At 54.1% G+C, this 57,435-nt stretch carries 55 protein-coding genes (2 of these 55 cut by a window edge); 11 read left to right on the top strand and 44 right to left on the bottom strand.

All coding sequences use genetic code 11. The features are described 5' to 3' along the window. The 6 genes from ACJJIK_RS14090 to thiI all read right to left on the bottom strand — a co-directional run. On the bottom strand, window positions 1–1,116 hold the 5' portion of the coding sequence (locus tag ACJJIK_RS14090; protein ID WP_444943124.1) for a glycoside hydrolase family 18 protein. Its footprint begins 927 nt before the window's first position; 1,116 of the gene's 2,043 nt are visible here — the first part of the coding sequence; it begins with the start codon at window positions 1,114–1,116; its stop codon lies off the left edge, out of view. Between the two features lie 519 nt (window positions 1,117–1,635). Then, a complete protein-coding gene (gene typA, locus ACJJIK_RS14085) occupies window positions 1,636–3,444 on the bottom strand; it encodes a translational GTPase TypA (RefSeq protein WP_444928932.1) in 1,809 nt (602 codons plus the stop codon). A gap of 227 nt (window positions 3,445–3,671) precedes the next feature. Next, window positions 3,672–5,060 (bottom strand): hypothetical protein, encoded by a 1,389-nt coding sequence (locus ACJJIK_RS14080; RefSeq protein ID WP_444943123.1) that lies wholly within the window; start codon window positions 5,058–5,060, stop codon window positions 3,672–3,674. Further along, window positions 5,060–5,398: a hypothetical protein gene (locus ACJJIK_RS14075; protein ID WP_444943122.1), complete on the bottom strand. Its 339-nt coding sequence runs from the start codon at window positions 5,396–5,398 to the stop codon at window positions 5,060–5,062. The genes ACJJIK_RS14080 and ACJJIK_RS14075 overlap by 1 nt, the downstream gene beginning before the upstream one ends. Continuing rightward, on the bottom strand, window positions 5,379–7,814 hold the full coding sequence (locus tag ACJJIK_RS14070) for an Hsp70 family protein (protein WP_444943121.1): 2,436 nt from the start codon (window positions 7,812–7,814) through the stop codon (window positions 5,379–5,381). The genes ACJJIK_RS14075 and ACJJIK_RS14070 overlap by 20 nt, the downstream gene beginning before the upstream one ends. A 176-nt stretch (window positions 7,815–7,990) precedes the next feature. Continuing rightward, complete coding sequence (gene thiI / locus ACJJIK_RS14065; protein WP_444943120.1) at window positions 7,991–9,466, bottom strand: tRNA uracil 4-sulfurtransferase ThiI; 1,476 nt, start codon at window positions 9,464–9,466, stop codon at window positions 7,991–7,993. A 325-nt stretch (window positions 9,467–9,791) separates the two neighbouring features. On the opposite strand from thiI, the gene glnA reads away from it, so the two are divergent. The 4 genes from glnA to ntrC all read left to right on the top strand — a co-directional run bounded on the left by glnA (window position 9,792) and on the right by ntrC (window position 14,756). Further along, a complete protein-coding gene (gene glnA / locus ACJJIK_RS14060; RefSeq protein WP_444928927.1) occupies window positions 9,792–11,198 on the top strand; it encodes a glutamate--ammonia ligase in 1,407 nt (468 codons plus the stop codon). A gap of 185 nt (window positions 11,199–11,383) precedes the next feature. Continuing rightward, window positions 11,384–11,938 carry a DUF4124 domain-containing protein gene (locus ACJJIK_RS14055; protein WP_444928926.1) on the top strand — a complete coding sequence of 185 codons (555 nt, stop codon included), beginning with the start codon at window positions 11,384–11,386 and terminating at the stop codon, window positions 11,936–11,938. A 325-nt stretch (window positions 11,939–12,263) separates the two neighbouring features. Next, the gene (gene glnL, locus ACJJIK_RS14050) at window positions 12,264–13,346 is read left to right on the top strand and encodes a nitrogen regulation protein NR(II) (protein ID WP_444928925.1); all 1,083 of its coding nucleotides are present in this window, start codon (window positions 12,264–12,266) and stop codon (window positions 13,344–13,346) included. Between the two features lie 3 nt (window positions 13,347–13,349). Further along, window positions 13,350–14,756 carry a nitrogen regulation protein NR(I) gene (gene ntrC, locus ACJJIK_RS14045; protein WP_444928924.1) on the top strand — a complete coding sequence of 469 codons (1,407 nt, stop codon included), beginning with the start codon at window positions 13,350–13,352 and terminating at the stop codon, window positions 14,754–14,756. Window positions 14,757–14,837: 81 nt separating this feature from the next. Here ntrC and ACJJIK_RS14040 read toward each other — a convergent pair whose 3' ends face one another. From ACJJIK_RS14040 to ACJJIK_RS13990, 11 genes are all read right to left on the bottom strand, one after another. Then, window positions 14,838–15,359, bottom strand: a complete 522-nt coding sequence (locus tag ACJJIK_RS14040) for a peroxiredoxin family protein (RefSeq protein ID WP_444943119.1) — start codon at window positions 15,357–15,359, stop codon at window positions 14,838–14,840. Between the two features lie 138 nt (window positions 15,360–15,497). After that, complete coding sequence (locus ACJJIK_RS14035) at window positions 15,498–16,577, bottom strand: AI-2E family transporter (protein WP_444928922.1); 1,080 nt, start codon at window positions 16,575–16,577, stop codon at window positions 15,498–15,500. Between the two features lie 79 nt (window positions 16,578–16,656). Further along, window positions 16,657–17,361, bottom strand: a complete 705-nt coding sequence (locus ACJJIK_RS14030; protein ID WP_444943118.1) for a D-Ala-D-Ala carboxypeptidase family metallohydrolase — start codon at window positions 17,359–17,361, stop codon at window positions 16,657–16,659. A 16-nt stretch (window positions 17,362–17,377) separates the two neighbouring features. After that, on the bottom strand, window positions 17,378–18,058 hold the full coding sequence (locus tag ACJJIK_RS14025; protein WP_444943117.1) for a hypothetical protein: 681 nt from the start codon (window positions 18,056–18,058) through the stop codon (window positions 17,378–17,380). Between the two features lie 185 nt (window positions 18,059–18,243). Then, a complete protein-coding gene (locus ACJJIK_RS14020) occupies window positions 18,244–19,791 on the bottom strand; it encodes a phosphoenolpyruvate carboxykinase (protein WP_444943116.1) in 1,548 nt (515 codons plus the stop codon). Between the two features lie 290 nt (window positions 19,792–20,081). Beyond that, window positions 20,082–20,960 carry an Hsp33 family molecular chaperone HslO gene (gene hslO, locus ACJJIK_RS14015; RefSeq protein ID WP_444928918.1) on the bottom strand — a complete coding sequence of 293 codons (879 nt, stop codon included), beginning with the start codon at window positions 20,958–20,960 and terminating at the stop codon, window positions 20,082–20,084. 143 nt (window positions 20,961–21,103) lie between these two features. Then, entirely contained in the window at window positions 21,104–21,565 is a 462-nt protein-coding gene (locus tag ACJJIK_RS14010; protein WP_444943115.1) for a DUF4124 domain-containing protein, read from the bottom strand. Between the two features lie 25 nt (window positions 21,566–21,590). Further along, window positions 21,591–23,081: a S1C family serine protease gene (locus tag ACJJIK_RS14005; protein ID WP_444943114.1), complete on the bottom strand. Its 1,491-nt coding sequence runs from the start codon at window positions 23,079–23,081 to the stop codon at window positions 21,591–21,593. A gap of 88 nt (window positions 23,082–23,169) precedes the next feature. Beyond that, window positions 23,170–23,547, bottom strand: a complete 378-nt coding sequence (locus ACJJIK_RS14000; RefSeq protein ID WP_444928915.1) for an RNA-binding S4 domain-containing protein — start codon at window positions 23,545–23,547, stop codon at window positions 23,170–23,172. 14 nt (window positions 23,548–23,561) lie between these two features. Continuing rightward, the gene (yrfG, locus tag ACJJIK_RS13995; RefSeq protein ID WP_444943113.1) at window positions 23,562–24,245 is read right to left on the bottom strand and encodes a GMP/IMP nucleotidase; all 684 of its coding nucleotides are present in this window, start codon (window positions 24,243–24,245) and stop codon (window positions 23,562–23,564) included. 75 nt (window positions 24,246–24,320) lie between these two features. Then, a complete protein-coding gene (locus ACJJIK_RS13990; protein WP_444928913.1) occupies window positions 24,321–24,986 on the bottom strand; it encodes a lysoplasmalogenase in 666 nt (221 codons plus the stop codon). 187 nt (window positions 24,987–25,173) lie between these two features. On the opposite strand from ACJJIK_RS13990, the gene cysK reads away from it, so the two are divergent. The 5 genes from cysK (at window position 25,174) to ACJJIK_RS13965 (ending at window position 28,648) form a co-directional block, all read left to right on the top strand. After that, on the top strand, window positions 25,174–26,091 hold the full coding sequence (gene cysK, locus ACJJIK_RS13985; protein ID WP_444928912.1) for a cysteine synthase A: 918 nt from the start codon (window positions 25,174–25,176) through the stop codon (window positions 26,089–26,091). A 38-nt stretch (window positions 26,092–26,129) separates the two neighbouring features. Further along, window positions 26,130–26,966 (top strand): 3'(2'),5'-bisphosphate nucleotidase CysQ, encoded by an 837-nt coding sequence (gene cysQ / locus ACJJIK_RS13980; RefSeq protein ID WP_444943112.1) that lies wholly within the window; start codon window positions 26,130–26,132, stop codon window positions 26,964–26,966. A gap of 101 nt (window positions 26,967–27,067) precedes the next feature. Next, on the top strand, window positions 27,068–27,271 hold the full coding sequence (locus ACJJIK_RS13975) for a hypothetical protein (protein WP_444928910.1): 204 nt from the start codon (window positions 27,068–27,070) through the stop codon (window positions 27,269–27,271). Window positions 27,272–27,479: 208 nt separating this feature from the next. Then, on the top strand, window positions 27,480–27,737 hold the full coding sequence (locus ACJJIK_RS13970) for a type II toxin-antitoxin system HicB family antitoxin (protein ID WP_444928909.1): 258 nt from the start codon (window positions 27,480–27,482) through the stop codon (window positions 27,735–27,737). 305 nt (window positions 27,738–28,042) lie between these two features. After that, window positions 28,043–28,648, top strand: coding sequence for an outer membrane beta-barrel protein (locus ACJJIK_RS13965; protein ID WP_444928908.1), 606 nt, complete (start codon window positions 28,043–28,045; stop codon window positions 28,646–28,648). A gap of 114 nt (window positions 28,649–28,762) precedes the next feature. On the opposite strand, the gene ACJJIK_RS13960 is transcribed toward ACJJIK_RS13965, so the two are convergent. From ACJJIK_RS13960 to ACJJIK_RS13920, 9 genes are all read right to left on the bottom strand, one after another. Continuing rightward, window positions 28,763–30,916: a TonB-dependent copper receptor gene (locus ACJJIK_RS13960; RefSeq protein WP_444943111.1), complete on the bottom strand. Its 2,154-nt coding sequence runs from the start codon at window positions 30,914–30,916 to the stop codon at window positions 28,763–28,765. Window positions 30,917–31,117: 201 nt separating this feature from the next. Continuing rightward, window positions 31,118–31,585 (bottom strand): hypothetical protein, encoded by a 468-nt coding sequence (locus ACJJIK_RS13955; protein ID WP_444943110.1) that lies wholly within the window; start codon window positions 31,583–31,585, stop codon window positions 31,118–31,120. A 324-nt stretch (window positions 31,586–31,909) separates the two neighbouring features. Then, window positions 31,910–33,307, bottom strand: a complete 1,398-nt coding sequence (locus ACJJIK_RS13950) for a DUF58 domain-containing protein (RefSeq protein ID WP_444928905.1) — start codon at window positions 33,305–33,307, stop codon at window positions 31,910–31,912. Further along, window positions 33,304–34,308, bottom strand: coding sequence for an AAA family ATPase (locus tag ACJJIK_RS13945; RefSeq protein ID WP_444928904.1), 1,005 nt, complete (start codon window positions 34,306–34,308; stop codon window positions 33,304–33,306). Before ACJJIK_RS13945 ends, ACJJIK_RS13950 begins: the two co-directional genes overlap by 4 nt. Then, window positions 34,305–35,615, bottom strand: coding sequence for a DUF4350 domain-containing protein (locus ACJJIK_RS13940; RefSeq protein WP_444943109.1), 1,311 nt, complete (start codon window positions 35,613–35,615; stop codon window positions 34,305–34,307). Before ACJJIK_RS13940 ends, ACJJIK_RS13945 begins: the two co-directional genes overlap by 4 nt. Then, a complete protein-coding gene (locus tag ACJJIK_RS13935; RefSeq protein ID WP_444943108.1) occupies window positions 35,605–37,173 on the bottom strand; it encodes a DUF4129 domain-containing protein in 1,569 nt (522 codons plus the stop codon). The genes ACJJIK_RS13940 and ACJJIK_RS13935 overlap by 11 nt, the downstream gene beginning before the upstream one ends. Further along, window positions 37,163–38,137 (bottom strand): stage II sporulation protein M, encoded by a 975-nt coding sequence (locus ACJJIK_RS13930; protein ID WP_444943107.1) that lies wholly within the window; start codon window positions 38,135–38,137, stop codon window positions 37,163–37,165. Before ACJJIK_RS13930 ends, ACJJIK_RS13935 begins: the two co-directional genes overlap by 11 nt. A 12-nt stretch (window positions 38,138–38,149) precedes the next feature. Next, window positions 38,150–38,833 carry an RDD family protein gene (locus tag ACJJIK_RS13925; RefSeq protein WP_444943106.1) on the bottom strand — a complete coding sequence of 228 codons (684 nt, stop codon included), beginning with the start codon at window positions 38,831–38,833 and terminating at the stop codon, window positions 38,150–38,152. 30 nt (window positions 38,834–38,863) lie between these two features. Continuing rightward, window positions 38,864–39,604: a hypothetical protein gene (locus ACJJIK_RS13920; protein ID WP_444928899.1), complete on the bottom strand. Its 741-nt coding sequence runs from the start codon at window positions 39,602–39,604 to the stop codon at window positions 38,864–38,866. 170 nt (window positions 39,605–39,774) lie between these two features. Between ACJJIK_RS13920 and ACJJIK_RS13915 the strand changes: the two genes are divergently transcribed. Continuing rightward, window positions 39,775–40,398, top strand: coding sequence for a DUF2939 domain-containing protein (locus ACJJIK_RS13915; protein ID WP_444943105.1), 624 nt, complete (start codon window positions 39,775–39,777; stop codon window positions 40,396–40,398). Window positions 40,399–40,858: 460 nt separating this feature from the next. On the opposite strand, the gene tnpC is transcribed toward ACJJIK_RS13915, so the two are convergent. From tnpC to ACJJIK_RS13885, 6 genes are all read right to left on the bottom strand, one after another. After that, on the bottom strand, window positions 40,859–42,319 hold the full coding sequence (tnpC, locus tag ACJJIK_RS13910; protein ID WP_444943104.1) for an IS66 family transposase: 1,461 nt from the start codon (window positions 42,317–42,319) through the stop codon (window positions 40,859–40,861). 186 nt (window positions 42,320–42,505) lie between these two features. Next, on the bottom strand, window positions 42,506–42,772 hold the full coding sequence (locus ACJJIK_RS13905; RefSeq protein ID WP_444943103.1) for a hypothetical protein: 267 nt from the start codon (window positions 42,770–42,772) through the stop codon (window positions 42,506–42,508). Window positions 42,773–43,170: 398 nt separating this feature from the next. Further along, the gene (locus ACJJIK_RS13900; protein ID WP_444943102.1) at window positions 43,171–43,629 is read right to left on the bottom strand and encodes a hypothetical protein; all 459 of its coding nucleotides are present in this window, start codon (window positions 43,627–43,629) and stop codon (window positions 43,171–43,173) included. A gap of 69 nt (window positions 43,630–43,698) precedes the next feature. Further along, window positions 43,699–44,157 (bottom strand): hypothetical protein, encoded by a 459-nt coding sequence (locus ACJJIK_RS13895; protein ID WP_444943101.1) that lies wholly within the window; start codon window positions 44,155–44,157, stop codon window positions 43,699–43,701. After that, window positions 44,136–45,362 (bottom strand): hypothetical protein, encoded by a 1,227-nt coding sequence (locus ACJJIK_RS13890; protein ID WP_444943100.1) that lies wholly within the window; start codon window positions 45,360–45,362, stop codon window positions 44,136–44,138. The genes ACJJIK_RS13895 and ACJJIK_RS13890 overlap by 22 nt, the downstream gene beginning before the upstream one ends. A gap of 638 nt (window positions 45,363–46,000) precedes the next feature. Further along, a complete protein-coding gene (locus ACJJIK_RS13885) occupies window positions 46,001–47,116 on the bottom strand; it encodes a transposase (protein ID WP_444943099.1) in 1,116 nt (371 codons plus the stop codon). A gap of 312 nt (window positions 47,117–47,428) precedes the next feature. On the opposite strand from ACJJIK_RS13885, the gene ACJJIK_RS13880 reads away from it, so the two are divergent. Beyond that, window positions 47,429–47,899, top strand: coding sequence for an IS4 family transposase (locus tag ACJJIK_RS13880; RefSeq protein WP_444943098.1), 471 nt, complete (start codon window positions 47,429–47,431; stop codon window positions 47,897–47,899). A 94-nt stretch (window positions 47,900–47,993) separates the two neighbouring features. Here ACJJIK_RS13880 and ACJJIK_RS13875 read toward each other — a convergent pair whose 3' ends face one another. From ACJJIK_RS13875 to ACJJIK_RS13820, 12 genes are all read right to left on the bottom strand, one after another. Further along, complete coding sequence (locus ACJJIK_RS13875) at window positions 47,994–48,467, bottom strand: hypothetical protein (protein ID WP_444943097.1); 474 nt, start codon at window positions 48,465–48,467, stop codon at window positions 47,994–47,996. A 102-nt stretch (window positions 48,468–48,569) separates the two neighbouring features. Next, entirely contained in the window at window positions 48,570–48,776 is a 207-nt protein-coding gene (locus tag ACJJIK_RS13870; protein ID WP_444945067.1) for an IS4 family transposase, read from the bottom strand. A 129-nt stretch (window positions 48,777–48,905) separates the two neighbouring features. Then, window positions 48,906–49,139 (bottom strand): hypothetical protein, encoded by a 234-nt coding sequence (locus tag ACJJIK_RS13865; RefSeq protein WP_444943096.1) that lies wholly within the window; start codon window positions 49,137–49,139, stop codon window positions 48,906–48,908. Next, entirely contained in the window at window positions 49,139–49,288 is a 150-nt protein-coding gene (locus ACJJIK_RS13860) for a type II toxin-antitoxin system YafO family toxin (protein WP_444943095.1), read from the bottom strand. Before ACJJIK_RS13860 ends, ACJJIK_RS13865 begins: the two co-directional genes overlap by 1 nt. Before the next feature lie 395 nt (window positions 49,289–49,683). Then, window positions 49,684–50,676 (bottom strand): AgmX/PglI C-terminal domain-containing protein, encoded by a 993-nt coding sequence (locus ACJJIK_RS13855; protein WP_444943094.1) that lies wholly within the window; start codon window positions 50,674–50,676, stop codon window positions 49,684–49,686. Between the two features lies 1 nt (window position 50,677). Further along, the gene (locus ACJJIK_RS13850) at window positions 50,678–51,199 is read right to left on the bottom strand and encodes an ExbD/TolR family protein (protein WP_444928889.1); all 522 of its coding nucleotides are present in this window, start codon (window positions 51,197–51,199) and stop codon (window positions 50,678–50,680) included. Between the two features lie 12 nt (window positions 51,200–51,211). Then, a complete protein-coding gene (locus ACJJIK_RS13845) occupies window positions 51,212–51,724 on the bottom strand; it encodes an ExbD/TolR family protein (protein WP_444943093.1) in 513 nt (170 codons plus the stop codon). Window positions 51,725–51,735: 11 nt separating this feature from the next. Further along, entirely contained in the window at window positions 51,736–52,401 is a 666-nt protein-coding gene (locus ACJJIK_RS13840) for a MotA/TolQ/ExbB proton channel family protein (protein ID WP_444943092.1), read from the bottom strand. A gap of 191 nt (window positions 52,402–52,592) precedes the next feature. Next, a complete protein-coding gene (locus tag ACJJIK_RS13835; RefSeq protein ID WP_444943091.1) occupies window positions 52,593–52,871 on the bottom strand; it encodes a hypothetical protein in 279 nt (92 codons plus the stop codon). Window positions 52,872–52,873: 2 nt separating this feature from the next. After that, window positions 52,874–53,521 (bottom strand): tetratricopeptide repeat protein, encoded by a 648-nt coding sequence (locus ACJJIK_RS13830; protein WP_444943090.1) that lies wholly within the window; start codon window positions 53,519–53,521, stop codon window positions 52,874–52,876. Beyond that, complete coding sequence (locus ACJJIK_RS13825) at window positions 53,508–56,372, bottom strand: tetratricopeptide repeat protein (protein WP_444943089.1); 2,865 nt, start codon at window positions 56,370–56,372, stop codon at window positions 53,508–53,510. The genes ACJJIK_RS13830 and ACJJIK_RS13825 overlap by 14 nt, the downstream gene beginning before the upstream one ends. Beyond that, window positions 56,365–57,435 carry the 3' portion of a hypothetical protein gene (locus tag ACJJIK_RS13820; protein ID WP_444943088.1) on the bottom strand. 885 nt of this gene lie beyond the right edge of the window, so the window shows 1,071 of its 1,956 coding nt (coding positions 886–1,956); its start codon lies off the right edge, out of view — the gene reads right to left on this strand; the stop codon is at window positions 56,365–56,367. The genes ACJJIK_RS13825 and ACJJIK_RS13820 overlap by 8 nt, the downstream gene beginning before the upstream one ends.

Below are 57,435 nucleotides of genomic sequence, written 5' to 3'. Positions count from 1 at the left end.
GTCGGCAATCTGGTAGTAGCGTGTCTCGGTGTCAGAGCCCCAGTGCGCCACGTCTTGCCCAGAGGCGGCTTCACCGATTGCGGTAGCGCCGGCCACACTGCGGCCGTAGTGGGACATACCCAGGGTAATTTTTTCGGCTGGAATATTGCCTTCTGTCATCCACATATTGCGGCAGCTGTCTGCATCGAAGCCTTCGTTGACCTGGCCTTCATAGGGGTACAGCGGCGAGGTGTGCTGGGCTACGGTATCCCAGTCGCCACCAAAGTCATAAGTCATCAGGTTGACATAGTCGAGGACTTCGCCCACAGCAGCAAAATCATAACCCTCTTCTGCAATCGAGGGGCCACAGGCCACGGCAGCGGTCAGTTCCAGATTTTTGCCGGTCTCCGCTTCAACCTCATCGAAGCGCGCGCGCAGCTCTTGCAGCAGGGTGGTGAAGTTTTCTTTGTCGATCGAGCGGCCGCCGTTCGGCTCATAGCCGGGGTATTCAAAATCGAGATCGAGGCCGTCGAAGTCCCAGTCGGTCAGGAGTGTTACAGCATTTTCAATAAAGGCCGCACGCGCGGTGTCGCTCTCCATCATCTCGGAGACTTTATGGGAGAGGGTCCAGCCGCCCATGGATAGGATTGCCTTGGCGCCGTCGTCGTGTACCGATTTTACGAAACCTGACTCGTGGTCATTCCAGCCCTGACAGACTGCGGGTTGAATACTCGAATCGTATTCGCTGTAGGGGTGCCAGAATTGTGGTGAACATTTTACCGGGCCATCACCGGCGCCGCCGGAAAACGATTGGGCACCCAGGCCGTAGAAAACGTAGGGGTCGGTAAAGTAGATGTTGCCGTCTTCGTCATTCCAGGCGAAGGCGTACTGGACGTGGGTGAGCTTGGAGAAATCCACATTGTCGTGGGTGAAGGATGAGTCAGCCCAGTACTCCCAATCGGCCCAGTAGGCCGACACGCGCTTAGAGGTCTCTTGTGCGCTGGCATTTCCGCTGATAGCGATCGCTGCCGCGAGAGCCGCTGCGGCTTTTAATTTAAACCCAAATTTAGATCCGCGCTCACTGCGGTTGCCCTCCAACGTCCCTGTTCGATCCTGAGATTGCAGGAAAGAAAACATTAGATTGACCTCCCATAGGCCTTATTTATGTATGAAGAAATTTGTCGTTATATTTGGAGACGTTGGAATAAATAACGGCGCAAAAGTTCCACAGGGAGATCTGGCAGTCGATCGGGTCAGTGCTTTATTCGTCGTGAATATTTCCCTGTGCTTGTTTGACGGTTAATCAGAGGGGGCTCACCGTCGGGCTTTATGGGCAAATTTTCACGGGGAGAGGCAATTGCCCTCTTTAGTATTTAGGTTTTATTTTTTAACTTTTGGTAAGTTTATTTTTTAGTTTCAATTTTCTATTTGGGTGTTTGTGCTGCAGTTGGAGATTTTCCTGTGCCTTTTTTCTGGGGGTTCTGGTGTCTTTTTTAGTGGCTTTGCCGATAAAGTTCGAGTTGCTGAACTCTTTATTATTTTGGTGGGGGCGCAGAGTATTTTAAATAATTGGATTTGAATAATTTTCGCTGTCGTGAAATGGCAAAACAAAAAAGGGCCCAGAGGGCCCTTTTTTAAAGTTGAAGAAACTATTAATTATTTCTTCGCGCGCTTGCGCATATTTTCCTGCAAAATTTTCTTGCGCAGACGGATAAAGTTGGGAGTCACTTCTACCAATTCATCGTCTTCGATAAATTCCAGCGCCTGCTCCAGGGTGTGACGGATAGGCGGTGACAGAGTGAGTGCATCGTCGGTACCCGAGGCGCGCACGTTAGTGAGCTGTTTGGCCTTGGTGGGGTTTACCACCAGGTCGTTGCCGCGCGAGTGAATACCGACGATTTGGCCTTCGTAGACCTCTTCGCCGTGGCCGAGGAACAGGCGACCGCGATCTTGCAGTGCGAACAGACCATAGGCCAGGGTTTTGCCCTTGACCATGGAAACCAGTACACCGTTGATGCGCTTGGCCACTTCACCTTGCTTCACCGGACCGTAGTGGTCGAAGATACTGGTCATAATGCCAGAACCGCTGGTGATGGTAAGGAATTGGGAGCGGAAGCCGATCATGCCGCGCGAGGGCACGATAAAGGTCAGGCGCACGCGACCTTTGCCGTCCGGCTCCATATTGGTGAGATCGGCCTTGCGCAGACCCAGCTCTTCCATAATGGGCCCCTGATGAGGTTCCTCAACATCGATAACCACTTCTTCATAAGGCTCGTGGATCTCACCGTCGACCTCTCTCTGCACCACTTCCGGGCGGGAAACGCCCAGCTCGAAACCTTCTCGGCGCATGGATTCGATCAGTACTGACAGGTGCAATTCACCGCGGCCGGATACGCGGAATTTGTCCGGGGAGTCGCCTTGCTCTACACGCAGGGCGACGTTGTGGATCAGCTCCTGGTCCAGACGCTCCTTGATATTGCGCGAGGTGACGAACTTGCCGTCCTGGCCGGCGAAGGGGGAGTCGTTCACCTGGAAGGTCATGCTTACGGTGGGCTCGTCTACGCTCAGGGCGGGCAGGGCTTCCGGGGTATCTGGGTCGCACAGGGTATCGGAGATATTCAGTTCGCCCACACCGGTGATACACACGATATCGCCGGCGCTGGCCTGCTCAACTTCAGTGCGTTCGAGACCCAGGTAACCCATCACTTGCAGGACCTTGGCCTTGCGCGAGTTGCCTTCGCGGTCCAGTACTACCACTTGTTGGTTGGGGGTCAGGGTGCCGCGGGAAATGCGGCCCACGCCGATAACGCCCACATAGCTGGAGTAATCCAGAGCGGAAATCTGCATCTGGAAGGTGCCTTTGGGGTCAACCTTGGGCGGCTCTACCTTGTCCACGATCATCTGGAACAGCGGGGTCATATCGTCGGCCAGGTCGGTGTCGTCGAGGCCGGCGATACCGTTCAGGGCGGAGGCGTAGACAACCGGGAAGTCCAGCTGCTCGTCGGTGGCGCCGAGGCTGTCGAACAGGTCGAATACCTGGTCCATTACCCAGTCGGGGCGCGCGCCGGGGCGGTCGATCTTGTTGATTACCACGATCGGGTTGAGGCCCTGTTCGAACGCCTTCTGGGTCACGAAGCGGGTCTGCGGCATGGGGCCGTCCACTGCGTCTACGAGCAGCAGAACCGAGTCCACCATGGACAGTACGCGCTCTACCTCACCGCCGAAGTCGGCGTGCCCTGGGGTGTCGACAATATTGATGCGGTAGTCATTCCAGCGGATAGCGGTGTTCTTCGCCAGAATGGTGATGCCACGCTCTTTTTCCTGGTCGTTGGAGTCCATGACGCGCTCGGCGCCTTCGTCGCGGCGGTCGAGAGTGCCGGACTGGGACAACAGCTTGTCCACCAGGGTGGTTTTGCCGTGGTCTACGTGGGCGATAATCGCAATATTGCGCAGATTCTCTATCACTGGGGGCCTCTGGGCGTTAAATCTTGGTAAATCGGGGCGGGGGCCTGCGGGGTTTCTACAGCAGCATTCCGGCCAAAGGCGGCGATTATAGGGCTGTAGCGTTACAAATGGGAGCAGGAATTGGATAAAAAATGCGCGGGGATTTGCTGGTGGCGAGTCTCAGCCGGGCTCCGATTGCTTGGATCAGAGCCAAAACCCGCCTGTTATCCCAGCTGTGATGGGGGTAACTAGCCCAGCTTTCCCTTCAAAACTTGCTCGTACACTTCGCTGGCCTCTGAATTAAATTTACGTGCGTCGGGATTCATATAGCCGCAAATAAAGAAAGCCAGCTGTCGTTCTCTTTTGCGGTTCCACAGGTCTGCCATCCAGTTCCATACCACGCTCTCCACAAGAGAATAGGCCGCAAATCGGTCATTGCAATCAACGGCGAGTTGCTCGTACAGAGACATAAGATTGAGCCACTCTTGGAACTCTACCGATCCCGCTTGCAGGCGGCGACTTGTCTGACGGCGATAGATAGAGCGAACCTGATAGCGCAATCGAGTCATGGCTTCATCAATAACTTGTTCCGATGAATCATCGACAGCATCCGGCGCGCTGGAGTTACCCAGAGCAGAAGTCAGTGATTTAACCAGAGTATCCAGGGCTGCCTGTGGATCCCTGCAATGCAGCGCCTGTGCTCGCTTCTCCCACTCTTCAAGTTGTTCCGAGGGCAGTAACTGTTCGAGGGCGGGGGTATCGCCGGTTGGCGATTTGGCGACAAAGGCCTTTAAAACCACCTGCCGCTTTATTTCCTCGCGGCTACTTGCCAGCGCTACTGTACCGTCTTCTGGGGTCGGCAAAGGGAGTTTATCCAGCCATTTGGGGCAGCCGCAGTGCAGCCAAAGGTAGCGAAAGGCTACGGGGTTTACAGGGCGGGTTTTCATTTGGCGGTGGTAGCAGGCCTCTATAAGTGAGGCCAGGGGGATGCGCCACTTACTGCGCCACCGATTGCTAATAAACGCAACCTTTTGCCAGTCCTCTTCTGCCAGGGCGCTAGCCATTAGCCGGGCAAAAGCAAAGCGGATCATATTTTGGGAGACGGTTTCCCTGCGCAGGAAATATACGCTTTCCAGCAGGCGAGTAGTCTCAGGTCCCCCCTTATCCGTGTCGAATAATATGCAGGCGAGCATATCGTTGCTCGTGATGTTGCCTTCACTTCGCATAACTTTGCTGCGCAGTCGCGAGAGTGTTGTCCGGCGCAACTCTTCGGAGATACCCGGCTTGTTGAGCATTGCCTGGTAGGCATTAAATGCGGCACGGGCATGCATAGATTGTCCGTAGGCGATACGGGCGGTGAAGCTCAGGTAGTAACTGGGGGTTATCCAGCCCAGTTTAATCGGTAGCTTGATCCAAATAGATGGAAACATAACCAATAACGCCACCGCAGGCACCGCCAAACTGACGCTGGCGTCATAGCGTAGGGAGAGAGTGAGAGCTAAAAAAGCAATCAGCCAGATAACCAGACCGAAAACCCGAGCCCCATTGAAAGACTGGCTCTCGGGTTTATCTTCCTCTGTTATTGATTTGAATATGTAGTAAGCCACCCAGAGAAAAAGGAAAATTCCGACGCCCATTAGGCTACTCCAAAATATGCGCACCACTGGCTGGCGCCTGTAGCAGGTTTGCTGGTTTCCTGCTCGTCAGTGCTGGGCGGGATATACCAGAATTCCGCAAGCAGGCGCCGTTCGGGCGTTATTAAGACAGCCTGGGCCTCCCGAACCAGGAACTCATCCCGCGGGATAATGCCATTTGGTGTGAGGCACTCGTCAGCGCCGGCCATCTTAAGTGCCAATTTACCCGTGAGGTCCCGGGCAGCTCGGTTGACCTCATTTAGGCTAGCTGTCGGGGTTAGCTCCAATACCCAGAATGGCCATGCGGCAAGAGCGGCTCGACTAGAAAACTCCGGAATCATGGGTTTCCTCCGCTGAGCGCATATTTTCTGGTAGTAGTGACCAGAGTGATTGAGTGATACCGCGCAGTTCTTCAGTTTTACCCTGCTCCAGTAAATCGCGCCCCTTGTCGACCAAAAGCTTGGCTCGCCTCATATTAGTGGCCTGGTGGAGGCGGGATGCGGCGTACTGGAATTGATCGGACCAGAATTCCGGGCTTTTGCGGTAGGTGGCGTTATTGATCCGTTGAAGCTGTTCGATGATCCTCTCAAGTTCTGTGGCTCGCCCCCGCTCCATTGCAGTAGCAACTTTCTTTTCCAGTTCGGAAAATAAGCGCCTATCTATCTCGCTGCCCCACTGTAAAACTGAATACTGTGCGTTCAGGTATTCGGACTCACACTGTTCTTTCAGTTCGTCAACTTGTCCCCGCTGTTCAAGTTCTTCCACTTCAGCTTCTATTTCGAGCAGGTTGCGGTACAGCCGCTGACGGGTATCTTCACATTCCATAGTGCCGGTCAGCTGTATGCCTATCTCGCTCAGATGTTGCTGCTGGTGCTCCAGCTTGCGCACAGCATCCTCATTACGCTCTCTAAAGGCACCCTGTTGCTGGATAGAAATACGCCTTTGCAGCGATTGCCAGGTGGCGCGCATTGCCTGAGGATCGGCGCTGGGAATGACCAGTTCTGCCACGCCTTTAATAAGCAGGTTTTGGTCTGGCAGGGAGGCTTGAGATTTCATATTGCCGCCGCGATCAACCTCAAGAGAAATCTCTACACGAGAGCCAGCGTGAAGCGGCTTTTTTAATTCAGCGGCGCGAATAACCAGGTTGCCGACCCGTCGACAGTAGCGGGCTTTGGCGCGCTCACCTTGCACAATTGGGATATTCAATTCTCCGTCGCTACCGGGCATTAAGGTATCAACTGTCGACTGTGAAAAAGTCCTCCGTGCAGGTAGCGGCGTGCCACGCTCCAGGAAGGTTTTCACATAACCGTTAGCCAGGGCCACGCCGATGGAACGGGAGAGTGGCGGATCGGAGAGTGTGAGGCCGTGAACGATGGAGATAGTTTGGGGCGTTACCGATACCTTGGCGCCGCTGGCATCCCTGCATTGCACGGTGAAGCGCGTCGCTTTTGAGGGCAGAATGCTGACGGTTGTAAGAAAGGCGCCCTCTTCGGTAAGGGTTACCTTTTCACTCTCCCAACCATCGCGAGTCAATTGAATGGTACTGGGTTTACTGCCCTCAGTACTGACCAATCGCCCCATTACGGTTGGGTCGAGCTCGGAGCATACGTTCGGATATTGCAGCCAAAACTTATTTTCTGCGGTATCGGTGGGGGTGGCGCTATCGTTGTCACTGCCGAGCCCAATAGAGACCGCGTATAGCGCCGCGCCTTCGGCCACCAGTGTCATAGGGTCGCGATTTTCCGCTGCGAGTGGTGCCAACTCGTTGGTCACTCGCTGGCGAATTACCGGCATATTGGCTGGACCGCCAACCAGTACCGTGCGATCAAGTCCACCTTCATCTAGCCCATGTTCAGCAAGTAGACGGCGACAGATTTCCAGGGCGCGGTTGATAACTGGTTCGCATAGCATTTCCAGCTCTTGTCGGTTTAGCGGAAGCTCATCAATTATTTCTCGCCCGTCCAGGTCCAGATCGATTTCCAGAACAGTTGAAGCCTGTGTGGACAACCGGATCTTTGCCTGTTCCGCCTCGCCGTATAATTTGGCGGCAAGCCCCTTGTGAGCAGGATCATCAATTGCTATCTGAATCTGGTGGTTGCTCTCCAACTGTCGCACCACCCAATCTGCCAGCAGGCGGTCTATATCGCGGCCGCCGAGAAAGTTGTCTCCGTCGTGACCGATAACACGTAAGAGCCCATCCCGGGCCTCCACCAGAGAGGCATCAAATGTGCCTCCGCCGAGATCGAAAACCAGCCAGGATTGCCCCACAGAATCTTCCGACCACCCAGCTGAAAATGCGGATGCTACCGGTTCTGGTAACAGCTCGACTTTGTCGAGTCCCGCCAGCTGTGCTGCCTCGGAAGTCGCCTTGCTCTGCGGGAGCTCGAATAGGGCGGGTACGGTAATGACTGCCTGTGATGGGCGCGAGCCGGTTGTCGCCTCCACATCGTCGAGCAGGGCCTTGAGAACCTCAGCAGATAGTTGCTCCGGTGACCACTGCTTTCCGCTGCTGTCTGGCGCTGTTAACTTGCCTGTGCCCATCAAGCGTTTAAATTCGCGGTGGGTATTGATCGCATCACTATCGAGGAATTTGCGTGCGCGGTCGCCGACCATCACTTTGTCGCCGGTAATACGCACAATAGAGGGGGTGTTGGCTTGTCCTCGCTTATTGGGAACTACCTGGGTTTGCTCGCCGGTAAATATTGCAGTCGCTGAGTTGGTTGTGCCGAGATCTATCCCTAGGTGCAACTTGGTCATCCTTTTTTCTCTGAAAACTATTTCTGTCGGCAGAGGATTTTATAAGAATGTCGCGCAGTGGCACCAGAATAGGTTGTTTCAACCGCTTTCACCGCTTTCACCGATTGCATGGATAAGCGGGAAGAGGCCACCAGTGTGCCGGTGGCCGAGCGGGTTAGTTAATTGGTGCGCTGACCTTAGCTATTGGTATTGCGATGTGGAATTTCCGGTCGGAATACCCCCACATTGCGGAAACCTTCGTCCAGCAGGTGTGAGGCGTGCAGACGGCTCATCACGCCGCGGGCGCAATACAGCAGGTATTCGCGCTCCTGGTCCAGTTGGGCGAAGCCCTTGTTGAGGCGGTAGAACGGAATTGTCTGCACTTCACAGTCCAGCTCCAGCGGGTCCAGCTCCTCCTCATCCGGGTGGCGGATATCGATCACCACGGCGTTGCCCGGCTCCTCGCGGATCTCCACTTCGGGGGCTTCGCCGTCCACCTCTTCGATCACCTGATCGATATTTTGCATCACCCGATTGCCGATGGCGCGGTCGAGGACGGTGAAGTCAAAGCGGTTCTCCTCGGACTCCACTTTTTCAATCTTGGCGCGGGTGGTGGGCTTCACCGAGATAACACCGCAGTACTCCGGCATATTGGCGGCGAACTCTTCTGTGCCAATAGCCCGGGAGGTGCGGATAATATCGGTCTTGTCGGTGGTGATCAGCGGGCGCAGTACCAGGGTGTTGGTAACACTGTCGATCACCGACAGGTTTTTCAGGGTCTGGCTGGAAACCTGGGCGATGGCCTCACCGGTCACTACCGCATCCACCTCCAGTTCCTTGGCGATCACATCGGCGGCGCGCAGCATCATACGCTTCAAAATAACCCCCATATGGGAGTCGTCGACCCGCTCGAGAATCTCGGCCACCACTTCGTCAAATGGCACAGTGATAAAGCGCACCCGGTGGGAGGCGCCGTATTTGTTCCACAGGTAATAGGCGACTTCTTTCACGCCCAGCTCGTGCTGGCGCCCGCCCAGATTGAAGAACAGGAAGTGGGTGCGAATGCCGCGCTTCATGGTCAGGTAGCTGGCCACGGTGGAGTCGAAGCCCCCGGATACCAGCGACAGAACCGGGTCCTGGGTACCCAGGGGGAAACCGCCGAGGCCCGGGTGCTGCTCCTCAATCACATTGAGCTTGTCGTGGCGGACTTCCAGCTTGACGGTGATATCGGGGTTTTTCAGTTTGACCCCGGCCGCCTCGGTGTTCTTGTTGAGGCCGCCGCCCACGTACTGCTCCACATCCAGGGATTGAAAGTCGTGTTTGCCGGTGCGCTTAACCCGTACACAGAAAGTCTTGTCCTTCAGGGCGTCTCCCCATACCGACAGGGTTTTCTCGTACATGTCGTGCAGGTCCCCCAGCGGGAACTGGCGCACGCGGGAGAAGTTGGCGATGCCGGGGGTGTGGGAGAGCACCTCCTCGATACGCCCCCCCAGGTGGGACACGGCATCGGGCGCGATCACATCGATCTTTTCCCAATCCTTGCGCACCTGGATACGGTCGTCCAGCGGGCGCAGCAGGCGCTGTAGGTTGTCCTTGAGCTGACGCGACATGCGCTTGCGCACAGGGTTGCTCTTGATGGTGATCTCTGGAAAAAACTTGACGACAAAGTGCATGGGAATCCGTGGGGTACCGCATGTTGATAGAAGGTGTCGCATTATAAACTAGCCGGAGGCAAGTTGGTTGCGCACTGTTTGCGGGCGAGGCGGAAGTGAAAGTGTTCTATTTTGGTGCATATTTAGGTGGCTGCTTGGCCGCAATGTCTCTATCCTGGCTGCGTCAGCGCTGTGCCGAGGCTCGCACCGCCACCAACCGGGGCTGTGAGGCAATTGCCCTAATTTGGCACACTCCTTGCTTTAATACACGCCAGGTAAAGAGTGAATGCCGGCAGCGACAGCAAGGCATAGCGACCAATTACTTTTCAAGACCTGGAGGACTGCAATGTCAGCGAAAACGCTCGGTTTGATTAAAGAGAGTGAAGCGAAGTGGATAGACCTGCGCTTTACCGATACCAAGGGTAAAGAACAACACGTTTCCATCCCCGTGTCGGAAGTTGACGGCGAGTTCTTTGAAGAAGGCAAAATGTTCGATGGTTCTTCCATCGCCGGCTGGAAGGGCATCAACGAATCCGACATGATCCTGATGCCGGACGACGATACCGCTTTCCTCGACCCCTTCACCGATGAGAGCACCGTTATTATTCGCTGTAATATCGTCGACCCGATCACCGGTCAGGGTTACGAGCGCGATCCCCGCTCCATCGCACTGCGCGCCGAGGAATATCTGAAGTCCACCGGTCTGGGTGACACCGCGCTGTTCGGTCCCGAGCCCGAGTTCTTCGTCTTCGACGACATCACCTGGGGTGCCGAAATGGGCGGCGCCTTCTACAAGATCAACTCTGAAGAAGCGGCCTGGTCTTCCGGTCACAGCTTCGCCGAGGGCAATATCGGCCACCGTCCCGGTGTTAAAGGCGGCTACTTCCCGGTTCCGCCGGTGGATTCCCTGCACGATATACGCGCCGCTATGTGTTCCGCGATGGAGCAGATGGGCCTGAGTGTAGAAGTACACCACCACGAAGTGGGTACTGCTGGCCAGTGTGAAATCGGCGTTGCCGCCAACACCCTGACCAAGAAAGCGGACGAAGTACAGATTCTCAAGTACGCGGTACACAATGTTGCGCACGCCTACGGCAAAACCGCGACCTTTATGCCCAAGCCTCTGGTGGGCGATAATGGTTCCGGCATGCACGTACACCAGTCCTTCAGCAAGGATGGCGTCAACCAGTGTGCCGGTGATGCCTACGCGGGACTGTCCGAAGCGGCCCTGTACTACATCGGCGGTATTATTAAGCACGCACGCGCCCTGAACGCGCTGTGTAACGCTTCCACCAACTCTTACAAGCGTCTGGTACCTGGCTTTGAAGCGCCGGTAATCCTGGCCTACTCCGCGCGCAACCGCTCCGCGTCTATCCGTATTCCTTTCGTACCCTCTCCGAAAGGCAAGCGCATCGAGACCCGCTTCCCGGATCCGACAGCCAACCCGTACCTGTCCTTCGCCGCACTGCTGATGGCAGGCCTCGACGGCATCAAGAACAAGATCCATCCTGGCGACCCTGCGGACAAGGATCTGTACGACCTGCCGCCGGAAGAGCTGGCCGAGTACCCGACCGTTGCTGCCAGCCTGGAGGGCGCTCTGGATGCCCTGGATAAGGATCGCGAGTTCCTGACCGCCGGTGGCGTATTCACTGATGACGCTATCGATGCCTACATCGAGCTGAAGCGCGAAGAAGTAGAGCGCCTGAACATGACCACTCACCCGGTCGAGTTCGATATGTACTACTCCGTGTAACGGTGCCCGGCATCACAGTGATGCCGTCGAGCTGTTCTCGAAAAGCCCGCGCCGCCCTGGTGCGGGCTTTTTTATTGCGGGTACACTGTCAGCTGGAAGTGGATTGAGTGCCGCTGCGGCGGTGGAGTGTCACAGAGCCCTGGTGTGGGCAGAAAAGGAGCGTCCGCGCTGCGGTCGACAATACTATGGCGAGGTATAAGCTACTTAAGGCCCTGTTGCTCACACTGCCTCTGGCGGCAGTGACCGCAATAGCGGGAACTGATGATAATGCAGAGGCCGGCGCCGCTATCTATAAGGTGGTTGGGCCCGATGGCCAGGTCACGTTTAGCGATACACCACCGGCAAATGGCACCTCTGAAAAGGTGGAATTGGCGCCGATCAATATCCAACCGCGCCAGTTGCCCACAAGAAAGCTGTCACCTAGAAAGGGCGCTGAGGCCCTTGGGCCTGTGTCGATTCAGATCGTCAGCCCCATCCACGAGGCGACGATTCCCCCCGGGCAGACACTGATCGTGCTCCAGGTGCAAGTGACTCCAGCCCTGCCAGAGGGCGCGAGCTTTTATGCTGTGGTTGACGGGCAGCGCTGGCAGGGGAGTTCCAGTGGCAACTCCCTCGATATTTCGGCCCTGGAGCGTGGCGCCCATACCCTGCAAGCCGTCTTAGTGGGCCCCCGTGGACAGGTTCTGGCTCAGTCCGCTGTCGTCACAGTCTACGTGAAGCGCCCCATAGCCCGGGGCTGAATGCGGGGGCGGAGCTCCTCCCGGCCCCTGTCCCTGTTATTTTCAGCTCGCCCTATACCCAACCTGACCGCTTTTTGACCTATGCACCTTTATGGTGCATTCTGCCCTTGCTGGCGCTACCCCCTGTTCCCGAGGCCGATCACCGGCAGCTGCAGTGCCGCTAGCCGCGCACTGGCGCTGTTCGCCTCGAGCTATTTTTGCCTGCAAATGCCCGCTTATGCGCCATTTTGGTTTGCTTTTTGCACTGACTAGATACAGCGCTTGCGCGCTGGGACTGACCGAAGGAGCTGGGTCAGGGCCTCGGAATAAACCGGAAATTTTATCAATGCTGAATGATCGCCAGTTGCGCCAATTACTCGATAGCCTGACTTCCGCAGTACTGGTGCTGGATGAAAACCTAGCGCTTTGCTATCTGAACAATGCCGCCGAGGACCTGTTAGCCGCCTCCAGTACCCGGGTCCAAGGCTCTATGCTGGAGGAGCTGGTGCGAGAGTCCCCCACCGCCTATGAGGCGATGCGCGAGGCGCTGCGCAACAATGAAAAGTACACGGTACGCCGCGCCAGTTGGCGGCTGAACAACCTTGAAACCCGGACGGTGGATTACTCGGTCAGCCCGGTGCCGGAGTTTTCTGTATTGCTGCTGGAAGTGCAGCCGATGGATCGCCTGCTGCGCATTGCCAGGGAGGATGCGCTGCTCAACGCCCAGGAAACTACGCGCAATTTGGTTCGCGGTATGGCCCATGAGGTTAAAAATCCTCTCGGGGGCATCCGCGGTGCGGCGCAGCTGCTACAGCGCGAGCTGCCCGACCCGGCCCTGGATGAATACACCCAGATCATCATCGAAGAGGTGGATCGACTGCGCAACCTGGTCGATCGCCTGCTGGGGCCGCGCCAGCCGGTGGTACTGCAACCGGTTAACGTACACGAGGTCCTGGAGCGGGTTGCCCAGTTGCTGGATGCGGAGTGTATCGGTGAGCTGAAAATTCGCAGGGATTACGACCCGTCTATTCCCGATGTTCCCGCAGACAGCGAACAGCTGATGCAGGCGCTGCTCAATATTGCCCGCAACGCCATGCAGGCCATCGATGAAAGTATCGGCCTCAGCAGTGGGGAGGTGGTACTGCGCACGCGTATCCAGCGCCAGTTCACCATCGGCCGCCGCAATTGCCCACTGGTCTGCCGTATAGAAATTGAAGATAACGGCCCGGGCATAGCGGAGGAAATTCGCGAGCGGATATTTTTCCCGATGATCTCCGGTCGCGCCGAGGGCTCCGGCCTCGGCCTCTCCATTTCGCAGAACATTATCAATCAACACAAGGGGCTGATTAAGTGTGACAGCCAAGCCGGCCGCAGCACCTTTCAAATTTATCTGCCCCTGACGACCGAATTTGTAAATACAGGAGCCTAGAGAATGAGTAATCGCGTTTGGATTATTGACGACGACAGATCAATCCGCTGGGTGCTGGAGAGAGCGCTATCGCGCGAGGGAATTGATACCCAGTGCTACGAGAGTGGCGACCGCGCCCTGGATGATTTTTACAGCGATTCCCCGGATGTTGTGATCAGTGATATTCGCATGCCGGGCTCCGATGGCTTCAAATTGTTGCAGCGCTTCCAAGCCGAGCGACCGAGCCTGCCGATTATTATTATGACTGCGCACTCGGACCTGGATAGTGCCGTAGCCGCTTATCAGGGCGGCGCCTTTGAGTACCTGCCCAAGCCCTTTGATATCGATGAGGCGGTGGCGGTAACCCGTCGCGCCCTGATGCACGCCAGTGAGCAGAGCGCTGAAGAGCGGGTTGAGCCGGAAAATGGCCAGGGTAATAAAGAAATTATTGGCGAGGCGCCGGCGATGCAGGAGGTCTTTCGCGCGATTGGCCGCCTGTCCCATTCCAATATCACCGTATTGATTAACGGTGAATCCGGCACCGGTAAGGAGCTGGTGGCGCAGGCGCTGCACAATCACAGCCCGCGCAGGGAGCAGCCCTTTATCGCTTTGAATATGGCCGCTATTCCCAAGGACCTGATGGAGTCCGAGTTGTTCGGCCATGAAAAAGGGGCTTTCACCGGTGCCAGTTCCCAGCGCGCCGGGCGCTTTGAGCAGGCCAATGGCGGCACCCTGTTTTTAGATGAAATTGGCGATATGCCCGCAGAGACGCAGACGCGTTTATTGCGCGTATTGGCCGACGGTGAATTTTACCGGGTCGGAGGCCACACCCCGGTCAAGGTGGACGTGCGTATTATCGCGGCGACCCACCAGGACTTGGAGGAGCTGGTATGCCAACACAAATTCCGCGAGGATTTGTTTCACCGCCTGAACGTGATCCGTATTCATATTCCGCGGCTGGCGGACCGCCGGGAGGATATCCCGCGCTTGGTTCGGCATTTCTTTAATGCTGCGGCAAAAGACCTGGGGGTGGAAGCAAAAATCCTGAGCAGGGAAACGGAGGGCTATCTGTCCGGGTTGGATTGGCCCGGCAATGTGCGCCAGCTGGAAAATACCTGCCGCTGGATTACCGTGATGGCCTCCGGGCGCGAGGTGCATATTGAAGATTTGCCACAGGAGCTGCACCAGCAGGGCGCGACGGCAGAGGCACCGGCAGATTGGCAGAAAGCTTTGCGCCTGTGGGCCGATCAGGCCCTGTCCTCTGGGCAGCGCGAGATTTTAAATGAAGCTGTGCCCGCCTTTGAGCGGGCGCTAATAGAAATTGCCCTTAAGCACACGGCCGGGCGCAAACGCGATGCCGCTGATCTGCTGGGGTGGGGGCGAAATACTTTGACGCGAAAGTTAAAAGAGCTGGAAATTAGCGGAGAGTAAATTGCGCTGGGATCGCCCAAAGTTAATTTGGGCGATCTACTCCATTAATTAATGGATTAATACTATTTTCAGCTGCGAGTTTTAACTCGATGCTTTTTTAATGCCCAGTTCTCCCAGCGTTCGCGCAATATCTTCCGCACTGCTGGCGGGCTTAATATCCTTATCGATTTTGAGTACTCGGCCATCTTTGCCGATATAAATGGTAATGCGGCGGGCGATATTCATAACGGGAATCAGTACATCGTAAGCTTTGGCCACCTCGCCACTGGGATCGCTGAGTAGTGGAAAATCCGCCTCACTCTCCTCGGCAAATTGAGTGTTATCGTCCAGGTCATCGGTGCTGGCCATAAAGTAGGTGACTTCATAGGCTTTAATCTTGTGGCCGTTCTGGGCGAGGGATTTGCACTCGATGGTGCAGCCGCGCGTGAATGCCTTGGGAAACCAGGCGATAACCACCGCACTTTTGCCCTTGAGGTCTGCCAGGGTGTGGCTCTGGCCATCAGATCCCTGGAGAGTAAAGTTTGGCGCCATCTCGCCCACTTCCAGAGCGAAGCCGGGAAGGCTGATAAGTGTCGAGATTAATAGGGTCAGTAGGTATTTCACGAATGTTGCCCTTTGGGGTTACTGGTACGCCTATGCTACTGCCCCGAGGCCCATCTGGCCACTGTGGCGGCTATCACTGGAAAATACTGCGTTAAGCGGCTGGGGCGAATAAATGGCTTACCCACCCCAGTCCGGGATTTAAAGATCATCCGGTTTTTGCGGCATTAATACATCTTCGGGGTGGACAAATTCCCGCATAAAGATTTCCCAGAAGGCGAGGAATAGTGCCGCGAGTAACGGACCTATCGCAAAGCCGCTGACGCCGAACATAAACAGGCCGCCGACAGTGGAGAAAAGTACCAAATAATCCGGGAGTTTTGTGTCGCGCCCCACCAGAATCGGGCGCAGCAGATTATCCACCAGGCTGATTACTGTGAGGCCGTAGGCGACTAAAATCGTTGCCTTTACCGGGTCGCCAATAGCGTAGAGATAAATAGCGGCGGGGAGCCAGATCAGTGCGGCACCGACGGCGGGCAGCAGCGATAGCAAGGTCATTAATACGCCCCACAGCACCGGCGCGGGCAATCCCAGTACCCAGAAAATAATTCCGCCCAGCCCGCCCTGGGTAATGGCGACAACCAAGTTGCCTTTGATGGTTGCGCGAGTGACCTCGGCAAATTTGGCCAGTAAAAGGTGCTCGCGCTCATCGCCCAGTGGCAGGGCGTGAATAATCAGGCCAACCAGCTTTTCGCCATCGCGGATCAGGAAGAAAGTGAGGTAGAGCATTAAGCCCAGCATCACAAAAAAGTTAACGGTATTTTGCCCAACTTCGATGGCATTTTTTGCCACGAAACTGCCGGCATTCATAACCCCGCCCATCAGGCGCTGTTTGGCCTCTTCGATATCGACACCAATACTTTCGAGTGTGCTGTTGACCAGGGGGAAGGCGTTGCGAATCTGTTCAAAGGATTTGGATACATCAATTTGCCCCTCTTGAATTCGGTGATACAGAGTGACCGCTTCATTAATAAAAGAGGTGGTCACTACCAGTACGGGTATCACCAGCAGCACGATACACATAAAGAGGGTGAGCAGGGCCATTAAATTGGGGGAGTTGGGGCAGCGCTGCATCAGCCGGCGGTACACCGGATAGAAAATCAGTGCGGTGGCACAGGCCCAAAAAATAGGGGTAAAGAAGGGTTTTATTAAGAGTAAAAAAGCTACGCTGACCAATAACAGCGTCAATATAAATGAGCGCCTTTCCAATTTTTCTTGCACTGCGACTTCCTCTGCTGCTCCGGCTACCCGGCGGTGGGGCGCCTAATTTTTGCTCTATCTAAGCAGAAGCAGTGGGCTTTTACCAGCGCCTGTATCCGCACGTATCCACGTGGAAGCGAATGCCCCGATAAATGCCCAGGCCCATTTGCCATTCTCGCCCGCTGCGCTTGTGCATATCCCTGAGTACGGGGACCAGTTGCGCCCGGGAAAAGGGCTTTTGCGGGACTATATCCAGTCCGCAAAAGTGCAGGTGTTTGCTGCCCCTGGAGCCCCCGGCTTTGCGGTTGTAGGTGGGTGTGCGCCAGCCGGAGAGCACGCTCACCGGGCCGATGCGGGGTACGATTTCCCGCTCGATGACCCGCAGCGTATTGACGATACCCCACCAGAGTTTTTTTGGGGGGATGGCAAAAGCGGGCTCGTCTAAATCCTGCCAATCGCTGCCCTGGCGCAATAGTTCATAGGGGGAGACAACCTGTTCAACCCGGTTGGCGCGCAGGAATCTTTTTAGCTGGGTAAAGCGCGCATGGTTATTGTCTCTGCTCAGAAAACGGCTGAAGGCCCGCTCTGAGGCGGCCGGGTAGCCCTTGATATCGTACACCTCCGGGATCATAAGCAGGGGGAGGATATCGATGGGGGATTTGACCCGCTTATCGACCTCTGGCGCAGGCTCGCGGGTGAAAAAAAACAGGCCGGCGAGCAGCACAAGTGCGATTGCGCCGATAGCAAAGCTGTACCGGTGGCGCTGGTTGATTTCGGCGCGGGCTTTGTCATTTTGCATAACCATCAGGTTGCCTCTCCAGTTACCAGGTGCGGTAGCCGCAGGTGTCGATATGAAACAGGATGCCGTCGATCAGGCCCATTCCGGCCCGGCTCTCGGGGCCGAGGCGCGCGTGTAAGGCGCTCAGCTCTTCCGCGAGTTCTCTGTGGCCGATATGGGATTTCGGGATAAGGTCCAGCCCGCAAAAGTCGCGGTGATGGGGGTGCTTCTGGGGCGCCAGTTTTCGCTGGTAGCTGTTTGTGCGATAAGCGGAAACCACCGTGACCGGGCCGATCAGGGGGATAAGCTGGTCCCGCACCAGGGTGAGGGTTTTTGCGATATTGGGCCACAGATCTCTGGGCGGGATGGCGAAGGGCGCCTCCTCCAGGTTGAGCCACTGGTCGCCCTGGCGCAGCAGCTCCCGAGTGGGAAAGATGCCGGCCAGGCCCCGTTCGCGCAGCCACTGGTCGAGGGCTTGTATCCGGGAGCGGTTATTGCCCTGGCGCAGAAACTGATTAAAGGCCGCCTCGTTGGCGAGGCGGTAACCCCGCTGTACGGTGTAGGACTTTTCCTGTGAAGAGAGAAAGAGGTGCAGCCACAGGGCAAACAGAAGGCCACTCAGCACTAAACCGAGGACAGCGACGACCACCCGGTTGACCGTTTGTCCGGGCGGTTTGTGCGGGAACAGAGTTTCGAAGCGAGTAAACGAGTTGCCTGCGGACATAGTAAGCGCGATTGCTGCTGGGGGAGTTGCTTGCCGACGCGAAAATCGTCGGCGCCTGCTTACTCACTATAGCCGCAAAAATCGACCGCCTGCGGGCCTGGCGACAGGGACAAAAAAGCCGCTGGTCCCGGGGGAGCAGCGGCTTTTGGATCGCGAGCAGCCTGCGCTGCTCGACAACCTTTTATTTAGGCTTGAGGGCCCGCATTTTTAACGTCTTCGCTCACATTGAACTTCTCAATGTTCTCGGCGAACAGCTTGGCCAGCTTGCCCGCTTGATCGTCGTAAGCGGCTTTTTCGGCCCAGGTTTCGCGGGGGTTCAGGTAGGACTTGTCCACACCGGGCACTTCCACGGGGATGTCCAGGTTCAGGGCATCCAGGTGCTCGGTGGCAACGCCTTCCAGGGCGCCGCTCTGGATAGCGGCAACCACTGCGCGGGTGACCGGGATCGGGAAGCGCTTGCCGTTGTCGCCGGAGCCGCCGGTCCAGCCGGTGTTTACCAGGTAGACCTTGGAGCCGAACTCTTCGATGCGCTTCATCAGCAGGTCTGCGTATTCGCGCGGTGCACGCGGCATAAACGGCGCGCCGAAGCAGGTGGAGAAGGTCGGGTGGATACCGGCCTCTGCGCCCAGCTCGGTGGAGCCTACGCGGGCAGTGTAGCCAGACAGGAAGTGGTAAGCCGCAGCCTCTTTGGAGAGGATGGATACCGGGGGCAGTACGCCGGATACATCGCAGGTGAGGAAGATAACGTTCTTCGGCTCGCCGGCGCGGTTTTCCAGCTGACGCATTTCGACGTGCTCCAGCGGGTAGGAGCAGCGACCGTTTTCAGTCAGGCTGGTGTCGCAGTAGTCGGCAGTGCCGTGGTCGTTGGTTACCACATTTTCAACGATGGCGCCGAAACGGATGGCATCCCAGATAACCGGCTCGTTTTTCTGGCTCAGGTCGATGGTTTTCGCGTAGCAGCCACCTTCCATATTGAAGACCGCGCCCTTGGTCCAGCCGTGCTCATCGTCACCGATCAGGTAGCGCTCGGGGTCGGCGGACAGGGTGGTCTTGCCGGTACCGGACAGGCCGAAGAACAGGCAGGTATCGCCATCTTCGCCGACGTTAGCCGCGCAGTGCATGGGCATTACGTCTTTTTCCGGCAGCAGGAAGTTCTGTACGGAGAACATGGCCTTCTTCATCTCGCCGGCGTAGCGCATACCGGCCAGCAGTACTTTGCGCTGACCGAAGTTGATGATGACGCAGCCTTCGGAGTTGGTGCCATCGCGCTCGGGCTCACACACAAAGTGAGGCGCGTGCAGGATTTGCCACTCTTCCTTGGACTTGGGATTGTACTTCTCGGCGCGGATAAACATATTGCGGCCGAACAGGTTGTGCCATGCGGTTTGGGTGGTCACTACGACAGGCAGGTAGTGGTCTTCATCCTGGCCCACATGCAGGTGCTGGACGAAAGTGTCGCTGCCAGCAACAAAAGCCTCGACGCGGCTCCACAGGGCATCAAACTTATCCTGCGGGAAAGGGCGGTTGACGTTGCCCCAGGCGATGCTGTCGGCAGTGGAAGGCTCTTCTACAACAAAGCGGTCGGCTGGGGAGCGACCGGTGCGCGCGCCGGTTTCAGTCACCAGAGCGCCGGTATCTGACAGCTTGCCCTCGCCGCGTGTCAGAGCCTGCTCTACCAATTGTGCCGGTGATAGGTTCTTGAAGACCATCGCGGAGTCGTCGATCTGTGCCATTCGTGGAATACCCGTGAAAGTTGGATAGTAAAATATTGGGTCTGCCTAACGTTTAGACAGCCGTAGAAAATTTTGGGAACGTATTATTGCAAAATTCAAAATATGCGGATACCAAGCCTGCCTGTTTAGTAACCAATGACAGCGCTGTCATTAAAAATAATACCCATCGAAATCTGTTTTATTTATGGTGTTTGTGCCAACTATTTGGTTTGTGAATTTTGCTTGGAAGGTATAGCGAATTTGGTGACGGGCTGTGCTGGCACTGAAATGGCCGCACAGCCCTAAAGCGATTAATGCAGGGTGTGGGGCGGTGCGTTGAGGAGGGTATCGATTTGTTCCCGGTCGAAGCGGTACTGGGTATTACAGAATTGGCAGTCCGCGATTATCTCGCCCTGCTGCTCCTCCAGTAGTCGATAGACATCTTCGGCGCCCAGGGAAACCAGCGCGCGGGCGCTGCGTGTTCTGGAGCAACTGCACTTAAAGCGAATGGTGTCGGTTCCCAGGGTCGCCGGCTCCAATTGGTGGAACAGGCGGTGAATCAGCTCCGGGTGGGGGACGCTAAACAGTTCTTCGGCGGTTACCGTCTCTGCCAGGTGGATCGCGGTCTCCCAGGCATCCCGGTTTTCCTCTGCTGTCGCGGCGTTGTTGCCCGGCAGAATTTGCAGCATAAGACCGGCGACAGTGCTGTCACTGCTCTCCAGCCATACGCGCGTCGCCAGCTGTTCCGATTGTTGAAAGTAGTCTTCCAGGCAGCCGGCCAGGCTGTCCCGCTCCATGGGCACCACCCCCTGGTAGCGCTCCCCGCGCTTGGGTTCCAAGGTAATGGCGAGGGCGCCGCGCGGGCCGATCATATCGCGCAGGGTGGCGTCTTCGCTGATCTGTGCACCCTCGGCTACCCGGGCGATACCGCGCAGGTCGCTGTGGTGGGTACACTCCGCCATAATCATGGGGACATCACCTTCCCCGCGGGCCTGAAGGCTCAGGACGCCTTCGAATTTCAGGGTGGTTGAAAGCAGGCTGGCGGCGGTGAGGAACTCGCCCAGTAGCCGCGCCACCGGTGCCGGCAGTGGATTGTGTTCCAGTACATCGCGGTAGGCGTCGGTTAGTGTCACCACCTGTCCGCGAATATCGTGTTTGGAGAAAATAAAGCGTTCCAGCTGATCGGACATAGGTCGGGAGCCCCTCGGTATAAAAACCGCAGGATTTTAGAGGTGGATATGCCTAAATGGTAGCTGTCGCTGATCATAGCGGGCGCTGCTGCGGGATATACGGGGTGTGTTGTGCCGAGATCAGCGCCCGGGCCGGGGGATAATTAGCCGCAGTAGCGGTTAATTTCCCGCTCAAGCTTCTCGGCGATCTGCTGTCTCTGCCGCTCGCTGCGGCGCACTTCTTTACCGTTATCATCGATAAATACCACCCGCCCCTGAACAGCCTCAAGGTTACTGCGCGCATCGTCGCAGGCCGCTTGCCTTTTCTCCTGCCTTTGCTGCTTTTCGCGCAGCTGGCGGTTGCGGTACTCCTCATCCATTTTTCGAGAAACTCCCGATTTAACCGTGGCCGTTGAGCTGGGCTGTCGATTGCTACCGGAGCCGATAGCATTGATGGGGGCCAACTCCCCGGAAACATTCTGGGCCTCGGCGTCGGCTGGGGGGCGGTCGCTGAAGTGGACGCGGCCATTTTCATCGACCCAGCGGTACATCTCTGCGCTGGCAGCGGTTGCACTGACGGCCAGTAGCAGGCCGCCGAGTACGGAAGGTAGATACAGTGATTTCACGGCGCTTCCATGCCTCTTAATACTTTTATTCTTCTTTATTGGCCAGCTGGCTAAACAGCCCCTGGGAGTGGCGCTGGGGGATATGGTAGGTCTGTAGGATCAGCGGTTGCTGTTCCTGGGCCTGGGCCGCATCCAGAACCATGCGGTAGCCGGAGCGATCGCGCAAATCTACAAAGTCCCGCTTGTTGCTCTCCATCAATTGGGCAAATTCGTCGAAGTCCTTGATGCTGTGGCCGTTTACCGAATCGATAATCCAATTCTTCCAGTCGTGGTAACCGAGGTTCACATTGGCGGGTAGTACTTTTAGGGCGACTACCAGTTCGCGGCGCTGCTCATCGCTCCATTGATTGCGGGCATAGAGGTAGTCGATGGGGGCTTTTGAGTGCCAGTTTTTGCCCCAGCGCTTGATCAGGTTCATATTCAGGGGCACGAAGACAACACCGCCGTAGATGTAGTAGCGCGGCTGGCGGTCAAACTGTTCCCCCAGCACCATGGCGCGGGAGGGGGGCGCTGCGGCCAGGGCGACCTCGGCGGTCTGCTCTTTGCCGTCGCGGGAGAAACGCACCGGCAAGCGCTCGCCGACGTGGTGGCGATCCACGGCGTAGTGGTAGTTGGTGCGCTGATTCTCCCGCCACTCTACGGTCCGGTCTGCGGCCACTTTAAAGCCGTCGACCTCAAGTAGAACATCGCCGGGTTTAAACACCTCGGCGGCGGGGGAATTATCGAATACCTTAACCACCATAGCGCCATCCTGGTCCTCCTCCAGGCCGGCGGCTTTTTTCATCGACGGGCTCTCCAGGCTCTGGGTCACGAGTCCCAGCTCGGGGAATCCCTGATGCACATTGTCCTTGGCGTCTTCGAGAACATGGGCGATCACGCTGGGGGGGACGAAGTAGCCCAGGTTCTCAGCGCTCTGGTTGGTCTGCATGGCCACGCCGACGATGTGCCCGTTGGAAATAACCGGGCCGCCGCTGTTGCCCGGGTTGATCGCCGCATCTATTTGGCCCGCCATCAGGTAGCTCTCGGCGTGAGCGTAATACTGGTGCTCCACACGGGAGAGCACTCCGCGGGTAATAGACAGGGATTTGCCGCCAATAGGATAGCCGTAGACGGTGACCTCTTCCTGCAGGTCCGGCAACTTGCCCAGGCCCAGGGGGCGGGTGTCGTTGAAGAAGCTGTCGTCATCGACGGTCAGCAGGGCGAGGTCGGCATCATGGGAGACAAACTTGACCCGGGCGCGGAATTTTTTCGCGTCGCCGTGGCGCTGCACCTGAATAAAACTGCCATTGGCCACAACGTGTGCATTGGTCAGGATTTGCCGGTTGCGGATCACGGCACCGGAGCCAGATAGCTGCTTGGGGTTGAGCAGGGCCCAGGGGTTAAAGTAATCCGGGGCGGCGGCGGTGGTATAAATCTTGATAATTGAGCGCTTCAGCTGCTCGTGTTCACGGCTGTCTGCAAGGGCGGTCTGAGTACCGAGCAGAATCAGCAGGGAAATGGCGATCAGTCGTTTCATTGTGGCTGTTTTCTATCGGGTTAAGTGGGGGCAGTTTAGCAGTTACAGGGTTAAATGGCGGAAATTTCACCACTTTGACTTGGCCGTGCTAATCCTGTTCCCGCAGGAAGCGGTGTATCTGCCGGCGCTGCTTTTTATTCGGGCGTTCCGGCTGCACTCCCGCATTCGCCGCCTGGCGCTCGGTTTTTTCTTTTTCCCGGCGGGCGATGCTGTCCTCGGTCTCGCGGTACAGGGTACGCGCGATCTCGGCGCCGCGCCGCTGGTCCGACAGGGCGATCACCTCAACCTCCAGTAGATCCCAGCCCTGGCGGATACTCAGCTTGGCACCGGTAGTCACTTCCTTGCTGGCTTTGACCCGCTGGCCATCGGCGTGAACCTTGCCGCCTTCAATCGCCTGTTTGGCAATACTGCGGGTCTTAAAGAAGCGCGCGGCCCAGAGCCACTTATCAATACGTACTTTTTCCATAGTCTCTCTTGTTATCAGGCGGGTCTGCTGCCCAGTCTACCGCTGTCTAAGGCCATGATCTCGTCGAAGTGGTGGATCGCCGGGAAGTTGGTGATCTCCCGCTTGGGCCCCCGGCTATCCGGTTGGCGGATACACAGCAGGTGGGCGATACCATAGTCCTGGGCGGCCCCCAGCACCGATTGGTTGTCGTCGACAAACAGGGTTTTGTCCGGGTCAAATGCCAGGTTTTCCCGCAGGGAGTCCCAGAAATCGGCGCTCTCCTTGGCGTGTCCATAATCGTGGGAAGAAATGATGCCGTCAAACCAGCGGTCGATGCCGGTGATCTCCAGCTTGTGCTCCAGCCCGTGGCGGTGCGCATTGGTGACCAGGTAGGTGGGTTTTTGCAGCTGTTGCAGGCCGGTTAAGAACGCCTCGGTATGGGGGCGCAGGGCGATTCGACCCTCAATCTCGCGCAATATGCCGAGGATATCCAGTTCCAGCTTTTCCGCCCAGAAGTCCAGGCAGTACCACTCCAGGGTGCCGCGACGGGCGTTGATTTCAGCCTCGAGCCGCTGTTGCGCCTCCTGCGGGTCAAAGCCGTGCACTTCGGCGTAGCGCTTGGGCAGGTGTGTGAGCCAAAAGTGGTTGTCGTAATGCAAGTCCAACAGGGTGCCGTCCATGTCCAGCAATACGGTATCAATACTTCGCCAGTCGAGCATGGGAGCTGTCTACCTCTTTGATATGGGGCGGGAAGACAAGAGTGTAGAGGGTTATGTCTTCCCGGGGTGTCGGCATTATGCCTGGGCGCGGCGGATGCCGTACAGGATACACAGTTGTGCGCTGTAGTAGGTGAGCATAATGGTGGCGTCGGCCAGGGGCAGCGGGGCGATGAACTTGTTAATCGCAATCAATGTATCTGACAGCATAAAGGTGACTGCGCCGATAAACAGCAGGGCGGAGTCACCCCTGTGCATGGCGGCCGCGACTGCCATGGTGAGGATCGCCAGCAGGTAGGCCAGTACCGCCGGAGCCAAGTCCCCCGCCGCCGGGAGGAGAATTTGTGCCAATAGTAGTGCGCTAAGGAGTACGGGCAGCGCGCGCAGCAAATTGTGGCGCCCGGGGGGCGCGGCAAAGCGCAGGAAACTGAGAGCGTAGATGAGCTGGGCAATAAGAAAAGCCCCGAGGCCGAGGACAAACTGCTGGGGGAAGTGCAGTTCCAGCAGTATATCCCCACAGGCGGAGAAGCTGAGGGCGAGAATAGTAAAAAGCCGGGTCGCGCCGCGCAGTTCGATTCTGGCAATCAGCAGCAGGGACAGTATCGGCAATGCTTTTAACGCCGGCATCCACAGGCTATCCAGTTTCCAGGTATCCAGAAAAATGAATAGTGCGGCGCTGAGCAGGAACAGGGGCACTAGATAATTGTGGAAATGATATTGAGGGGCGGAATTTTCTACGGACATAGGTATTTACCTTATTGTTATTGTGTATACCTCCCCAGCAATTTAACCCTTTTAGCAGACCCCATCGACCTCCAATTTTGTCTGGAGTTTTCCACGGTGGCGGGACATTTCTGGGGTACTATGGGGCATCGAATAAATATGCCCGACAGTGATTTGTCCCGGGCACTAGTCATGGAGAGCGCTACCGATGAAAGCGGCCAATATTCTGGAAACAATCGGCAATACCCCGCACGTGCGAATTAACCACCTCTTCCGCCCCGATATTGAGGTCTGGATGAAAGTGGAGCGCTTTAATCCGGGCAGCAGTATTAAAGACCGAATCGCCCTGGCGATGATTGAGGATGCGGAGCGCCGGGGGGCCCTACAGCCCGGGGGCGTTATTATCGAACCCACCTCGGGCAACACGGGAATTGGTCTGGCGATGGTTGCAGCGGTGAAGGGCTATCGCCTGATCCTGACCATGCCGGAGTCGATGTCGGTAGAGCGCCGCCAGGTTATGAAAGCGATGGGTGCAGAATTGGTCCTCACGCCGAAAGAGCGCGGTATGGGCGGCGCTATTGCCAAGGCGGAAGAATTATTGGCCTCCTATGCGAACAGCTGGATGCCGCAGCAGTTTAATAACCGCGCCAATGCCCAGGTACACCGGGATATTACCTCCAAGGAAATTCTGGCGGATTTTCCTGAGGGGTTGGATTACCTGATCACCGGCGTGGGGACCGGCGGACATATCACCGGTTGTGGCGAAGTCTTAAAAGAGCATTTTTCCAATCTACAGGTCTATGCGGTAGAGCCGGAGAAGTCACCGGTGATTAGCGGTGGCGAAAAAGGCCTGCATCGATTGCAGGGTATTGGTGCCGGTTTTGTTCCTCAGGTGCTCGATACGGCAGTGCTCGATGGCACTGTATTGGTCAGCGAGGAAGATAGCTTTGAGATGGCGCGCCGCTGCGCGTTAAAAGAGGGCATCTTTGTTGGCATCTCGTCCGGAGCCAGCCTCGCGGCCCTGAAGAAGCGCGAGGGCGAGATGGCGGCGGGCAGCCGGGTACTGGTGTTCAGCTATGACACCGGGGAGCGCTACCTGTCTGTAGCGGACCTTTTCTCCGCTTGAGAATTTAACTGACGAACTCACAAAAATAGGGAGTTGTAATGGATAGAGCACTTTTAGAGCAGGTAATCGAGATCTGCAAACGTGCGGGAGAAGCGATCCTTGAGGTCTATCACAGCAGCGCGGAGCTGGAAGTCGAGACGAAGAAGGACGACTCTCCAGTAACCGCTGCGGACCTGGCCGCGCACAAGGTACTGGCGCCGGCACTGGCACAGCTGCTTGAGGGCGTGCCGGTCTTGTCAGAGGAGGAGGAAATGCCCTCTTTCGCAGAGCGCAGCCAGTGGCAGCGGTACTGGATTATCGACCCCCTCGACGGCACCAAAGAGTTTATCCGCCGCAACGGTGAATTTACCGTGAATGTCGCATTAATCGAGCATGGCGAGCCGGTGCTGGGGGTGGTTTACGTACCGGTACTGAATATCACCTATGCCGGCTGTAAGGGCGAGGGTGCGTTTAAGCGCGATGCCAATGGCGAAGCTGAAATTCGGGTGCGCCCACTCAAGCCGCGCCTCGACAATCGTGAAGTGGTTGAGCTGGTGGCCAGCCGCAGTCACGGCACCGGCACTGTCGATCAGCTGGTGCAGCGTATCGAAACTGAGTTGGGCACTGTAGAGTGCAAAAATATGGGTTCTTCGCTGAAATTATGCCTGGTGGCCGAAGGTGCAGCGGACCTGTACCCGCGTCTGGCGCCGACTTGCGAGTGGGATACTGCGGCAGCTCAGGCGGTAGTCGAAGCGGCGGGTGGCACTGTGGTGGATGAGCAATTTAATTTGCTGCGCTACAACAGCAAAGATTCCCTGTTGAATCCCTTTTTCTATGTGATCGGCGACGCTTCTTTTGATTGGAAATCCCTGTTGTTGGATAAGTCTGTAGCCTAGGGATTGGCGCCAAAAAGCGTGTAGAAAGTGTTTGTATGCCTGCCCTCTAGCGGGGGAGGCATACAGCGGTCTGGCTATTTCTCTATGCAGGGGGCTTACCGATGCCTGGTCCCGATCGGCAATTAAAGCAGAATCAAAGTGAAATTCGCTGTTTGCGCCGGGAGCTGGAGGAGGAAATCAGCTGGTTGCAGCGGCGCTTTGACGCGCTTGCCAGTGCTGGCGATGAAAATAATAAGCTACTGCGCCGCACCTACAACAGTATGCTATTTTCCCGTCGAGCCCTATTGGGGCGGATGCCCCGCTAACTATTGTCGAGGTATTTTTTCCGATAAAAGTTTGAGTTTGCGGGATACCCTCTGCGGCCGACAGTTTTTTCCTCTCTTTTTGTCACTATTAATATTGAACCTGTGCCCGTGCAGAATTGTATTTCTCTGCTAATTTCCTGGCCAAATTCCCCCGTAAAATGCAAATCAGTCTACGCTTTGAAAAGTAAATACATAAGAGTATTTTTCAATGCGCTACCCGGTCGTGGTGCACAATATTGAATATGCCGGATTTGGTGCCATAGCACCGGATCTGCCCCACTGTCATTGCTATGCCGATACCCTTGACGGCACCCTGCAAAAAATGGCGGAAACGATTTTCCAGCGATTGGAAGAGCTGCGCCGGGCAGGGCAGCCTATGCCAAAAGCTGGCGACGTAGATGATCTGCGAAAAAACCCGGCTTTTGTCGGGGGAGTCTGGGCGGTTATTGATGTGGAAGCAAGCTAGGGAGCCTCTGAACAATTCCGTAATACCTCTGCGGGTCTTGAAGGCTACAGATGTTAGGCGCAGTTCGCCGCGAATGGCCCTAGTCCTTTGCAAGAGCTGCAACGCAGCAGCTGTGGCCTTCAAGGCCCGCCCTTCGGGGCTTACAGTCCGCGTTGCGACTTCTTGAAAGGTCTAGACATTCCTGCGAAGCCGCGCCTTGATTGTGAACCGCTCTGTAAGCCAGAGGCATCACGGAATTGTTCAGAGGCTCCCTAGGCAATATGCCCAGAGCGGAGTTGAATATGGGCTTGCTGGTGTAAGTGACGATGAAAAATCTACCCCTCTGTATGCTCCCCCTGTTATTGGCACCGGCCAGCTATGGATTTGAGGCAAACAATCCTTTTGTTGGCGTCAGTGCCGGGGAGTATCGGATTATCGGCACCCTTGGCCTCGGGAGCGGTGAGCAACAATTAAATAAACAGCGGGATTTTTTTGCCTATCTCGGCCTCGGTATCACCCCGGCGGTAGGAGTTTGGCAGGTGGAGCTGCGCGGCGCCCACTTTGATGATAATCATGTCAGCGTCAATCAACTGGGACTGAATTTTAAAATTGATTTAACTCTGAACTGCCATGTTCAATGCCTCTACTGGATGCTGGGGTACAATTACGCAGAGGTGGATTTAAATAATGTTATAAAGAGAGGCCATTGGTATCGAGAAGACCCGCCGCAGCACTTCGATAACCGATATATCTATGTTATTGATGCCAGTGGCAGTGATGATTTTTGGAATGCCGGAGTGGGTTACCGGGTTTTGTGGCGTCAGGATTTCGAGACTTCACTAGAGTATAACTACAATAATATTGGCAAAATAGAGGGGCTCGATCCCGGCTATCTGCGCACTCTGAGTTTAAACTTTTCCTATAAATTTTAATTTTATATTTTTTAATTTTTTGCCTTGTTACAGCTCCTCTGTGCAAAAATTATTTTATAAAATAATGGTTTTTTCTGCGGGTAAAAAACGGGGCCCTCGGGGCCCCGCTAGTTTTTAAATTCGATAAATAGCTTTTAACCAGAAGGTGCGTCCCGGCTCATTAACGCGGGTCAACTGGTCGAAGCCAATAATATTGGCTCCGGAGCGGCTGATATGCTCTGCGTAGGTCTCGTCGAACAGGTTGTCGATACCGGTGGTTATCAACACGCTTTTATTCGGCTTCCAACCGGCATTGATAGAAATCACATTGGCAGAGTCGGTGGTGCCAATATCCTGGCCAACAATATTACCCTTGCCGATATCCACCCGATCCTGGCTGGCGATAGCGCGCCATAAAACCCCCGCCGACCACTGGGCCTGCTCATAGTAGAGTCCCAGGCGGCCCTCCAGAGGGGGCAGTTGTGCCAGAGTGGTACCATCGGTCTCGTTGGCACCGCGCACCGATGTCACAGTAAATTCGCTACGCCACTGCTCGTTGAGCTGGTATGAGGAGTCAAACTCCAAACCCCAAGAGCGCGCCTGGATATTTCTGACAATGGAGGTAGTGCGAGTATCGGAGGAATCCATATCATCCATACTCATACTGCTCATAGAATCCATACTAGTCATGACTGCGGCTTTTTCGTAATCCGTCTCAATCATCAGGTAGTCGTCGATCTGATTGACGAAGCCGGAGATACTGGCGGAAAGCTTCTCGCCGCGATAGATGTAGCCGATATCCAGCTGGGTGGTTTTCTCTGCTTCGATATCCAGTGCGCTGTAGGAGTCTGCGGTCTCGTAGGAAAAAATCTCCCAGTAATCGGGGAAGCGCTCGGTATAGCCGAGCCCGGCAAAGAGTGTGGCAGAACTGTTGGGGTCGCTCTCGAGGCCATATTCATAGCGCAGGAAGCCGCTGCTCAATAACTCCGAGCGAGTTTCCCCCGCCGTGGGGTTATCCACAGAAGACATCATGGATAGGGCGACCTCATCGCGCAGGTCTTTGACCTCCCAATCATCTACTCGCGCACCGGCGATCCAGCGCTGATTGGGCGCGATCTGCCAGCTGGCTTCAGAAAATAAACCCAGCTGGGAAAACTCGGCGTCGGCCTGCCGCTCCATATCGCGGTAATCCATCGTGGACTGGTCCATGGTCGAGCGGCTGGTGTGGCGATTTTCCCGCGCATCGATACCAGTGGTCAGCTCCACATTGTCCAGCGGGGTAAACATCAGGGCCACCTTAAAGCCCGAGGTCTCACTATCGAGATTCATGGCCATAGGGGTAGAGGTGCTGGACAGTTCGCGCAGGCTGTAATTGTCCATAACATGGTCGATATAGTTGTAGTAGGCCTGTAGTTCAATCGAGTCGAGCCAGCTGCTGATATTGCTGCGCACATATTTTGTCTTGTAGCTCTCCCGGGCAAACTTGGAGCCGTCCATGCCCCGATCGGCATAGGCGGCTTCGCCGTCGCTGAATGATGTATCTAATTCGAGCCGCGTATCGTCGCTGGGGGTCCAGGCCAGGTTGACCTGGCTGCTCCAGCGCTCATAACTGGAGTTCACCTCATTGCCATCGCCATCCTCGTAGTTGTCCGCAGATGCTGACGTCGAGGCGCTGCGAATGGAAAACTGCGGCGAGCTGTAGGAGATATCGAAGAGGCCATCGCGGCGCTCGGCGCTGGCGCCGAGAAGGCTCGCATGCATATTCCAATCGCTCTCTGTGGGGCGCTCCTGCTGCTGGTTAAAGACCACCACCCCGGCGGAGTTCCCCGGACCATAGAGCACGCTCTGCGGCCCTTTGATTACTTCAATTTCGTCCATCGCCTCGGGGAAAATATAGGCCGTGGGCGGGTCCATACGGCTGGGACAGCCGCCCGCCAGGGTCTCCCCGTCCACGACCATCCCCAGGCGCGAGCCCCCCATACCGCGCAGCATCGGGTCGCCACTGGTCCCACCTTTGCGCACGACAGAAAATCCCGGGATCGTTTTTAGATAGTCGGCGCCATCGTTGGCCGGTAGTGGCTGGCGGGGTTTTTTCGGGTCGGTCACCAGGTTGAGGGGGAGTTCTGTTTTTACCCCGGTGACCACCATCTGTTCCATTTCACTGTCTTTTAGTGCTTCTGACTCTTCGGATTCTTCCGCTGCGAGATGTGCTGAAAAGGTACAGCAGGCAGCGAGTGCCAGGCTGAGAGGTTTTTTCAGAAAAATTTTTGCGTTGATGCTCTGGTGCATGATTTTCAATCCTTTTCGCTGGCGTTTCGGACACGCAGCAGTAGGCGCGCAGGCCCGATAAAATTTGGCGCGCGCGACGTATCACCACTGAAAAAAGTGGTCGTATTTAGGCGGGGCTCAGGGTGCTGACAAAATGAGGACAGCAGTGAGTCCTGCGCCCCACAGCGAACTGTGGAGCGGTGGTGTTGCGATAAAAAAGGATTAAACCGGAGGCGCGCGAATTAGCGGGCGGCTGTAAGCACTGGAGAGAGAGGGGGAAAACGTTGGCCCGGCGGAGGGTTGAAGAACCCCGGCTAGGGTTATTTCCAGTTCCGCAGCCGGTGCGCTGGCAATACTGGCTGCGGCGGAGAAATTACAGTGATTATCGGCAAATGAGTGTGCGGTTAGAGTGTTGTGATTGTGATTTTCGGAGTGGCCGCTGTGTTGATCAGCGTGAGAATCCGCACTGAGGGCATTGAGCAATAGCGCGCTGCGGCTGTCGCCATGACAGAGCCCGTAGGGGGTTGCCGAGGAAAAATCCGCAGGCATAAAACCTGCGGGCACCAAGCCGCGCGCGCTGAGAAATACCAGCAACAGCAATAGCGCCTGCCACTGGGACAGGCGGGAACAGCTTTGGATGGTGCGCTTACCGCTCATAAATAGGGAAATCTGTATTTTGTCCGGGCCCATTTTTCATACCCGGCGATGAGTCACAAGAGGTTAACGGGTGAGAAACCAAAGTGCCACTACCACAAGTTAACTTTTGCGAACTAATGCGGGGTTAATTGAGCTCTATCAGCTTTGTTAAAATTTAATCTATCTTTTTGCGCGCATTCGAAAAATTAATCTAATTTTTCCGGAGAGCGATGGCCCCGGGGTTGAAGGCGCTAAACAAGAGATTCCCGGGATCGGGGAGAGTTCCCGACAGCGGGGTTTATCGCGGGGAGGGAGAGCTTGGAGGAGGGGGTAAAAAGTGGGGATTGGAAGAGTCCCCACTCAGTAAGCTCACCGGGGTCAGATTCTACCGCTGCGCTTGAGGCGCCAATAGGCCTCTACCAGAGACTGGTGTAAAAGCTCCGGTCGCGAGTCCACCACTGTGACATTGTGCGCCTGTAAATGCTGGAGCAGCAGCGCCCGGCGGCGCAGGAAGTCTCTCGCTGCGGCACCGTTGATCGCACTGTCAAAGCTCTGGATCGGCTGCTGTAGCAGTTTGTCCACTGCGGTCTCCCGCAGGCTGGCAATCATCACCAGGTGATTGCGCGACAGCAGTTTGACTGCGGCGAGCAGCTCGTCACTGTCTTCATCGCGCAGGTTGGTGATCAGGATTACCAGGGCGCGGCGCTTGTGCTGGGCCATCAGCTGCTGTGCGGCGCCGGTGTAGTCCGCGCTGCCGGTGCCGGAGTGGAGGTTGTAGACGTTGTTCAACAGCAGGTTGATCGCGTTTTCCCCTTTCACCGGCGGCAGCTGTCCACCGCTGCTCTCCTGTGCGGCGGCGAATGCCTGCAGGCCGACGGCGTCGCCCTGTTTAATGGCGACATAGGCGGAGAGCAGCAGGCCATTGAGTGCGTGGTCAAAGTGGCTCAGCTCGCCGTCTTTAGCGCGCATGCGGCGGCCGCAATCCAGCATATAAATGATTTCCTGGTCGCGCTCGTCCTGATATTCGCGACTGATCAGTTTGCGCAGGCGCGAACTCGCGCGCCAATCCACCTGTCTCTGGCTGTCGCCCTGGCGGTATTCCCGCAGCTGGCGAAAGTCCATGCCCTCACCGCGACGCTGCTGCTGGTGCAGCCCCATCAGGCGCAGGCTCTGTTCGGTGGAGAGGGATTGTAGCGATGAGATGCCGAGAAAATTGGGGTAGACCTTGACGCTCTGTGCCTGTCCCAGCCACACCCTGGTCTGCCAGAGCCCCCAGGGGGAGCTGGCCAGCACCTCAATGCGTCCGAAAGTGGCGCTGCCACGGCGGTGGGGCACCAGATCGTACTCGATGGTGATTTCCTGATCGGGGTTGAGCTGTGCGGTGCGCGGCAGCCCAGTCGATCCCAGTTGTTGTGGAATCGAGTCGGAAACCTGGAGTAACAGGGCGCGCGGGCCCGTATTGCGCAGTTGCAGCCGCGCGCTGTTGCGCACGCCCAGGGCCAGGTTGCCCGGCAGGCGCCGCAGCCCCTGCAAACCACTGACCCGGTAGCCGGTGAGAAAGTCCAGCAGAGCGGCGCCGATCAGCAGGGCACTCGCTCCCCACCAGAGGCTGCCGATCAAGGGACCGGCTTGTGGAACCCAGATTCGCGCTGCGGTAATTGCCAGGGCCGCCAGGCACCAGTAGCCGAGCAGCTTGACCAGGCGCGGACTGGGACCGCTGCGGCCGCGCTGTGCGGGCGCTGCCTGCTGCTCTGTGGCAGCTGCGCTTTGTGTCACAGTCGCGGCGCCTCAACGCTGTCGATAATCATCGCCAGAGCGGTATCGGCAGTTTCACCGTCAATCTCCATATCCGGGGACAGGCCGATACGGTGGCGCATCACCGGGATTGCCATGGCCTTGATATCGTCCGGCAGCACGAATTCGCGCCCCTGCAACAGGGCATAGGCGCGGGCGGCTTGCAGCAGGCCGATACTGGCGCGGGGACCGGCGGGGCTGCGCAGCTGCGGGGACTGGCGGGTGGCGCGCACCAGGCGCACGGCGTAGTTCAATACCTGTTCGTCCAGGTCCACCTGGGGCACCAGGGCTTGCAGCTGTTGCAGCTCCTCGACCGTAATTTCCCCCGCCAGCTTTTCCTGCAAGCTGCGCTCAATGTGGCCACTGCTGGCGGCGGCGGCCAACTTCAGTTCCGCCTCGAGGCTGGGGTAATCGATCAGGATTTTTAGCAGGAAGCGGTCCAGCTCCGCCTCGGGCAGCGGGTAGGTGCCCTCCTGCTCAATGGGGTTTTGGGTGGCGAGTACCATAAATGGGCTGGGTACTTTCAGCGCCTGGCCGTCGATGGTGACCTGCTTCTCCTGCATCACTTCCAGCAGGGCGGCCTGGGTTTTGGCAGGGGCGCGGTTGATCTCGTCCGCCAGCAGCAGATTGGTAAACACCGGCCCGCGTCGCACCTCGAAGCGGCTCTCCCCCATGTTGTACATGGCGTGGCCGGTGACGTCGGCGGGCATCAGGTCCGGGGTAAACTGGATGCGGCGAAAGTGGCCGCCAAAACAGTTGGCCAGGGTGCGCACCAGCAGGGTTTTACCGAGCCCCGGTACGCCTTCCAGCAGTACGTGACCGGAGGCCAGCAGCGCTACCAGCACCTGATCGACCACCCGCTCCTGGCCAATCAACAGCTGGTTGATATTGTTGCGCAGCAGCTGCAATTTGGCCGATGCCGCCCGCCAATCAGGTGATGGGCTCATGGTTTGTGGTTCCGGTTGCAGGGTGGTCTCGCTCATAGGACTGCCTCAATTCGCTGCAGGTTACGCATGTGTTCAGTAAAGGTTTCTTCGCTAGTGGGGGGCTTGCCCCACAGGGTGGCCAGCACTCGCGCTTCATCCATGCCAGTGGATGCACAGAGCTTGTTGCACAGTTTGCGCTTTTGGCTGGCGTCGGTATGGGTGGCGCCAAGGCGCCGCAAGAGTTCTTCCCGCTGGCCGCGCAGCAGGGCTTCGCAGCGATCGTCCAGCCAGTAGTAGTGGCCGCAGGCGGAGATATGTTCGAGTAGCGAGCGGCGCGACACCTCCGGCTCCGGCTGTAAGGGGCCAAAGCGGCGCCCGCGCAGCAACAGCCAGGCCAGCAAGGCCAGGGCGCCGGCGATAAAAAACTCGACGGCGTATTCGCGCGCCACTTTGGTTAGGGACTCAAAGCGCGGGCGGGTGAGGAAGACAAACTCCCCGTCACTGGCCAGCAGCTGAAGGAAATAGGCGTGATCAAAATGGCCGATACGGTGGGACTGCCACAGGGTGCTGTCGGTCATCAGGGTGATGACACCACTGCCGCGCTTGAACTGCATAAATGGTACGCCGATATCGTCATGCCATACCCGGGCCCAGGATACCGGTCCACCGTCGACCGTCTCGTCATTAAACGACGGGTGGTAGAGCAGATGGCTGGCATTGAGATGCAGCTGTATTTCACTGCCCCCCTCAGCCGGCAGGGTTACCAGGTTTTCCTCCGGCACATCGGGATTGCGGGGCTTCTCTTTCTCCTCAGGTTTCTCCTCGGTGTCGCCCTCGTCAATTTTGCGATTGTGCTCCCGCATCGCATCTGCAGGGCTCTGAGTCGGATCGAGTGTGGCATCTTCTCCGAAGAGTTGTTCGAGTGTCTGTTGCCATTCGAAGTCACTGTGCCCCTCTTCGAGAGAGACGCCCATGGCTTCAAGCAGCCAGTCGCGGTTTTCACTGCGCCCGGCGCCGCTATCGAAGTTACCGGTATAGGCCACGACGATGGCGTGGCCACCCCGCTCTACCCACTGGAGAAGTTCCTGGGCCTTGGTGGGGTTATACACCTGGCTGGAGCTGCTGATAAACAGGGTGGCATCGGGGGAGAGCCCCCGCAAAACGGCAATATTATCCGCCTGGCGCGGTGTCAGCTGGATATCGGCGAGGTAGCGTTGCGCGGCCAGATAGGGGTTGCGCTTGGCCTCCGCGCCCCAGCCCGTATCGATCTCTTTGGTATAGCGCTCGTAGAAGGTGAGGAACAGCCATACCAGTGCGGCGCCGCTCAGGGCCAGGGCTGCAATCAGAACTCTCTTAGCGGTCATGGCTAAATGCCTCCTGCCACTGGCGGCAAAGGGTACTTACCTGGGCCTCTTGCGGGGGGCGATGGGCATAGGCGAGCTGTTGCCAGTTGGCGGTGAGCTCTTGCACAAACTGGCTCAGTGCGGGGCTCACCGGGCGCAGTGCTTCCCTGGGCTTCAGCTGTCTCGCCTGTACCAGCTGGGCGCACTCGCTCTCGGTGAGGTGGCTGCCGAAACGGAATTCGAAGTCTTCAATCAGGTGGGATAGGGTGGCGCGATACAGAAGTCCCAGGCTGGCCCGCTTGTCGCCCTCAGCCCAGAGGCGCATAACCTCTGCACAGACATCGGCGGGCAGACTCGACTGGCGCACATCCAGACCGAACAGGGTTTCGGGGGTTGGCGGCTTTGTCTTCAGCTTGGCCTGCCACTGCAAGCTGTGCAGAATTTTTTCGCGGTGCCGCCAGAGCAGATAGCCCAGGCCGAAGGCCAGCCCCGTCCACAGGAGTAGCTCCAAAACGATTGCGATTGTCGGGCCCCATGTGAATTCACTGTCGGAATCGGGCTCATCGTCGAAGAGACCGGAGAGCCATTCGACAAAATCAATAAGCCAATCGGGAAACTTCTCTTCCGCTGTTTCTGTGTCCTGCTTTTTGCGCCAGCCGCTGATTTCCTTCATCTGATGGAAATCCTCGCCGGCGAGGATTGCATCAATGTGCTGTTGGGCTTGTTGCGGCGTCTCCACCGCTGCCGCACTGGCAGGGGGGGATGGCAGCGCGCTGCCAAGTGCGAGGCCGCAGAGCAGGAGCAGGGTGGCGGCACCTGATGTCCGGCGGCGGGGTTGCTGTTGGCGCTGTAGCAGATCCCGGAATTGGATTTCGATATCCCAGCCTTCCAGTTCGATACGGCGGCCGATATACAGGCAAAAGCCGCTGACGATATAGAAGGGGGCAACAGCCGCCATCGCCAGCAGATAGAGGGCGATATACAGCCATCTCGCCCACAAAACGTCCTCCTGCAACAGGGGTATCCAATCGACTCCCTCGGCGTATTGCTCGGGAATAAACAGGAAGATGAGCGCGAATAGGGCCGCTAGCAAAAAAGTTTCAATATGGAATAACGTGAGTGTCAGCCAGGTGGCGGCACTGGCGTGCTTGCGGTGTAAAACGTTGATGCGCGAGGTGCGGACCTTGCCGCTGGAGTGCTCCAGTACCGTGACAGGCATATCGAAAGCGCGGGTGGGACTCAGGCGGCGAAAGGTGAGCCACATAAACCAGTCGCGACGATTCTGGCTAAAAAAGTGCCTCAGCGCCGCGCCGACAGATACCGGCGAGCCAAATAGTGCCTGGCTGATCATAAACAGCGGCAGCCGGTCAAAAACTGGTTTCAGCCACCAGACAAAGAGGAGGGAGAGCTCCGGTGAATCAGGAAACAGCCAATAGCACAGGGCCAACAGTGGCGCTGCGGGTAGCAGCCACACGATAAACAGTTGCCACCAGTGCTTTCGCGCCAGAACAATACCGAGGTCAAGCGACTCCCAGGGGGAGCGCAAGCGGGCGCGTACGGCCAAGTGCTCAATTTGCATGGGCAGCGTCCTTCCTGCGTCCCGCCAGGATAAAGTAGGCAAATACCAGCACCCACAACAGGGCGCCGACGCCGAGCTTGATCGCAATGGGCATAGTGGCACTGGAGGACCAGAAGGCCTCGAGGAAGGCGGCGATCACCAGCATCAGGAAGGTGCCGTACATAATTTTCATCGCCTCGGCAGCGGCCAGGCGCAGCGCTACCGTGCGCCGGTGTTGGCCGGGGTTCACCAGTGAGCGCCCCAGTATCAGGCCCGCAGCTCCGGCCAGCACAATCGCGGTCAATTCGAAGGCGCCGTGGCCGATCACAAAGGGGTAGAACGTAGAGGTAAAACCCACCCGGGTGATATGCCCGAAGGCGGCGCCGATATGGATGCCGTTAAACACCAGGAAGAAAATTGAGCCCAAGCCAAACAGCACGCCGCCGGCAAAGGTGCGAAAGGCGATGCCGATATTGTTTCTGATATAAAAACCGAACATGGCCAGGTCAGTGTCCGCACCGCGCTCGCGCCCCAGCACTCGGTTATCCGGGTCATACATGGACTCAAAGCCCATCACCTGCTCTGGCGACATCACCGCATACACCAGGGCGTCGTTATTGTAGGTGCCAATACCGAGAATTAAACCCGGCAGTAAAAACAGGGCGGCGGCCAGCAGGACCGCGCGACTGTTGACGCGTACGGCCCGGGGAAAACCCACCAGTACATAGTGCAGCCAGCCGTTGCGGCGCAGGGTTTCCTGTCGGTAGACGCGGTGGTGCGCCGCCATAACCAGCTGGTTGAGGTGATCGACCAGGCGGCTGGTGTACTGCCGCTCTTTTGCCATCGCCAGCTGCTGGCAAAGATTGCGATAGGCGACCGGCAGGTCCAAGGCCGCTGTTTCGGCCTTGTTGCTGTCCGCCTTGAGCCAGGTTTCCAATTGGGCCCAGCTATCGCGGTAGCGATTTTCAAAGTCTCTCTGCTTCATGGATACCTCAGCCTATCCCCTGCCGCCGAGCAACCAGCTGCCCACGGAGCGCAAGTAGTTCAGGGCGTCGCTATCGCGCTTGTGGGTAATGGGTTCGAGTAGGTTGGCGAGCTCTCGCTGGCGCGCTTCACTTAAATCCTCGTGGCGCTCCAACAGGCTGACCAGTGCCTGCTGGTCCTGTTGGCGCAAGTTCTGTGGGGGAGGGAGTGGGGTTGTATCCGGTAGGGCAAGCGGTGCCTTTTCCTCTTCGCGATAGACCACCAGGGTACCGGCGGCCAGGTCGCCGAGGCGCTGGAAATGGCGCCCAAGGGTCATGCAGATCATGCCGGTGGCGTAGGCAAACGGCATAAAGTCGGCAAAGCGCAGCAGATTGCGCACAAAGGAGGCGCCCCAGGATATCGGCGTGAGGTTATCGTTCACCACCATCAGGCCAAAAGCTTTCTTGCCCGGCGTTTGTCCACCGCGCAGCACTTCAAAAAATACCGGGTAGAACCACTCGAGCAGAAAGGCGCACACGAGCCAAATGCCGATGCCGGCAAAGCCGGCAAATAGCAGGGCAAAACCGATAGCCGTTAATATCAACGATCGATAAAACACATCTACGGCATAGGCGAGGATACGCGGCACGGGCCCAGCAGCCCGCGCGCGCAAATCGATACCCTCGGGTGTTTCGACGCTATAGGTGGTATCCAGCAAGCCACCGCTCCTGTCTGGTGGAAGAACTTATTAGTGGTTGGGGATGCCAAACACTTTTCGATAGGCAACACCAAAAGCAATGCTAACCAGTGGCACTGCCCAGATCAGGCCGATAAGCAGGGCGATACCGCCGGCTATAAAAATCAGCGTTATGACAATTACGAAACCAAGGAAAGCAAACCAGTTCTTAGTGATGGCTTTACGGGAGGTTTCCAGAGCTTCCCAGGGGCTCAGATTGCGATCGGCAATCAGGGGCATTGCCAGCAGATAAGCGATCATCAGGTAAATGCCCGGAATGATCAGCAATATCAAGCCGACCGCAATAAGTAGATACATCAAGATAGTGGCAAAGCCGAGCGGAACTATCTTGTCGAAGTGTGCAAACACCTCGGTGCCGGAGGTCTGTTCGTCGCGGGCGATTTTGATACCAATCATCGTCATACCCACCGCCAGGGGAGCGCCGGCAAAGGTCACGATCAGCTGAGAGAGAATCTCGGCAACTGGCCCCGAGGAGCTACCGGAGCTGAATGCTGCCGTACCGCCGGTAACTAAGGTGGCGACGATAGTAATTGCAATAATGGCAACGAAATAGAGCAGTGCTCCCACCCAGACGGTGCCTTTATTGCCGCTAGTGCGCTGCCAGGCCTCGCTGAGAGTTTCCCCAATAGAAAATGAATAATCCCCGGCAATACCTTTTTCGATAGAGCCTGAGTCCCCAGTCACCGAGCTATCGGCCAAATCGGCTTTGGGGGCTGTATAAATATCACTCATCCTGTTAACTGTCCTTATTGATATTTAGATTGCTTGTGCGGTGCAAAACCTTGGAGGGAAATATCTCACAGCTGGGGGTGGTGAACAATGCCACGCCAATACATTGGCAAATTAGGTGATCGCTGTTTCTCAGCATAAAATCCCCAGATAGTGATTAAGGAATCGAATTGATGAAAAAAATACTGTGGGTGGGCGGCTTAATTGCAGTGCTGCTGGGGAGCGGATATGTCGCTTTGCCGTTTTATTCCATCGGGCAATTGCAGCGTGCGGCGGAAATGGCTAAATCCGAACAGCCGCAGGTTAGAACTGAGAGTATCGATACCTTAGAGCGCTATGTCGATTTTCCTGTTTTGCGTGACAATTTAAAGGTTCGCCTACAGCAGCAACTGCGGAGCTCTTTAAGCAATACGATTCCGCAGGAGTTTGATGAATTGCTCAGCGCTGGCGCCAATTTCCTTATGGAGCCACTTTTGCAGCAATTTATTACCCCTGAGGGCATTGCCGATCTGCTTCGTGGCGGCGAGGATCTGGAGGCTTTTGAGCGGGAAATCTATCGGCAGAGTAGTGGAACCGCGAATCGCTCCGGCAGTTACCCATCCGCACAGGAAGAGACAGAAGCTACCTGGCAGCGTATGGGGTGGCGTTTTACCGATCTCAATCATTTGAGCGTGGATTACGGCGAGCACGGCCGCCCTGAGCTGCGCCTGCTAATGCAGCGCAACGGCCTGCGCTGGCAGCTGGTGGATATTCAACTGCTGAATGAAACAAGCGGAGAGGGGCAGGGGTGGAGATAGCGCAATAAGCCCGGGTGTTTTGTGCCCCGCTGTTATCTTATTGCCGGGGAAACCGCGCTTTTACTTAAGTAGCCCAGCACCAGTTAGTGGTCGATAACTGGTGGGGGTAAATACGTTTCCTGACAATTGACGCTCTTATGAGCACATCGCAATGGGAGAACCGGGTTATAGCCCCTGTTGATTCAGGCGGGCGATTTTTAAATACAGTCTTAGTACCAATTTGGCGGCGGGGCTCTTTGCGCTAGTGAATAGCGGCGAGAACCTGCCCGGCAAGCTTACTGGTAATTTGGGGCAGCCGTGCTAGGGCTTCTGACTGTTCACTAAATACCAACCTAGGACCGCACCCAAAAGCAGTGAAATGGGCAGGGCAAATACTGCTGCTATAAGGCCGCCCATTATGCTTATAAAGGCAGCTTCAGAGATGGGTATCAAGTTTAAATTTGTATTTAATCTTATGTAACTATTCAGCGGATATTTTGAGTGTTGTCATTTTCTTTTGAAGAAATTCTGGCCGCTCGCCTGAAAATAGGCTTTCAAGGGCTTCCCCCACACCAACACCATGCTTTCTGCAAGTGGACAAATAGCTACGGATGCGACAAAAAATCTCAGCTCCAGCCATAGACCTAAAGCAACCTGATATTTTTTGCTGCACCTTAGCCATGCGAATATCTCTTTCACCCTGATTATTGGTATAAGGCGCTTCCGGATTTTCCATAAAACGTAAAACATCTTGTTCGTATTTTTGTAGACGTTCCAAGAGGTTCCGAGATTTGCTTCGAGCTAATCTGCCACGCTTTTTTTGTTCTGATTTGTTAATTTCTGGTGGCGGGCACTCCAGCTCAGCTTTTTTAAGTAGGCTTCTATATTGTCTACGCCAATTTCGGCATTCCTCTTCTGTTAGGCAGCCATCTGATTGCTTGACTGCTGTGTTGATTTTCTGCAACAGTAGCGCCATTTTTCTGGCCCATTCCTGTCCATCCTGCTCAAAAGCCCTGGTTAGTTCACGCTGATGGTGAGCATTACAAAGAGCGTGCAGACACATTGTATAACGGTAGTAAGGCTTCCAATGATCATGAACTAAAACGCCTTTATAGTGAGGCAGTATGTCCATTTCTTCTACAGCTTCATTGCCGCGTTTTGCATGTGGAGCAATCAATGTCCAGGAGGCACTGGAAGCGTTGTGCAACCACAGACGGCTGCCATTTACATTGATACTGGTTTCATCAACATGCAAGGTTTTTTCCTGGCGCAGCACAGCTTTAGCTGTTTGCTCAAACAACGCCAAGCGCTCAAAGGCTTCCAGATTGAAGTTATAAACACTGCCAGCACTGATGGGGGTATCAAACAGTTCAGAAAAGTGTGTCTCCACTCGCTCGTAGGGGATCAGCTGAAATATCGACATGTAAACCGCATTAGCTTTGACGCTGGCGCCATACTGCGTTGAACGCGTGACCTTTTGGGGAAAGTCTGCCACAAATCTTCGGCCGCTTTCATCAATTAAAACCTGCGCCCGATATTCTGTAACGCTTCGTGATATTCGAATATCAAATACCTGACGAGATTCATAACCGCCATCTGTGTAGGTGCCTTTCGGCAAAGTCCGACGATCAAGCTTGATGAAGCAGACTTTATCAGGATCTTCCACAGGTTCGAGATTTTTACCTGGATGTCCAGGCTGGCCACCACGAGGTTTATTGCTTTTTGTCTGTGGCCTTTTCTCTCGATTGGGATCGCTAGCGGGCGGTTTGTTACTATTGAGGCTATTTAAACCCAAACGATCCGAGAGCATTTTGACAACAATCAGCAGCATTTTTACAGACGCTTTTAGTGCGGGGGAAGCGCTGGTATCATTCGCTAGCAATTCCTCAGCTTCTTTTACGGCCTGATTAATGTCAACTGAATTTGTCATGGGCAACAGCATACCTTAGTAATATGGCAGTATTATCGCACAATTCATCTTTGCTGTATGATCTGTAGCTGTTTTTTTCTTGCCAGGCTAGGCGGGAGATTACCTGAGGCGTGCTGGTTTATGGCAGACTTGCTCAGCTTGCTTGGCGGTGGCTGGCGGGGGAGTTGTGCTAATTTTCCCGAAAAGCTCGCTGAATAGTTACAATCTTATTATATAAGTTATCCCCATATAAATTATTCCTGACATTAGAGCGGCTGGAAAGCTAATTACAGTAGTGGCCAGATAGGGCTTATATTTAGATTTTTTTCCGGGGATGATTTTATACCAATCTGAGAAAATCCATCCAAAAATTAAGGTTGAGATAAACACAATCGCTAATAATTTTGGACTGGTCTTATCGGCGTATTTTAATACTGTAAACGAAAATATTGATAGTACAGCAATGACTGCCAGAAAGGCGTTCAAAATTGCGCTCTTCACTTTGAGATGTATTTTATTCATGATTTTAAGTTCTCAAACTTCTAGTGCCGTTAGCGGCGACGAGTGAAACTTAGCGTGGCGAGTTTAACCAGTAGATTTGCGCAGGTGATGCGGCTCCCCAGCTCTTTTTGTATACTTTTTGGGTTTTTGAACCTGTCCGTGGCGTATGCCGCAGCAATTTTGTCTGTTTTTGCTTGAATTTTTCTTTTTTGGTTCTAGACAGAACAACCTATCACGATCTTTTGTTTTTTAGTAGTATTCATACTGCCGTCGAAGCTTGGTTTTTCTGCTTGTTGAGAAGTCTAATTATTCTTCTGCACTAGAAGGGACTGGAATATTTTTCGGTGCGTCGGAATGTAGCTTTAAGCTGCGTAGAGTGTCCTTTATTGTATATATTCGGATCTTCGCTGAAGGTGCGGCTTAAGTTTTTTCTTATATTTGCAATACAGTTTTAGGGCTTTAATTCTATTTTTAAAGGTAGGTCCAGTCGAAAGCATTGTATGCCATTCAGCATAAATTAAGCTTCGTAAGGGGCGTCGGTGGCTAAACGTGTTATCTCTACCAATAAAAAATTGAGTGAAGTTATATATTTCTTTATATCCAAATTTGTCTTCTGTCTCTATCAACAGTTTATCTAGTGTTAACCAGTAAGCCTCTCTCTGCTTATTCCACTTTTGATAGTCAGTTCCATAAAGCTCATGAATTTTTTCTATTTTAAAGAAGTCATCCTTGAAGGCTGGCCAGTTTTTATTTGCAATAAACCTGCCCTTTAGGAATGACTGATCAGTAGTACCGTATTCCAAATTTCCTACATATATGCTGTTTAAATAAAGTTTCTTCATGTTCTTATATGGATATAATATTAAGTGTGATCGTTGGTGTGTGCAGAGTGCTGGCTGGTGTAAAGCCTGTCAGTCGGCAACAAAACCTGCCCACGAAAACGCATCAAAAATTATTTTTCCATGTTTTGGATCAAGACTCCGATATAAGCTTTTATTTTCATTAAACCATACCTGTAAATTGTCCTCATTGAGGCTAAAGACACCACGGTTCAGTAGTACTAAGCAAATACAAATCGAAAATTCGCGCTCATGTTTGGGCGTGAGATAATGAGAACAAAGAGAGATAACCTCACCGGGGTAATAGTGCTGCTCTAGCGTTAAGATACATTGTTGTTCAAAAATTACGTTTCGAAGATCCTTGTAATAGATGTCTGCATCTGATCCATAATCTGCTTGCGCAATAAATTTCATCTCAGATTCAGTAATACTTTGTATAAAGTTGATCATAGCTTTTTTAACGCTCGTGTTATCGCTGTGTACTTGAAAGTGTGTTAATTGATAGCTTGTTATAGTTTTACCTTCAAACACCGTAAAGACCTTTTATCTTCTAATGGCCCACTGAAACACAAGCTGCCGTTAGAGTTTTTGGGGGCCTCATTTCCGTAATAGGGGTTTGTCATATTACCAATTTCAAGTTTTAAGTGGTGAAGCTGATTATACATCGCTAATTTAGCTTCGAAATCATGGAACTTGCCGGCATACTCAGTATATTCTGGGGAAATAGACACTAAGGCACTGCCGATATAATTTCTCAGTTTAGACGTAGAAAGAGGAGTATTATTAGCAAATTCGATTTGCTTTGCAAAGTCAGCAGGGGATAGCTGTGTCAATCGCTCTAAATCTGAGTATATAGGGGTAATGGAATTTATTGTCATATTTGGTTTGTATACAATACGCGTAAGCCAGCCGGGAAACTTGCCATCCAGTGAAAAAAATTCTGGATTTTTATCCAAGTTTTTGAAGATGTAGTATGACATCCCAAATTCTCTAGCTGCGATCATGTAAAAGCTCTTTTCCGTTTGACTTAAGCTGGGAATCAATCTTGCTTTAGTGTCACAATTGGATAAAATGATACTCATCACATCGACAATTTCTGATAGCTTCATAAGGAATACTAGTTTTCCTATAAGATTATCCTGCAATTTCATTGATCTTCTTAATTTTGAAAACTGGAGTGACAGAGAATCTAAGGCCTTTTGAGCATCCCCACCTCTATAAGCAGCGATTGCTTCAAGTGTTTTTATTCTATTGGCGGCAGCAATGTATTGATAGGGGGGAAACAACTCGTGAATGGTTGGCTTCGACAGTGTTGTGTATTCATTAAATTCAAAAAATCTATCTACCCGGGAAACCAATACGTGGTGTTCACTCAATAGATTTTCGATATTAAGCTGGGATGAAAATAGGTGTTTCAGGCAATCATCTTCCCATACCTGACAAAAATCCTTTCCTGTTGGTGATGCGATTTTCTTTGAGTCTGGATACTCAATAATTTCATAGGTGTCATCAGTATCCAATTTTCGATATTCAGATAAAAGTTGACTGCCAACACTTATCGGATCTTCTTCTTCACTGGCAAATATACCGTGTAAATAAAGATATGATTCACTTGTATTTTTGCCGTGAGTACGCTCAATTAGATCTATAGATTCTTTGCTTAAATCATCATCTATTTGTGTTATTAACAAAAGAAGGATTAAGGTAGCTGTGAGAATGGTAAGTAGTCTTTTCATAAATTATAGTGTCTAAATTTTCTGCGAAAAGCTAGAGTGAAAGAAGCCTCGAAATAAAGATCTAGCGAGATTGGTTGGCGTTCATGCTTAGCTTTATATAGTTGTTCTTTTTCAATTTTAATGTTGAGAATCCTTTTCTCTAGTGACTAAGTTTATCCCCACCTTTAGCGGGCAACGAAGGGTTGGTTTACTCGCTCTCACTTTCTGACCGATTCGCCAAGATCATTAACAAATAAGTGTTTTGCAAGTACTCACTAGGTATAACTCGAATGCTTATATAGGGCTTGAATGTGAATGGCAAAACGGCGGTAGCTTACCTTGCAGAAACCTAAGAGATCAATATATTTTCCAACTCGCTAAGATAGAAGTTTTGCTAAATTTTTAGGAGCCTAGCCAAGACTGATAAACTGGAGGTGATTAATATCTCATATTTTCAGGAAACCCGGATAGATTACGACTGTGCGAAATCTATCCGTATTCATTATATACATCGATATAGCATTTAACCCGGTTAACTTGTGATACATTTTCACCAAGTACTAACTGACAACACTTCGGACACTTTTATGCCGCAATTGCCCCGTAATCGCTGTAGCGATCATAAATATAGCTGACTTTTTCACAGCTTCGGTCCAGACCTAAGCTGCTAAAAACCTATTCATCAGATGCTGGTTGAACTTGCGGCGCTTCCAGCTGGCGATTGAGATAACTGTAGGTGCATCTGTCTGCGTCTCTCTGCGACCTTCAAATTTCAGCAAATTCAGCGCTGTCAGCGACGCATTAACATGAAGGTTTATGGTTTCCTTTCGTGCAGATTGGCAGTGAGTTAATCCGGTGTATTGCTTCGCATCCCTGAATAAGAACTCTATTTGAAATCTTGATTTGTAGTACGAGACTAATTTAACTGCATCTAAATTCGTATCTGTAGAATACAGTAGCGCACTTCCTTTTTTATCGTCATCAATAGGCTTGAGCAGCACCACGCGTATGGCGCGTTTTAAAAATTTGGCGTGCACCACCTTCGTGTAGACTTTAACTTTGGCATCAAAAATTCCAGAAAAATCAAAACGGCATAAATCTTCAAGGTCAACTTTTCCGTCAAACCGTTTAGGGCGCCCCTGACCGTTGTATTGCCCCTCGTATAGCCACTGCAAATTAGCATCAATCCGTAACTTTCCAACGATATGCATTCCTTCCTGAAGAATTGGGTTAACAAATGTCTTTTTGCTATAAAATGCGTCTGCTGCAAGGTATTTAATCCCAAGATTAAGCAACTTCGGTAGAACTTTGAGAGCATGGCTCACATATTGTTCAACCCTCGATTTTCCTTCTTCATCGATCGTTTGTTGGGAATCTATGGCATAGGCAGTATTTGTCTTCAAGTCGGTGACTCTGATCGTAGAGATCTCAAGGCCGCGTTGTGATTCTCCAACGCTGCCGTTATAAAACCACCCTAGGCCATCAGTCTTTTTGCCGGATTTACTGATGAAACTGGCATCAGTAGCGGCGACACATTCACGATTTTCTTGGAGTTCGCTGGCAAATAATGTGGTGTTAAACTGGGTGAAGTCAAAGCATCTATGTGACCAGCGTCGATAACGTTTCTCACTTGAGGTACTGAATCTGGCCAGATTCAGATAGGTCGCCTTGCCTCGAAAGACCATCAGTACCGACAATAGAGCCATCATAAATTTCTGCTGGGGCTTACCAACATTGGACATTTTGGCAAAAACTGTTTTAATTGTGTCTTCCATGGGCGGTTACTGCGTTAATTAGACTTCGTAAACCTTATTCTCTCAGTCTCCGCCCATGGATTTCAGCACCACGCCCCCAATTTTCCCCTCAAAACTGTCCGAAGTGTTGATATGAATGAGCAGAAATCTATTGGTCAATACACGGTAGATATTCCCAGGCGGAATGGAGAACCTGGAAGAAAAGCCAAAGTCAGCGTATCGACTACTAAAATATGATTACTAGGAAAAGGAAAATCTAAAAGACCACTTTCTCTCTATGCTGTACTGGCTAAAGAATTAACCCTGCCAGAGGGTGAGAAAGGGATTGAGTAGATGCTGTTGACGGATCTTCCAGTTGAAGACTTTAAGCAGGCGAGGGTTATCATTGAGTGGTATCGAAGCCGGTGGGAAATTGAAACCTATTTTCGAGTGTTAAAAGGTGGATGTCAGATAGAAAGTAATCGTTTTAGAACAGAGCAGCGAATGCTGAACTGCATTGCGATCTATATGATTATTGGATGGCGACTACATTCGATAACTACACGAGCACGAAGACTTCCTGAAGCACCGTGTACGAGTGCCTACTCTGAAAAAGAATGGCGTATGATATGGATGATGCGAGATAAAACTACTCCACCAAATGAACCCCCAAGCATGAGGGAGATAACCCGCATGCTGGCAGGTTTAGGAGGTTTTTTGGGGCGTAAAGGGGATGGTGAGCCAGGGGTGAAAACCGTTTGGCAGGGATACACCAAGCTACTTCATTATATTGAGGCAGCAGAAGCTCTAAATGGACTTAAATAATGTGTATAAAACACAGCGCCTGCCAACGCGGGCCGGAGCCGCAAAGCGGCGGAGGTCCAGCAAATGTTTGCATTTGCGATCGTGCTTGGCCTTATTACGTGTATTCATACTCCGACACCACCAGTTTAATTAAAGCTTCTTGCTGACCAAGATCAGTTTCACCGAAAATTAGATGCATGCCTCCTTCAGTTACAAACTCCCTAGAGTTTTCGCTCGATGGCTCTTCTAATTCGATAATCTCAATATTTTCAGTTCTACACTCAGCTAGAAAGTCATTTAACGGCAAGGAGCTTTTAAAGATCCAGGGATCAAACCCCAGTGCTTCTCCCTGCTCCGGCATCCTATCCTCTCCCCAAAAGTCGATTGCTATGTGACAGAGCTCTCTTGTTACTTGATCGAAGCCTAATTCAAGATCTCCGTATTGCCAGATATTTTCCCACTTATGCTTGCGAGAGCCTCCGGCAGTATAATCAGGTTCACCGATCAACTCCTTGACTCTATCTGAGTGCATAGTGATATACACTTCACCAAGCATTCCTTTTTCCGACAAATCTTTCAGGCTAATCATATTTGTGACACGTAACGCCTTGCCTGTGTTTTATACACATCATTTAAGCTTATTTAAAGCCTCTGCTGCTTCAATATACTGGAGTAGCTTGGTGTAGCCCTGCTAAACGGTTTTAACTCCAGGCTCACCATCCCCTTTACGCGCCAGAAAGCCTCCTAGACCTGCCAGCATGCGAGTTATCTCCCTTATGCTTGGAGGTTCATTTGGCGGGGTGGTTTTATCTCGCATTACCCATATCATGCGCCATTCTTTTTCAGAATAGACACTCGTACACGACGTATCGGGAAGCCTTCGTGCTCGTGTAGTCAGCGAATGTAGTCACCAACCAATAATCATATAGATCGCAATGCAGTTTAGCATTCGCTGCTCTGCTCTAAAACCCAGCCCCAGCTATGCCTCCGGAGAGGCCCTGCTTAATCATATATGGAAAAACTGCGATTAATACCCCTCACCGTCATCTTCCCAGAAATACGGCAGCTGCTTAACAACATTTTCCAAGCGTATAAAACCTCTTACCTCGTCATTCGGAGCAATGTTTGTCCAGCCCTCAACGGGACTCCAATAAGAGGCGCTACTTGAGGCGATTCCACAAGTTTCGACAGCGATAATGTATACACCCTGCTTCTTCGGGGTATCTCCCTTGGTCCACTTAACATCTTTTAAGTTTGCCATCAATTTTTCATCCTAAACACTTCTGCTTCAAGTGCGTAGTCCCACAACTTAGAGTTTTCTTTTTCAAGAAACTCATACGCATCTTCCCACACTATCGCAATTAGAAGGTATCGGTCATCATATATAATACCGTTTGAGGCTACCTCCAAGTCATTGTAATAAATGATTTTTATAGAATTTTAGCCAGTTTGAGAAAGAACAATAAATTGATAAAGGTTATTCTAGCCTCTGTTGAGGCGCTTTATGTAAGTACTGAAAAATCTACTATGGATGAATTTCATGCCATTTCAGATTTTTATGCTTTAGCGACGAGGACCTTGGGTATGTTTGGGTACCCTTGTACAGTCTTTATGGCTATTGAAAATTAAACGTGTAGTGGGGGGATAAGGGAATCCCTAAGTCTTTTTTACAGGGCAGTTATGTAAGGGGCTGGAATTCATAGAAATATACTCAGGGATTGCTCTAGCACTGAGCTGTAACCTGGCCTTCTATAAATGGCGCCACCTCCCTGTGTCGCCATGCTGCTAAGCGCTCTATTTAAAAATTAAGAGGGTAGGAAATCGATTGAATAGTTTTTGGTAGTGCTTTCAACGTTAGCAGAACCAAAGTTAATCATGCGAATCCTCGCCAATAACTTGCGCTCTAATGCCGGATTATTGAGTTCGCTCTCTACCAGTTTGATTGAGGCGATAGCACCATTCGGGGCGATCACCAACTGCACCGTGAGCCTTCCCTGGAGAGTTGGGTCCCTGCGCAGTGCGCGATTGTAGATGGCAATAATGGCCGCTTTATTGGCCTCCATAACACTGCGAATAGAGTCATCGGTGCGTATGGATTTTTGCCCCCTGGCCTTGGCGACGGTTTCTTTGGCCGATCCCGTCGCCTGGGTACTCTGTACCCGGGTGCTTTCACGGCCGGCTAGTGATACACCTCCGGTATCACGGCTCACCTTGCCGGCGGCAACGCCGCCACTGGCGGCTTTCGACTTATCTGCAATCATACTGCGTTCGATTTTAGTAGCAGTTGCATTGCCCGCACTGAGCTGACCCCGACTGACTTCTGCGCTGCTAAAACTCTCACGCATATCCAGTAAGTCATCGGCGAGTGCATTCAAGCCGCTATTGGCGGCTTTCTCTCGGGCCTGCTGCACTTTGGCAACCGGAGGATTTTCAACCTTGCGCGGCTTTTCTACTGGTTTGAGTTTGTCGGGCGTTTCCGCTTTTTGCTTGGGCTGCTCTTCGGGCTTTTTCTTCTCCTCTGGCTTCTTCTGCACTGTGGGTTTTGGCTTGGGCTTGGCTTTAGGTAATTCCTTCTTTTCCAGAATCACTTTGGCCAGCTGTGGCGGTATCCTTTCGGCCTGCTCCCGGGTGAGTTCGGGGACTGGCGCCAGTGCAACGGCAATGCCACTGATGGCCAGGGCGATAAGGCCTGCGCGCAATAGCTTGATAAAGCGCTGATCCTCCTCTCGTGAGGCGGACCAAGGCAATACAGTTTCCTGTAGCTGCCAGGGGGCGTAACTTATGCTTGCTGTGCTCATATCAGGACTCCACCACCGAGGGGTCTTCCGCTGCAGTTTGCTCTACAGCAAAAGACATATCGCGGAAGTCCGCAGCGGCGCAGGCGTGCATGATCTGCTTTAGCAGCTCATAGGGGACCTGCTCATCCCCCATAATGGTCACAGCGCGGCCCAAGGTTTTCTCGGCCTCACTCAGCTCACCAGCGCGCTCAGCGCGGTATTTAAGCTCGGTTACCAGTGGCTGAATGTTTTCTGCACTGGGGTCGATATCAGCGATATCGATGATAAAGCGATCCCCGACAAACAGCTGTTGGTTGTTAACCCGCACCACCGTCGTCACCTCGGGTTTTTGTTGTGAGGTGGACTTGGGCAGCTTGATCGTTTTATCCGTCTGTAGAACCTGTACATCACTGGTTGAGTTTACCAACAGGAAAAATACCAAGATGGTGAAAATATCCATCAGTGATACCAGGTTCAGTTTTGACTGCTGTTTTTTCTGCCTTAGCCTGCGTTGTTGTAGTTTTGCGGCTGCATTTATCTTCATGGTTTGGCCCCGCTATTTTGCTAACTCCGGCGCATCGCCGAGGGATATCTGCGGAAACAGTTCGGCATCGACAACGGATGCGGCCACTACTGCCCGGTAGCTGCGCGCGGTATCCATGGCGGCCACTAGCGTTTTGTAGGGGGTTTCCTTTTCCGACAGGATGATCAGATCATCTTTGGTGATCGATTTTTCCCGCAACTGGCGTTTTATTTGTTGTAAAACGACAGATACCGTGGCGAAATCCGCTGAGTTTTCCACATGTGGAATACGCTTAACCCGCTGTCCTGCGGGGTAATTAATATCGATATACTGCTTGCGCAAAACGAGTTCCAGCTGGCGATTTTCCTCTACACTGCTGGAACTGCCAGCACTGAGACCCGGCAAATTCAGCTTGAGCACAGAAATATGGGAAAACACCATATTAAGCAGTAACACTGGAACCAAAATGGTCATCAGGCTCATAAATGAGGTGATATCGAGCTCTGCTTCCTCGTGTCCACGCCGGCGAATATTGATGTTCAGCATGGCGCTATCCCCTAGCCGTTAGCGGTGCGTGGTTCCGCTTTCTGTGGGCGTCCCATGGTCAGCAGATTGAGAAATTTAACCCCGGCCATTTGCAAGCTATCGACAATTTCATTGGTTTTGTTTTGCAGCATTGAGTTAAACAGCAACAGGGGGATGGCGGAGATCAGGCCAAAGGCGGTGGTATTCATCGCTACGGAAATACTGGTGGAGAGCATGGTTGCTTTCTCAGAGGGGTCGGCGCTGGCTACGGCGGTAAATGCGGCAATCAGGCCCATAATAGTACCGAGCAGTCCCAGCAGGGTGGCAATGTTAGCGAGGGTAGCCAGGTAGTTGGTGCGTTTTTCCAGGCGCGGCACGGCTTCGAGAATGCCCTCTTCAATGGCCAGGGCAATATTTTCTTCGCGCTTGGCGAATTGCAAGGTGTTGACCCCGGCTGCGGCAATACGTCCCATTGCGGCGTCATTATTGCGGGCCAGCTGTAACACATTTTGGTAATTGCGTTTTTGTAGCATGGGCAACACTTGTTGATAGGCCTTTTTATTGGCGCTCTTGGCGCGAGTTAAAAATACCCAGCGCTCTACCACCATCGCCAACCCGATTACTAGGACAACCGCAATTGGATACATAAAAGGGCCGCCATTTTGGAAGAAACGCAGCATTGCTTGAGTGAATTCCATGATTTAATTCTCCACAGATAAAAATATAAATTTGGGGCGTAAAGGATGAGAGGTTCGGCCTTTTTTCGCCATATTAAAAGCACCACAGGGCGCTAAAGCGCAGTGCGGCATTTCCATTTGTTCGCTGTGTCAATGCAGCGGCGCCGCGTCCCTGCGCCACAAAATAGATTTTTGGAAATTGTTTTTATTTTTTACTTTCGCTTATTGATTTTTTTGGGCTCGCTCTGTAGTAGCTTTATTTCGCGGCGAAATTCAGAGTATTCCTGATGTTCAAAAACGGAGGTGAAAGTTTGCGGCAGGACGCTGTCGAGCCTTTGTAAACTGTCGGCCTGTTTCCAGGGGATAATATATAAAACTTTGGGTTGTTCCTGGTTACCGATAACGGTGGATTCCAGCGTGGTGATTTCTTCAGCACTTGCGCTTTGTAGGCAGAGAAATAGTGCCGATAAACATCCGAGATACAGTTTCATGGTTAAAGTCTCCGCTCCAGCTCAAGTATCCATGCGCTGAGCAACTTATCCTGCTCATTGCCGGCTGCTTGCGCGGCGAGATAGTGCTGTAGGGCGCGCCCTGGTTGTTGCAGGTAGAGGTCGTAGAGGATTCCCAGGTTGCGGTGGGCATCGGCATAGTGTGGCCAGCGATCTATAGCGGCGCTGTAGTATTGCTGTGCCTCATCAAAGCGCCCTCGGTCGCGCATCAGCGCGGCGAGCTGGTTCCAGGCAAATACATTGTTATCGTTTGCGGCAATGGCCTGACGAAAGCTCTGCTCGGCCTCTGTGTATTTCTCCGCCGACTGTTGCACGATGGCGAGGTTTAGCCAGGCGCCGGAGAGTTCCGGCCACTTTTCAGTAATGGGCAACAGTTGTGCTTCGGATGCGGCCAAATCGTTTGCCTGAAAATATTGGCGGGCCAAATCCATTGCCACTCGGGCCGGTTGCGGTACGCTTTGGCTATCGCGCAAATAGGGGTTTTCTGAGTGTTGTTGCACCACTTGCCCATCGCTTGGCGCTACTGCCTTTTGCACAGCGCTACAGGCGCAGAGGGTAAAAGCCAGCAGCGCAGCGATTAGGGGCCGCGCGGCAGAGAAGACTTTGGGGGCGCTCAATTCAGTGCAGTGCATCACTCCACTCCAGGGTTTTTTCTTCTTTTTTGTAGCGTGCTGGCAGCAGTTCTCCCAGGGAGTGGAAACTGCGTTTAACCCAGTCGTCGTAAATCCCGTCTACGCTGCGCTGGATATTAGCCTCGTGAAGTTCTATGGATTTTTCTTCAAAAGGATAGGCCTGCTCTTCCAGTAGAATTTCGTATTGCTCCAATTCCAGTTCGTTCAGGTTTTTAGGGCGCTGTGAGTCCATCAGGTCGTGGCTGAGCTGCCGATACACTTCTGCGAGGCGGTAGTTGGCCTGCGGGGTGAATTCTGCAATACCAAGCTCCAGGACTTTGCGGTAGTCAGCGACGGTGGTTTGCATGGCCCGCTTTTTATTGGCGAGACTGGTTTTTAACGGCAGGCGCAGTGCCAGCTCGGCAAATTTCGCATAGCTCTGCTCTGCCAGTTCACTTTGTGAGTAGGCGGCCAGATAGCGTCCGCGCGGTGATTGCAGGGCGTTCTGTGCGAGTTGTTGCAGCCAGTAGTTGCGTTTGCTGGGCTGCTTGGTCTGCGCATAGATTTCCACAAGCTGAAATTGCGCTTCCAGGCGCTGCTCGGGGGGCTCTGGCCACAATTTGCTGTAGTTGCGGTAGCTTTCAATCGCCCTGTGGTATTCAGCGGCTTTTTGCAGGTTTTCTGCCGCCATAAACAGGGATTGACGGCGAACTTCCCGGTCTGGATCTGTCGCGGCTAATTGCAGCAACTCGGCGGCGGCTGCCGCCGGCATTTCCAGTGCTTCGAAGATAACAATCGCCTTGCTCGCCAGTGTTGGGGCCAGGGTGTGGGCGGGGTAAAACTGGCGAAAATCTGCCAACTCTGCGCTGGCGCGTTGCCATTGTCCCAGCTGCATCAGAAAATTAATCGCATCGTATTGGGCGGTGGCTGCGATTTCTGTACGGCCGCTATCGCGAATACGCAGCAGGTGGCCGAGGGCGTCCTCACTGGGTGCGGCATCCTCACTTTCGCGTTGGGCGAGGAGGGTTTCTGCCTGCCGGTAGATGGATAGCTGCAATTGATGCAGGGCATCTTTGCGCAGTGTCTCATCGGGCTGGTAGCCGAGTGCGCGGGTGTAGGCGGCTTCAGCCTGGGGGTATTGCTTCAGGGAAAAATGGCTGTGCGCCAGTATCATGGCAATACTTAATTGCTGCTGTCGATTGGCTGGCGGTTGCCATTGATCGGCGTGTTCAGCGGCGGCGATAGCCTCGGCGAAGCGTGATTGTTGTAACAGCTTATCCGCAGCGGCGAGCTGCACTGGCAGTGCTCTCGGGTCTTGGGGCCAGCGCTGGGCGAACTTCAGGCTCGCTTCGATATTGCGGTCGAGCCACAGGATTTTCTGTTCGGCCTGTTGTTCGGATATCTGCTGGTGCACTTTTGCTGCACTGAGAATGGCTCCGTAGCCGGCTTCGGCAGCATACTTGGGGTCCTGGTATTCCCAGGCGACCTGGCTGTATGCGCGCCAGGCAGCGGGATAGTCTGCGGCCTGCTCAAGGCACTCTGCCATCAGGAATACCATCGATGGTGTGCGCGGGTCCTGTGGAAAAGTCTGGGCGTATTCCCGGTACAAACTGGCCGCACTGCGGTAGGCATCCAGTGATTGAGCGCTGATAAGACGGCGCTCTCTCACTTTATTTGTGTGCAGCTTGGTGACCTGCTGGGCTAATTCCTGTGCGCGGGCGTGGTCAAACTGGGCTAGTTCGTACAGCCAGGGTCGTAGTGTTTTGGCTAATTCCCGCTGCTGGGTTTCCCCTGCGGATTGCCAGTAATCACTGTTCACACCATAGCGCCGCACAAAGTCTCGTTTCGTCGGCAGAACGTCTTTGTACAGCCTGCCGGCTTGCAGGGTGTCAACGGCGAGCAGGTGTAGTTGTGAGGCCTGCTGGGTTTGTGAGTAGTGATTTACAAAATGTAAAAAAGTATCGGCACTGTTGCGGAATAGCTCTTTTTCCCGGTACCAGGTGCCGAGGGCGCGATACAGCTGGTGCTGATAGGGGCGGGGCTCTCCATTGAGATTAAAGGTTTCAATGGCTTCGGCACCTCCGAGGTAGCTGAAGTTTAATGCGAGTCCGCGCAGGCTGTCTTCGCGCAGGCGCTGCCGCCCCACAGGAAGCTCTTCGCCCTGTGCGTCACCGTGCAAAATATCCAGGGACTGAAGAAAAATCTGTGCGGACTCGCGGTAGTTACTCGATTTAAATTCTGACCAGGCCAGCATATAGCGGGCGTTGTCACTATATGGGCTCTGCTCGTGCTCGAGCAGTGCGCGAAAATCGCGGGCGGCACTGCGGTAGTCTTTGCGATTAAAGGCCGCTTCGCCACGGCGGAATAAAACTTCACCGATAAATGGTGAATCCGGTGTACTACCGGCAATCTTCTCCAGTGCCTGTAGCGCTGCGGGCATTTCTCCATCCAGTGCCCGGGCACGGGCTAAGCGGTAGAGAATGTAGTCATCTTGCGGGCGCTGTGCGGACAGGCTCTGGTAGTAATCGACCGCGCTGGAGTAGTCGATAATGCTATCCGGGTTATCAGACTGCTGTTGTTCCAGCCGCTCCATTTCCAAATCTGCCAGGCGCAGGTGGATTTGTTGCTGAACTGCGGGGTTGGTATGGCTCTCCAGGGCTGTGCGGTAACTTTGCAGCAGGTTCTCCAGCGCGGCAGCGGTTTGCGCGGGCGGAGTTGGGGAGACTTCGTCAGGTGAGCTGGGGGCGGTGGCCCGGGGCAGATCGGCCAGGGTTTGTACTGGTTGCTGGCCACAGGCCGCCAGCACACAGCAAATACCGATTGCCAGGGAGCGCAGGATAAATACACCGGTCCGCTGTGAGACGTTATTCATAACCTTCGCCCCCGCTATTCTCTCTGTCACCACCGGCGCTGGGGGTCGCCTGTAGCGCAGCATCTTGCAGGCGCGCGATAGCCAGGCGGGTGTGGGCCATATAATTTTGAATTTGCTGCTGCTCCCTACCCAGTTGGGCGATAACTTCCCGGCGCAAGTCGGCTTCAATCCATTCACTGGCGCGATCAATGGCGGCCTGCTGTGCGGGTATTCGCTCGCCGGCGCTAACCACGCGATAGGCCAACTGGCGCAGTTGTGGCCCCCGCTGCGCCTCTGTCTCGGTCTTGTCACGCTGTTGCCGGCCACTGCGCAATTGATCTTCGAGCTGCTGGAGGGATTTGCGCTGTTGCCACAGCTTGTCGTGGTACTGCTCGCTGGCTTGCCAGAGCAAAATTCCCCGAGCTTTGGCCAGGGTTTGCCGCTGTTGTGGGCGGACTTTGCCGCTGTCCTGGAGTTTGTTTAGACGCACTTGTGCGCTGGTGAGAATTTGCAGTAACTCCAGGAGTTCACCCTGATCCCCGGGGCTGGCTGTGGTTGCCAACAGGGTCAGCGCATCGCGCTCCCGTTCAATTTTCTCCAGTGCCGCCCTTAAATCGTCGTACTGCTGCGTTGCTAGCTGCAATTGCTGGTCAAACTGGGCGCTGTTGTAGTGATCGATAATGGCGCTGCGGCGCAGGTGGCGCTCTTCGATAAGAGCGGTGAACTGGGGCAATTTGTCCCGCCAGTCCTGTAGGACCAGGGACAGTTGCTGTAGATCGCGCAACTCGCTCAGCCGCAGTTGGAAGCGGTCACTTTGCAAAATGGGACGTAGAAAGTGCTGGTTGTCGCGCAGTAGTGGGGAGGCCTGGGCCAGTTGTAACCAACCGTAGCGCCACGCTTCGCGCTGCACGGGATCATAGGCCAGCGGCTCCGATGCCAGGGCCTGCTGTAACTGCTGTAATTCTGTGAGTGTTTGCAGGTAATAAGTTTCAGCATTTCGATAGGCGCTGAGGGCAACGGGGCGGTTTTGCAGTTTTTCGTAGCTGTAGGGGAGCGCTACCATCGCTTCGCGGGCGGCGGGGCT

Source organism: Microbulbifer regidiadema (SeqCode) (assembly GCF_052466995.1).
Note: the sequence above shows the minus strand (reverse complement) of the source record. Positions and strands in the feature narration are given on the sequence as shown.

Bases quoted from the DNA above. Each gene is read 5' to 3' on its own strand.
- ACJJIK_RS14080 (WP_444943123.1), bottom strand. From the start codon at position 5,060: ATGGGCGTCGGAATTTTCCTTTTTCTCTGGGTGGCTTACTACATATTC.
- ACJJIK_RS14075 (WP_444943122.1), bottom strand. From the start codon at position 5,398: ATGATTCCGGAGTTTTCTAGTCGAGCCGCTCTTGCCGCATGGCCATTC.
- ACJJIK_RS14070 (WP_444943121.1), bottom strand. From the start codon at position 7,814: ATGACCAAGTTGCACCTAGGGATAGATCTCGGCACAACCAACTCAGCG.
- thiI (WP_444943120.1), bottom strand. From the start codon at position 9,466: ATGCACTTTGTCGTCAAGTTTTTTCCAGAGATCACCATCAAGAGCAAC.
- glnA (WP_444928927.1), top strand. From the start codon at position 9,792: ATGTCAGCGAAAACGCTCGGTTTGATTAAAGAGAGTGAAGCGAAGTGG.
- ACJJIK_RS14055 (WP_444928926.1), top strand. From the start codon at position 11,384: ATGGCGAGGTATAAGCTACTTAAGGCCCTGTTGCTCACACTGCCTCTG.
- glnL (WP_444928925.1), top strand. From the start codon at position 12,264: ATGCTGAATGATCGCCAGTTGCGCCAATTACTCGATAGCCTGACTTCC.
- ntrC (WP_444928924.1), top strand. From the start codon at position 13,350: ATGAGTAATCGCGTTTGGATTATTGACGACGACAGATCAATCCGCTGG.
- ACJJIK_RS14030 (WP_444943118.1), bottom strand. From the start codon at position 17,361: ATGGTTATGCAAAATGACAAAGCCCGCGCCGAAATCAACCAGCGCCAC.
- ACJJIK_RS14025 (WP_444943117.1), bottom strand. From the start codon at position 18,058: ATGTCCGCAGGCAACTCGTTTACTCGCTTCGAAACTCTGTTCCCGCAC.
- ACJJIK_RS14020 (WP_444943116.1), bottom strand. From the start codon at position 19,791: ATGGCACAGATCGACGACTCCGCGATGGTCTTCAAGAACCTATCACCG.
- hslO (WP_444928918.1), bottom strand. From the start codon at position 20,960: ATGTCCGATCAGCTGGAACGCTTTATTTTCTCCAAACACGATATTCGC.
- ACJJIK_RS14005 (WP_444943114.1), bottom strand. From the start codon at position 23,081: ATGAAACGACTGATCGCCATTTCCCTGCTGATTCTGCTCGGTACTCAG.
- ACJJIK_RS14000 (WP_444928915.1), bottom strand. From the start codon at position 23,547: ATGGAAAAAGTACGTATTGATAAGTGGCTCTGGGCCGCGCGCTTCTTT.
- yrfG (WP_444943113.1), bottom strand. From the start codon at position 24,245: ATGCTCGACTGGCGAAGTATTGATACCGTATTGCTGGACATGGACGGC.
- ACJJIK_RS13990 (WP_444928913.1), bottom strand. From the start codon at position 24,986: ATGTCCGTAGAAAATTCCGCCCCTCAATATCATTTCCACAATTATCTA.
- cysK (WP_444928912.1), top strand. From the start codon at position 25,174: ATGAAAGCGGCCAATATTCTGGAAACAATCGGCAATACCCCGCACGTG.
- cysQ (WP_444943112.1), top strand. From the start codon at position 26,130: ATGGATAGAGCACTTTTAGAGCAGGTAATCGAGATCTGCAAACGTGCG.
- ACJJIK_RS13975 (WP_444928910.1), top strand. From the start codon at position 27,068: ATGCCTGGTCCCGATCGGCAATTAAAGCAGAATCAAAGTGAAATTCGC.
- ACJJIK_RS13970 (WP_444928909.1), top strand. From the start codon at position 27,480: ATGCGCTACCCGGTCGTGGTGCACAATATTGAATATGCCGGATTTGGT.
- ACJJIK_RS13965 (WP_444928908.1), top strand. From the start codon at position 28,043: ATGAAAAATCTACCCCTCTGTATGCTCCCCCTGTTATTGGCACCGGCC.
- ACJJIK_RS13960 (WP_444943111.1), bottom strand. From the start codon at position 30,916: ATGCACCAGAGCATCAACGCAAAAATTTTTCTGAAAAAACCTCTCAGC.
- ACJJIK_RS13955 (WP_444943110.1), bottom strand. From the start codon at position 31,585: ATGGGCCCGGACAAAATACAGATTTCCCTATTTATGAGCGGTAAGCGC.
- ACJJIK_RS13945 (WP_444928904.1), bottom strand. From the start codon at position 34,308: ATGAGCGAGACCACCCTGCAACCGGAACCACAAACCATGAGCCCATCA.
- ACJJIK_RS13940 (WP_444943109.1), bottom strand. From the start codon at position 35,615: ATGACCGCTAAGAGAGTTCTGATTGCAGCCCTGGCCCTGAGCGGCGCC.
- ACJJIK_RS13935 (WP_444943108.1), bottom strand. From the start codon at position 37,173: ATGCAAATTGAGCACTTGGCCGTACGCGCCCGCTTGCGCTCCCCCTGG.
- ACJJIK_RS13930 (WP_444943107.1), bottom strand. From the start codon at position 38,137: ATGAAGCAGAGAGACTTTGAAAATCGCTACCGCGATAGCTGGGCCCAA.
- ACJJIK_RS13920 (WP_444928899.1), bottom strand. From the start codon at position 39,604: ATGAGTGATATTTATACAGCCCCCAAAGCCGATTTGGCCGATAGCTCG.
- ACJJIK_RS13915 (WP_444943105.1), top strand. From the start codon at position 39,775: ATGAAAAAAATACTGTGGGTGGGCGGCTTAATTGCAGTGCTGCTGGGG.
- tnpC (WP_444943104.1), bottom strand. From the start codon at position 42,319: ATGCTGTTGCCCATGACAAATTCAGTTGACATTAATCAGGCCGTAAAA.
- ACJJIK_RS13900 (WP_444943102.1), bottom strand. From the start codon at position 43,629: ATGAAGAAACTTTATTTAAACAGCATATATGTAGGAAATTTGGAATAC.
- ACJJIK_RS13890 (WP_444943100.1), bottom strand. From the start codon at position 45,362: ATGAAAAGACTACTTACCATTCTCACAGCTACCTTAATCCTTCTTTTG.
- ACJJIK_RS13885 (WP_444943099.1), bottom strand. From the start codon at position 47,116: ATGGAAGACACAATTAAAACAGTTTTTGCCAAAATGTCCAATGTTGGT.
- ACJJIK_RS13880 (WP_444943098.1), top strand. From the start codon at position 47,429: ATGCTGTTGACGGATCTTCCAGTTGAAGACTTTAAGCAGGCGAGGGTT.
- ACJJIK_RS13875 (WP_444943097.1), bottom strand. From the start codon at position 48,467: ATGATTAGCCTGAAAGATTTGTCGGAAAAAGGAATGCTTGGTGAAGTG.
- ACJJIK_RS13865 (WP_444943096.1), bottom strand. From the start codon at position 49,139: ATGGCAAACTTAAAAGATGTTAAGTGGACCAAGGGAGATACCCCGAAG.
- ACJJIK_RS13855 (WP_444943094.1), bottom strand. From the start codon at position 50,676: ATGAGCACAGCAAGCATAAGTTACGCCCCCTGGCAGCTACAGGAAACT.
- ACJJIK_RS13850 (WP_444928889.1), bottom strand. From the start codon at position 51,199: ATGAAGATAAATGCAGCCGCAAAACTACAACAACGCAGGCTAAGGCAG.
- ACJJIK_RS13845 (WP_444943093.1), bottom strand. From the start codon at position 51,724: ATGCTGAACATCAATATTCGCCGGCGTGGACACGAGGAAGCAGAGCTC.
- ACJJIK_RS13840 (WP_444943092.1), bottom strand. From the start codon at position 52,401: ATGGAATTCACTCAAGCAATGCTGCGTTTCTTCCAAAATGGCGGCCCT.
- ACJJIK_RS13835 (WP_444943091.1), bottom strand. From the start codon at position 52,871: ATGAAACTGTATCTCGGATGTTTATCGGCACTATTTCTCTGCCTACAA.
- ACJJIK_RS13830 (WP_444943090.1), bottom strand. From the start codon at position 53,521: ATGCACTGCACTGAATTGAGCGCCCCCAAAGTCTTCTCTGCCGCGCGG.
- ACJJIK_RS13825 (WP_444943089.1), bottom strand. From the start codon at position 56,372: ATGAATAACGTCTCACAGCGGACCGGTGTATTTATCCTGCGCTCCCTG.